Consider the following 55,347-nt stretch of genomic DNA (forward strand, 5'->3'; position numbering starts at 1 on the left):
CAAAAGGGGTCGCCGACGGCTGATCGGGCGGACAAGGGGTGGTCTGAACCCGAAACTGCACGTCCTGGTGGATGCAAAGGGCCGTCCGATCCGGATGCTCCTGTCGGCAGGCCAGACCTCCGGCTACATTGGCGCGCGGGCACTCACTGCTTGCAGACCGGGGTCATGATGCCGGCTGGTTCCGCAATGCGCTGATCGGGACGGGTATTTCGCCGTGCATCCCCTCCCGCACCGGCCGGAGAGCCTCGATCCCGCATGACACCGAGCTCTACCGCCTGCGCCACCGGATCGAGAACATGTTCGCACGTCTCAAGCACTGGTGCCGCATCGGAACCCGATACGACCGATGCCCGATCCTGTCCCTCTCCGCCTGCGCCCTGGCCGCAAACGTCATATAGTGGTTGTGAGCCCTGATTCTGGGCCGGCAGAAGACCCACGGCGGCCGGGTGGATGGGTCGTGCTGCAGGCTAGCCGCAGGATAAAGGCGAGTAGCCGAAGCGCATGCCTGTGGATTCATGTGTGTCACACAAATTGCCGAGGAGCGTTTTGGAAAAATGACGCAGGCGCGTAACGCCGGGATGATCTCAGAAGGTTGCGGCAATGAAAGCAGTCGGTATCGCGCCTATTTTCCGGGGCTTTGGGTGTCAAAGAAACCAGCTTTCATTCGTGTCGGAAACACTGCGTGAAGAACCGCCCATCACAGCCCTGCCGGCAAAGGGCACAGGGCCTTGGGGGTCACCGGCATAGGCCCAAAGGGCCCGCCTGCAACGATGTGAGCGTCGGCAAGAGGGCCCCCGCAACGTTTGTTATGCCGCCTGGAAGGCGCTCCGATAGGCTCCGGTAGGGATTTCATGCGGAGTAAAGCTTTCGGCCGATGCCCTGTGCCACCTGTCGTGCCATTCGGCAAGGTCGGGATAGGTCTCGCCCGACACCAGAAAGCCTTCGGGCAGATAGGGGCTGGCGATGTTGCCGTCGGTGAACTCATTGTCCCTGAGGCGGAACATCAGGTGATATGGCATGAAGTCGCTGGGCCTATGCAGACCGGCTGCGCCCGCCAGCTCACCGAGGGTGTGAAGCGTGTTCCGGTGGAACCGTGCAACCCGATCACTTTTGTCCCCGACGTCAATCGCCCGCTGCCTGCGGGGATCCTGAGTGGCAATCCCGACCGGGCATTTGTTCGTATGACAGGACTGTGCCTGAACGCAGCCGATCGAGAACATGAACCCGCGGGCCGAGTTGCACCAGTCCGCCCCCAGCGCCAGCGCCCGGGCTATATCGAAGGCCGAGATGACCTTTCCGGCCGCCCCGATCCTGACCCTGTCACGGATACCTGCCCCGCGCAGGGTGTTGTGAACAAAACTCAGACCTTCCAGCATCGGCATGCCGACCCGGTTGGTGAACTCCAGCGGGGCGGCTCCGGTGCCGCCCTCTTTCCCGTCAACGACGATGAAATCGGGAACGATGCCTGTTTCAAGCATCGCCTTGACCATGCACATGAACTCGCGCCGATGGCCGATACAGAGCTTGAATCCGACGGGTTTGCCTTCTGAAAGCTCGCGTAGCTGGCCGATGAACCTCATCATCCCCAGCGGGGTAGAAAATGCGCTGTGGGCCGCAGGTGAAATGCAATCGACACCCATCGGGATGCCACGAGCTTCGGCAATTTCGGGCGTGATCTTAGCGGCGGGAAGCACGCCCCCATGACCGGGCTTGGCCCCCTGGCTGAGCTTAAGCTCGATCATCTTTACCTGAGGATCGGCGGCCTGCTTTGCAAAACGTTCGGGCGAGAAGCTGCCATCCTCATTCCGGCAGCCGAAATAACCGGAGGCCACCTGATAAATGAGATCGCCCCCGCCTTCCCGATGGTAGCGGCTGATGCCCCCTTCGCCGGTGTCATGTGCGAAACCGCCCTTTTCCGCACCCCGGTTAAGCGCAAGCACGGCATTTGCCGACAGAGAGCCAAAGCTCATGGCGGAAATGTTGTAGATGCTGGCGTCATAGGGCTGACGACAGTCCGGCCCCCCGATCTTGACCCGGAAATTGGTGTCACTGATCGTCACCGGCACGGCTGAATGGGTGATCCAGGCATAGCCAGAGCCATAGACGTTTTGCGTGGTGCCGAAAGGCCGCTTGTCCTCAACGCCCTTGGATCGCTGATAGACGAGCGCACGGGCTTCACGGCTGAATGGCTCTTCGTCACGATCGCTTTCGATCAGGTATTGACGGATTTCAGGCCGGATCGATTCCATCAGGAAACGTACGTGACCGATCACCGGATAGTTGCGAAGGATGGAATGCCGACGCTGTTTTATGTCCCACAGCCCCAGCAGAGAAAGGCCCGTCGCGCTGATCGCCAATGGCGCCCACCAGCCGCTGTGAAGAACTGTCGCAGCTGATGCCATCACTGCCGTGATACATGTTCCAGCAAAAACGGTATAGCGGGCGGACGAAAACATGGGGAACCCCTTAACCAGGTTTGGAATGCCTGAACCATCATATTGCATAGGTCCGCTCAGACAAGGCGGGCTGGTCAGCGAGATGCCGCAGAGCCGGTGACGCAGCGTAAGCAATGAAAACCCACAGGCATTCGTGAGCCTGTTGAGACAGCGTTGGACACTGTTGTGCAGGCAGGCCACCTGAAAGCTGCAGGGGCGGCTCCTGGTCAGGACCGTTCAATGTGACGCAAGGGCCTCTTTTGCAGCACTGTGCCCACGCACATGTCGCTTGACCGAAAGCTGCGGATCCCGGGGCCGCGATGACGTCCGTGCCACTGTCTGCCTGGGCAATGACAGCAAAGCCATCCTGCATCAGAACCTGAAACGGACGGCAGGCGGCGGTGCAGGTTATTGCCGGCCGCTACCTGGTTACAGATCAAATATCCGGCCTCGGCTCAGCAAAGCTTCGGGATCAATTGCACGTTTTATACGCCGGAACAGGTCCAGCGTGACCGGATCAACGCGTTGCAGGAACGCCTGTTTTTTCGATCTGCCGATCCCGTGTTCGGCGCTGATGCTGCCGCCGAACTGATCGACCGTCCCGAAGATGATTTCTTCGGCGCGGGCAAACAGTGCTTTCCGCTCTTCGACAGGCCAGTCGGCGGGTGGCACGATATTGAGGTGGATATTGCCGTCTCCGACATGGCCATAGGTGACCGGTTGCCCCTCGGGCAAAGACTGCGCCAGGGTTTCAAGCGCGGCCGAAAGAAAGGCCGGGATCTGTGCGATCGGCACCGAAACATCGGTGCGAAGGTAAGGCCCGCTGCGGCTTTGCGATTCAACCATCGCCTCGCGGCAGGCCCATAGCCGCTCTGCCTGGGCTTTGTTCATGGCGATCACCCCGTCCATCAGCAGGTCACCCGCATCCGCGAGGCAGCTTTCCAGAAGGGCACGCAGATCGACTCTGCCGCCACCTGCCAACTCCATAAGGATATAGACCGGGCAGGGGGTTTCCAGCGGGTCAGAAAGTTCGGGGCGATGGGTAAGGCCGCGTTCAAGACCTGGTCGTAACATGATCTCAAAGGCTGAAAGCAGGTCACTGCAACTGCGCCGCGCCATGGCGTAAAGCGTCATCGCGTCCTCGACCGTGTGCAGGCCGATAAGGGCGGTCTCGACCTGGCTTGGTCTGGGGAACAGTTTCAGCGCCACGGCGGTGACAATGCCAAGCGTGCCTTCGGCGCCGATGAACAGTTGCTTAAGATCGTAGCCGCGGTTGTCCTTGCGCAGGGTTCTCAGGCCGTTCCAGATCCTGCCGTCGGGCAGGATCACCTCAAGCCCCAGAACAAGATCGCGGGTCATGCCATAGCGCAGGACGTTGAACCCGCCGGCGTTCGTTGCGACATTGCCACCAATCCGGCACGACCCCTGAGCGCCAAAGGTGATCGGCAGCAGGCAATCCTGTTCTTCGGCCGCAAGCTTGGCGGTTTCAAGGATGCAGCCGGCCTCGACCACCATCGCAAAGCCGACCGTATCAATCGAGCGGATGGCATTCATCCGGTCAAGCAGCACCACGACCTCTGGCCGGTCAGGGTCAGAGACTGCCGCGCCCACCAGACCCGTCAGGCCCCCTTGCGGTACGACACCGGCGCCGAGTTCAGCGCAGCGGATCATAAGCGCCGAAAGCTCTTGCGCCGAGCGGGGGCGAGCGACGGCAAGAGGGGTGCCGACATAGGCCCTGGTCCGGTCCCGCGTGTAAGACGCGATGATGTCCGGGTCGGTCACAAACAGATCGGCATCGAAACCCGCAAAAAGGGCGTCGGCAGTCACGGTCCGGGGCGAGGCAGTCATCGGTTGTCCTTTGTGTCGGGCGGCCTGCGCGAGGCGCAGGGGGTCAGTAAATTCCGCTGGCACGCATTTCGGCCAGGTGGCGTTTCATGTCGGCGACGCGTGCGCGATGCGCCTCATCCCGGCCCAGGCTGACGGCGGTTGAGAGAATGTCGATGATGACCATGGCGGCCACGCGCGAAATCGTCGGGGTAAAGACGTCGGTGTTCTCCAGCGTTTCGACCACGATGCCGATGTCACAGTGGCGCAGCAGCGGGCTTTCCGAACCGGTGATGCCAATGGTCCGGGCGCCGCGTTCTTTTGCAAGGCGGGTCGCCTGGATCACCTCACGCGTGGTACCGGTGTTCGAGATCGCTACCACGACATCACGTGGCCCGACCATTGCGGCGGTCATGAACATCTGATGACCGTCGGTCGGGGCGCCGCAGGGTACGCCAAACAGCGGGAATTTCTGTTGCGCATCGCGTGCGACGATGCCGGATGCGCCAAAGCCAAAGAATTCGATACGGTCGCAGGAGGAAAGCGTCTCGACTGCGGCGGCCAGCCGCTGGGGATCAAGTTTGCTGCGCGCCCAGGCGAGGTTCGAGAGGTTGAAGTCAAAGATCTTGGTGACGATGGTGCCCAGATCGTCCTCGGCCGAGATTGCACTATGCGAGGTCGAGCGTGAAAAGGCCAGTGAGCGGGCAAGCTTTACCCGAAGATCGCGAAAGCCTTCGCAGCCGATCGCAGCGCAGAAACGCAGAACGGTCGGTTCACTGACGCCCGATGCTTCGGCCAGTGCGGCAAGGGTCATTTCGGTGGCGGCAAGCGGGGCCTCAAGAATCGTCTCGGCGACGCGGCGGTCGGACTTGCGTAATCCGGGCAGGGCGCGCCGGATTACCTCAAGCAGGTTGTCGTCAAGGCTTTCGCTTGCCATCAGATCCATCAGTCAGTCCTTCTGCAGGTCCATTGCCATGCCGATTTCGGGACGCAGGATGATCGGATCGCGGCTTGCTGCCGCGGCCGCGTCGATGGTCGCCGGATCGAGCGTGTTGAAGGCAAACATACCAAAGTGATGCGGCACGAGGTAGCGCGCTGCAGCTGCGGTCGTGACTGTGATCGCCTCATCCAGCGTCAGGTTCCCCGGAATCCCGGCATCGCGCCGTTCGGCGTCTCGTCCGTTGACCGGCAGCAGCAGGATGTCTGTCCCGAAATCACGAAACCGCTCGGCCAGCCCGGGGTAGGGGATCGTGTCGCCGGAATGCGCGATGCGGGCTCCGCCCGAGGCAAAGGCATAGCCAAGAAACACATGCTGCCCCTTTTCGTCCCGCTCAAACATTTCATGGGCGGCCGGCAGTACCCGCAGCGTCAGGCCGGGCAGGGGCTCCGGTTCATCATCGGCGTTGACGGCGATCAGGGAGGCATTCTCGCCGATCCTTTCGCGCGCCGCCTCAACCCGGGCGGCCGGCACAACAAATGGCAGGTCGGGAAAACGGCGATGCAGGGGGCCCAGAGTGTCGGGGTCCATATGGTCGGTATGGGCATGGGTGATCAGCACGATGTCTGGCCGCGGCAGAGCCTCGGGCGTCACCGGTACCGGCATCATGCGACGATGATCGAAACGCTTGCCGGCATATTTCCGCGCCAGGCTGTCGGACAGGTAAGGGTCGATCAGCAGGCGATGCGCCCCGGTGTCGATCCAGAAACCGGCCTGCCCCAGCCAATGGATGGCAGGGCCGTCTGCGATAGCTCCGGGCCGGGGGTTAAGCCGCATGGCACAGCCCCGGATGAGCGGACGGAAAGCGTTTCATGCAGCGACCCTTCCGGTTACTTCGCCGGCAATCCGGGCGATGGCGTCGAATTCCGGACCCGAGGTGGGAATCGCCACATCGAAGACCTCTGCGATCACCTGTGTCCAGCCGTGGATGAAATAGGTCCAGCCGTCCTCAACCTGCAGCCTGCGCGCGGGGGCCTGAACACGTGCCTGATCCAGAAAGACCAGATCGCCGCGATAGTTCAGCTCCCACACCACGGCGCGTTCCGGGAACTGACAGGCATCTGTCAGTGGCGATCCCGGCGCGTCTTTGCCAAGCCCGGTCGCGTTCACGATCAGGCTGCCGGGTTTCATTCCTGCCAGCACCCGGTCATTTTCGGCGGCGGTCGGGGCCAGGACATATTCGACCGGAACGTCGCCGCCGATCTGCCGGTGGATGTCGCGAATATGGTCCAGGCGCGGCTGCGAGCGGTTGGAAACCACGATCCGCGAAGGTCTGTCTGCCCCGCGTCGGGCTTGCATCAGGTGCCATGTCATGGCGATGGTCGAGCCGCCCGCCCCCATTGAAAAGAACTCGGCCCCGGTGCTGGCGAAATGCCCGGGTTGCAGGAAACTGTTGATCGAAAGACCGGATGAGATCGGGTCCTTGGCGTGGCAGATCAGCCGTCCGTTCCGTTTTGACAGGCAGCTTGTCTCGGCCATCAGTGCGGCGTGCGGGTCGATTTCGTCGAACAGGTCGCGGCAGGCGGCAAAGAGATCGAGCTTGTGCGTGGTGACAAGTGCGCCGAGTGACAGGGGATCGGCCTTGATGAATTCAACTGCCTCGCGATAACGCGCGGGTTCGGCATGTGGCTGAAAATCCATGCCGCGGATCTCGACATCGCCCAGGCCGAGATGATGCGCCCAGGCGGGAAAGACCCGCATGATCGAGCTTTTCGCGGTGGTTACGCCGATGAAATAAAAGGTCGGTTTGCGTGCGGCTTCGTAGGGCATTCGTGATTTCCTTCGACTTCAGACGGCATTACCGACAAGCGCGGCGGCGACTTCCGGGGGGCGGGGAACGTAGCTGGTATTGTCGGTAAGGGTCCAACCGTCATCCACTGCGACGACGCGGTGACGCATGCCGCCAGAGCGTTCGATGATGCCATAGTCCTGACCCGAATCGGCGGGGTAGCAGAACACCATCACCAGATCTTCGTCGCCGATATTGACCGAGCGGTGAATCCAGTAGGGGGGCACGTAGCAGATCGTCTGCGGCCCGATCTCGACAATGCGGGTTTCGCCATCGGGCGATTCCAGCTGCATCAGCCCGGTGCCTTTCTGGCCATAATAGATTTCGGGGCGGTCAGATTTCGCGTGAATGTGGCCACGGGTCAGAAAGAACTCATCGCCGATGCGGCCGGGGCTCATTCTGGTGACGCCAAAGATCACATCCCCTGCTTTTTCCGAGGGGCGAAACTCGGTGACGTCATAGACGACCCGGTCCCCCTCGGCCAGCAGGGCGGCAAAGGCCGTTTGATCTGCATAAAGACCCGCCAGATCGCTGAGGCGCTTTTCGTAATGTCCGGTTCCGTTCGACATCGTGCCGGCCTCGGGGGATACGCGGCAGCTTGCTGGGGTAGGGATGGACATGCAGGGCCTCTCTGTTTGGTTGTTTTGCTACGTAAAAGATAGCGAGATTGAAATCAATACTCAATTATTATGCCCATTTGCCAAGGTTACACTAAATTGCGGCGAATATTATTGTTGACTCGGCAAATATTAAGTTGCAAAACTACGAAAGATGAGCAGCGGGCGCATGTCCCGGGACTCACCACCGTCTGGGAGGAACTGCCAATGAAAACCACTGCAAGGCTTGCGCTTGTCGCTGTTGCTTCGATTACGGCCATGAGTGCGGCTGAGGCGTCCGCATGCACCATCGGCCTGTCGATGAAGACGCTGGATGCCCCCTATTTTGCCGCGCAAGAGGTGGCCGCCAAAGCTCGTGCCGCCGAGATCGGCTGCGAGATCATGACAGCCGACGCGGGCAATGATCTGAACAAGCAGGTCGCTGATATCGAGGATATGGTGGCGCGCGGGGTCGAGGCGCTGCTGGTCAATCCGCGCGACAGTCAGGGACTGGTCCCTGCCGTGAACGCGGCCTCGGCTCAGGGGGTCAAGGTTTTCGTCATCGACTCGACGCTGGATTCCAGCGCGGATTTCGTGACGCTGGTGCAGTCGTCCAACAGTCGCAACGGCCTTTTGGTCGGGCGCTGGATCGCCGATCAGACCAAGGGAAAGCCGCTGAAGATCGCGCTGATCTCGGGCGATCAGGGCAACGAAGTCGGGCAAGAGCGCCGGCTGGGCGTGCTTGCGGGGCTGCTTGAGGGTCAGTTGCAGACCAGCGGTACCGCAGGGTTTGAGATCGTCGGCCAGGGCTGGGGTCTGTGGAACAATGAAGGCGGCCTCGACGCGATGGAGGACATCCTGGTCGCCCATCCGGACGTCAATGTTGTGCTGGGCGAGAATGACTCGATGGTCCTTGGCGCGCGCAATGCGCTCAAGGCGGCAGGCAAGACGGACGTGCTGCTGGTTGCGGCCGCTGACGGTCAGAAAGAGGCGTTGGAGCTGATCAGATCCGGCGAATACGGGGCCACCGGCCTTAACGATCCGGCAATCGTCGCGACTACGGCGGTCGATCTGGCCAAACAGGCAGTCGATGGCGAGCTGCCTGAAGGTATGGGCAAGATCACCTATACCGAGCCCGCCGTGATCACCAAAGACAACGTCGGCAAGTACTATCGCCCCGACGCGGTGTTCTGATCGACGGCGGCGGGGACGGCTATGGTCTCTGCCGCCTTTTATCCTCCGATCCCTTGCAGAGAAGCTTCCATGACAGAAGTGGTGCAGCTTTCCGGTATCCGGAAATCCTTTGGCGGCATCCATGCTCTTAAAGGCGTGGACTTCGTCCTTCGCTCTGGCGAGGTGCACGCCCTGCTGGGTGAAAACGGCGCGGGCAAGTCCACCCTGATGCGTGTTCTGGGCGGAGAGCATTTGCCGAGTGAGGGAGAGATCCGTATCGACGGCCTGTCGGCCGTCTTTCACCGGCCCGCAGATGCCATGCAGCGCGGAATCGTCGTCATCCATCAAGAGATGGCGCTGGTTCCGGACCTTAGCGTTGCCGAAAACATCTTTCTTGCTGAACTGCCCCGGCTGATTTCCTGGCGCGAGGTGAAGCGGCGCGCGCGTGACATCATTCAGCGGCTTGGCTTTGACATTCAGCCGCAGGCCATGGTCCGGGATCTGTCTGTTGCTCAGCAACAAGTGGTTGAAATTGCCAAGGCGCTTTCAAGAAATGCGCGCGTCATCGTCTTTGACGAGCCGACTGCGGTGCTGTCGGTGCAGGATGCCGAGCGGCTGCTTACGATCATCCGCGACCTGCGGGATCAGGGTGTCGGGGTGGTCTATATTTCGCACCGCCTTGATGAGGTGTTCCGCATTGCTGACCGTATGACGGTCATGAAAGACGGGACGACCGTCGGCATGGTCGAGAAAAGCGCGGTGACTATTGATGATGTCATCCGCATGATGGTCGGACGTCGGCTGGATGCGCTTTTTGGCGAGGATGTCCCGCGTGAAATAGGGCGTGAGTTGCTGCGTACCGAAGGTCTTGGGCGTGGCAACGTGGTGCGGGACGTTTCGCTGACGGTGCGGGCCGGAGAGATCGTCGGTCTGGGCGGCCTTGTCGGTGCCGGACGGACAGAGCTTGTGCGGCTGATCTTTGGCGCTGACCGTCATGACGCCGGCCGTATCTTTGTTGCAGGGCAACAGATGCGCATCCGCCGTCCCGGGGACGCGGTGCGGGCCGGGATCGGTCTTGTGCCGGAAAGTCGCAAGGATCAGGGCGTCGTTCTGGACATGCCGATCCGCGTGAACGCGACCATGGCGCGCCTTGACCCGCTGACGAACCTTGTCGGTGTCGTCCGCCGCCGCGCCGAACGGCAGGCCGTTGATGTCCTGTCGGATCAGCTGCGGATCAAGGCTTCCAGTCAGGATGCTCCGGTCTCAAGCCTTTCGGGTGGCAACCAGCAAAAGGTCGTGCTTGCGAAATGGTTTCATGCAGAAGGGCGCGTACTGATCTTTGACGAACCCACCCGCGGCGTCGACGTTGGTGCCAAGACCGAGATCTACTCGCTTATTCGCAGGTTCGCGGCAGAGGGTAAGGCGGTGCTTGTGGTGTCGTCCGAACATCACGAACTGTTCGGCCTGTGCGACCGTATTCTTGTGATGCGTGAGGGCAGGCTTGCCGGTCAGCTTATGCCCCCCGACTACTCCGAAGAAAAACTGCTGAAGCTGGCGATGACCAGTAACGCGAACGCTGCATGAGGATAGTTCCATGTCCACGGTGACCAAACCCGATACTCGCCGTCTTGATTTCGGTGATCTCATGCATCGCTATGGAACCTTCGTGATCCTGATCGTGCTGCTTGCGGTTGCCAGTATGCTTTCGGATGTGTTCCTGACCCAGCGCAACCTGATGAATGTCCTGCGGCAGGTGGCGGCGACCGGGCTGATGGCCGTCGGAATGCTGTTTGTCGTCCTGACCCGGGGTATCGACCTGTCTGTCGGTTCGGTTTCGGCGCTGGGCAGCGTGGTTTCCGCCGTCCTTGTCCAGCAGATGGCACCGGGGCTTGCGATCGGGGCAACGCTTGTCGTCGGCGCGGCCTGCGGGCTTGTTTCCGGCCTGCTGGTGGCCTTTCTGCGCCTGCCGGCGTTTGTGACAACGCTTGCCGTGATGACCATTGCGCGCGGGGCCGCGTTCATCGCCTCATCCGGGCAACCCATCAGGATGGGAGAGGCGGGGCAAACCATCACCGCCTTTGGCACGGGTTTTGTCGCGGGAGTTCCCTATCCCGTGTTGCTGATGCTGGCGGTTTTCGTCATTGCTGGGCTGGTGCTGACCTATACCCGGTTCGGCCGGCTGGTTAAGGCCATCGGCTCAAACCGTGATGCGGTTCGCTTGTCCGGGATCTCGGTCTCGCGCTATGAGGTCGCGGTCTATGTCATCTCGGGCATTCTGGCTGCTGCTGCGGGGATCATCTCGTCCAGCCGCACCGGGATCGGCTCGGCCAATATCGGGGTCGGCGCTGAACTTGACGCCATTGCGGCGGTGGTGATCGGCGGCGCAAGCCTGATGGGCGGGCGTGGCAGTGCTCTGAACACCTTTGTTGGCGTGTTCATCCTTGGCATCATCGCGAACCTGATGAACCTTGCCAATGTGCCTGGCTATCACCAGCAGGTCTTTATGGGCGTCATCATCATCGGGGCGATGCTGCTGCAATACGGCTCTTCCTTCTTTCGCCGCTGATTTCGGAGAATACATCCATGTATCTTGAACGTTTCCGACTGGACGGCCGTGTTGCCGTTGTCACCGGCGCAGCCCGAGGCATCGGATTGGCAATCAGCGAGGCGCTGGCCGAGGCCGGGGCAACCGTGATCCTGACCGATATGGATGGCAAGGCAGCTGAGGTCGCAGCGGCAAAGATCACCGGAACCGGCGCCCGGGCCCAGGCTGCCGCACTGGACGTGACCGATGTCGCGGCGGTCGAGGCCCTGGCGGCGGATGTGGTCGCACGACACGGCAGGGTCGATATCCTGGTGAACAACGCAGGTATCGCCATTTCGAACAAGCCGGCCGAGGACATGACGGATGAGGTCTGGGCCAAGGTCATCGACGTGAACCTGAACGGGGTTTTCTGGTGTTGCCGCGCCTTTGGCCGCGCAATGCTGGAACAGGGGACGGGCAGCATCGTCAACGTTGGCTCGATGTCGGGCTTTATCGTCAATCGCCCGCAAGAGCAGGCGAACTACAATGCCTCGAAAGCTGGTGTCCACCATCTGACCCGTTCGCTTGCTGCCGAATGGGGCGGGCGGGGGGTGCGGGTCAACGCGGTCGCGCCCACCTATATCGAGACCGAGATGAACGCCTATGTCTATGATGACCCCGAGATGCATCGGCATTGGATCGGCGGCACTCCCATGGGCCGGATGGGCCGTCCCGACGAGGTTGCCTCGGTCGTGCTGTTTCTTGCGGGTGATGCGGCAAGTCTGATGACCGGTTCCATCGTTTTGGCGGATGGCGGTTATGTCTGCTGGTAAGATCATGCCTGCCGGTATGCGCTTTCCCGGTCGTTACCTTCAGGGACCGGGTGCGCTTTCACGTCTGGGTGCGGAAATTCAGGGCCTGGCGCCGGGGTCATCTGCGCTGGTTCTTGTGGATGGGGGCGTGCATGGGCTGATCGCGGGCGAACTTGCCTCTGCATTGGACAAGACCGACGCGCTGGTCCTGCGCCATGGCGGCGAATGCAGCGAAACCGCCATTGCTGCGGCAGCCGGGGCTGCGTGCGACAAGGGTGCTGGCGTGCTGGTTGGCATCGGCGGGGGCAAGGCGCTGGATACTGCCAAGGCTGCGGCGCATGAGGCTGGCTTGCCGGTCATCGTCGTGCCGACCATCGCGGCGTCAGATGCACCGTGCAGCGCCCTTGCGGTCGTCTATCATGATGATGGAACGGTGGCTTATGACCGCTTTCTGCCCCGTAACCCTGATCTGGTGCTGGTCGACACGGGGCTGATCGCCTGTGCGCCTGCAAGATTTCTGGCGGCGGGCATCGGTGACGCACTTGCGACCTTTTATGAAGCCGAGGCTTGCAGGCGCAGCGGGGCGGCGAATTGCCTTGGCATGCCCGGCCTGCCGCTGGCCTATGAAATCGCCCGCTTTTGCCGCGACACGATTTTTGAACATGGTGCTGCAGCTTTGGCCGAATGTGATGCCGATACCGCAGGCCCGGCGATCGAGCGGGTGGTTGAGGCGAATATCCTGTTGTCCGGGATCGGGTTTGAATCCGGCGGTGTCGCTGCTGCCCATGCCATTCATCATGGGCTGACAGAAATTGATGCGGTCCATGGCCATCTGCATGGCGAAAAGGTTGCCATTGGGGTTCTGGCGGGCCTGTTGATTCAGGGGGATGAGGCCGAATTCGCCCGCGTGCGCGATTTTTGCGCCAAGGTCCGCCTGCCAGTACGACTGGGCGATATCGGGCTTGTCGCGGCAAGCGATGATGATCTTTTCCGTATTGCCGAACGGGCTTGCCGCCCCGGAGAAATCATTCACAACGAGCCGATGCCCGTCACTTCGCCGATGGTCGTTGCTGCTCTGGCACGGCTGAGATGACGTCCAAGGCGTTCATACCTGAGGGAACCTGCCATGCGTGACCTGTATCTTGCCATTGACGTCGGCACCGGCAGCCTGCGGGCGGCGCTGGTCGAGCGTCGTGGTACGATCCTTGCCATGAGCAGCCGCGAGCATGAACAGATTGTGCCGCAGTTCGGCTGGTCCGAGCAGCGCCCGGCGGATTGGTGGGCAGGCACGGTTGAGGCGATCCGTGACGTGCTGACCCGGGTCGAGAACGCGCCGGCCCGTGTCTCGGCGATCTGTGCCTGCGGACAGATGCACGGGACGGTTCTGATCGACGCGGACGGTCAGCTTACGCGTGAGACGGTGCCGCTGTGGAACGACAAGCGCACGCTGGCTGACGTCGGGGATTTTGCTGCCCGCCACGCCCCGGGGGAATACCTTGCGCGGACGGCCAACCCGCCAAGCCCGGCCTGGCCTGCTTTCAAACTGCGCTGGCTGGCGGCCCATGACCCGGCGGCCATGGCGGCCACCCGGACCGTTCTGATGCCCAAGGACTGGATCAACTTCAAGCTGACCGGCGTTCGCGCACAGGACCGAACCGAAGGGTCGATGAGCTTTCTGATGGACGCTGCGACCCGCGACTGGTCCGGCGAACTGCTGGCTCTGGCCGGGATTTCGCGCGATCTGCTGCCGCCGCTTCGTGATCCGGTCGAGGTGCTGGGCGGGTTGACGCCGCAGGCCGCCGCGCGGCTGGGCCTTGCCGAAGGGCTGCCAGTTCTGGTCGGAGGCGGTGATTATCCCGTTGCCCTGCTTGGGTCGGGCGTCATGGCGCCCGGCATGGCTTCGGATGTCACGGGGACCTCGACGATTGTGACGCTGTTGCACGACGCCCCGGTCATCGACCCCGAGGTCTCGAATGTCGCGACGGTCGAGGGAAATTGGGGCAGCCTGACCCTGCTTGATGCGGGTGGTGATGCGATGAGATGGGCACGGCGCGCCTTTCACGAAAATCGCCGTAGCTATGCCGAGATTGCCGATGCTGCACGGCACGCTTTGCCGGGTTCCGGCAAGCTGTTCTTTTTGCCCTATCTGTCGGGGGAACGCTTTGGCGAATACCGCAATTCGCGCGCGCAATTCTTTGGATTGACCGCCGCGCATGGACTGCCCGAATTGCATCGGGCCGTGCTGGAGGGCGTGGCCTTTTCCGTGCGCCTCAGGCTTGGGGCGCTTCAGGCGCAGGGCCGGCGCCCCGAGCGGTTCGTTGCGGCCAGCGGCGGTGCAAAATCCGACCTTTGGCTGCGGATCAAGGCCAGCATGTATCGCGTCCCCTATCTGGTCCCGCGCGAGCTGGAATGCGGCGTCATCGGGGCTGCTGCGATGATGGCGGTCGCTGTCGGCGATGCGCCGGATCTGGCCGAGGCAGTCCGGCGTATGGTGGTCTTTGATCGTGAAATCCTGCCCGAACCGGAATGGGCGGATTGCTATGACAGGATGATGCCGATCTATGAAAAGCTCTACGCCGCTGCGCAGCCATTTTACGCTGAACTGGATGCGCTGATATGAGGGCGGTTCTGTGGGATCTCGACGGGACGCTGGTCGATAGTGAGCCTGCTCACGAACTGGCCTTTGATGCGGCGATTGCCGAGCTGGGCCTGTCGGTACCGGCAGAGTTTCACGACCGGCTTTTGGGCGCGAGCGAGGACCGCGTGCATGAAGCTTTGGTGGCTCAAACCGCCATCACGCTGGATCGTGCAGGCTGGCGCGCGGTGAAATGGCGGCATTACCGCGAGACGGCGGACCGGATCACGAGGCTGTCGCAGGCGGATCTGTTGGCACCGCTGGCCAATGCCGGTCGGGACATGGCCCTTGTCTCGAATTCGACGCGTGCCGAGGTTGAACATAATTTGTCGGTCGCCGGCCTTGCCCGCTATTTTCCGGTGACAGTCAGCCGTGACGATGTTCGCCGCGGCAAACCCGATCCCGAAGGCTACCTGCTGGCCGCAGAGCGCCTTGGGGTTCCGCCAGCCGACTGCGTCGTCGTTGAGGACAGTCCCACGGGTGCTGCCGCCGGTCTGGCAGCCGGAATGACGACGATTTTTTGTCCGCAGATTCCCACGTTAAAGCCGCCTGCGGGGGCGTTGATCGCCAGCCCTGGCAAACTTGCGGGCCTGTTCGGACGGCTGGGTCTGCTGCCGCAGGAATGACGAACCGATCCCGGCCTTTAAGGCCGCGCCTCGGTGTAGATGGTGAAAACTCAGAGGAGGAGTGACGTTATGGGTTATCAGGAGGTCTTCGGCACTACCTTTGCCGGCAAGACCGTTTTGCTGTCCGGCGGCACTGGTGGTATCGGCCTTGCCCTGGCCAAGGGGTTTGCCGATTGCGGTGCAACGGTGATTGCGACCGGGGGCTCGGAAAAGCGGCTAGCCGGGGCGCAAGCCCAGGCAAGGCCGAACCTGTCCTTTGAGCGGCTGGATGTCCGGGACCATGACGCGGTTCGGGCGCGGTTTGAAAAGCTGGGCGAGCTGGATGTTCTGGTCAACTGTCAGGGTGTCGCGCGTCCCGGCGATGAATGGGACGAGGAAACTTTTCTCGCAGTCATGGACATCAACCTGAACAGCGCGATGCGGCTTGCGCGGGCGGCCTATCCCGGCCTGAAGGCCCGGCGCGGCAATATCATCAATGTTGCGTCAATGTTGTCCTATCTCGCGGATCCGACGGTCCCGTCCTATACCGCCTCCAAGACGGGGATCGTCGGGTTGACCCGTGCGCTTGCCCATCAATGGGGTGCCGACGGCATCCGCGTCAACGCCATTGCGCCCGGATACCACAAGACCGAGATGACCAAGCCGCTGTGGTCCGAATCCGAGGCCGCAGACCGCATCGCGCAGCGCGCGGCGGCCAAGCGGTGGGGCACTGTCGAGGATCTGGTTGGCCCCACGCTGTTTCTGGCCTCTGACGCGGCTGGTTTTGTTACCGGGGCGGTTCTGCCCGTCGACGGTGGTTACCACACCGGCTGATTTGTCCCGCCTCTGAAGCAAACCGGTACGGGCAAGGGTGCGGTTGCGCATTTTGCCCGCTGCCTTCGCACGCCTGTCCAACAGTGGAGATGAATAATGAAACCCATCCTTTCAACCGTGGCTTTTCTTGGCCTTTGCGCCGCTTTTGCTGCCTCCGCAGGTGCCGCCGAGATCAGTGCCTGCCTGATCACCAAGACCGACAGCAACCCCTTTTTCGCAAAGATGCGTGAAGGGGCGGTCGCACGCGCCAAAGAAGTCGGGATCGAGCTGAAAACCTTTGCCGGCAAATATGACGGCGATCATGAGGCGCAGGTCGCGGCAATCGAAACCTGCATGTTCGAAGGTGTAAAGGGAATTCTGATGTCGCCCAACGACAGTGCGGCCATCGTCCCTCTGGTCGAACAGGCAAGGAATGCGGGGATCCTTTTCATCACGCTGGATTCACCGCTTGATCCTGTTGATGCGGCGGATGCGACCTTTGGGACCGATAACTTCAAGGCGGGCGAACTGATCGGCAAATGGGCGGCAGCCCAACTGGGCGACAAGGCCGCCGAGGCACGGATCGGTTTTCTGGATCTGAACGCAAGTCAGGTCGCAGTGGATTACCAGCGCGATCAGGGGTTCATGTCCGGCTTTGGTATCGACGTCAAGGATCCCAGGGTGATCGGGGATGAGGATGACAGTCGTATCATCGGCCATGCCTATACCGACGGTGCCGAAGAGGGTGGCCGCAAGGCGATGGAAACCATCCTGCAAATCAATCCGGACGTGAACGTTGTCCATACGATCAACGAACCGGCTGCGGCGGGCGCCTATGAGGCTTTGGTTGCGGCTGGTCGTGAAAAAGATGTGCTGCTGGTTTCGGTGGACGGGGGTTGTCCGGGCGTCAAGAACATTGCCGAAGGCATTATCGGCGCGACAGCGCAGCAATATCCGATGCGCATGGCGCAAATGGGTATCGATGCGATCAAGGAATATGCCGAAACCGGGAAAAAGCCTGAACTGGAGCCCGGGAAAGACTTTTTTGACACCGGTACGACCCTGATTACCGACAAGCCGGTCGAGGGGCTGGAGTCGATCGACTCTGCCGAAGGCGCCAAGCTCTGCTGGGGCTAAGCTCATCGGGCAAAGAGGCCGCTGCTGCCTCTTTGCCTTTCAGAAGCACCTGGGAGACTATTCATGACATCTACAGAAAAGTCGGTCTCGGCCGACAGCTTCCGGCACGGGGGCGGGCGCTCGATGCTGGATCGCGTTCAGCATGCGCTGCATACCAACCCTTCGCTGGTGCCGCTGCTGGTCCTTGTCGTTTCGGTCCTGGTCTTTGGCATCCTGATCGGGCCGAGGTTCTTTTCCCCGCTCGCGCTGACGCTGATCCTGCAACAGGTCGCCATTGTCGGGATCGTCGGCGCGGCGCAAAGCCTTGTCATTATCACCGCGGGAATCGACCTGAGTGTTGGGGCGATCATGGTGCTAAGCTCGGTTATCATGGGGCAGTTCACGTTCCGCTATGGCCTGCCGCCGGGTCTGTCGATCCTGTGCGGGCTTTCGGCGGGTGCGCTGTTTGGTGCGATCAACGGGCTGCTCGTGTCGATCATGCGGCTGCCGCCGTTCATCGTGACACTGGGCATGTGGCAGATCCTGATGGCGGCGAATTTCCTGTATTCCCGCAATGAAACGATCCGGGCGCAGGATATCGCGGCAGAAGCACCGCTGCTGCATCTCTTTGCCGCGAAACAGAACATCGCCGGGACCGATTTCACCCTTGGCACCATCTTCATGCTGGCGCTGGTGCTGTTTCTGGCCTTTGTGCTGCGCCATACGGCCTGGGGACGGCATGTCTATGCCGTGGGCGACGATCCGGGCGCGGCCGAGCTTTCCGGGGTGAATGTGCGGGGCACGCTGATCTCGGTGTATGCAGTGGCGGGGCTGATCTGCGCTCTTGCCGGGTGGGTGATGATCGGGCGGATCGGGTCTGTCTCACCCAATGTTGGTCAGCTGACGAACATCGAAAGCATTACCGCTGTCGTCATCGGGGGGATTTCGCTTTTCGGGGGGCGTGGCTCGATCATGGGTACCCTGTTCGGCGGCCTGATCGTCGGGGTCTTTACCCTTGGCCTGCGCCTGCTCGGGGCTGACGCGCAATGGACCTATCTGATGATTGGCGTGCTGATCATCGTGGCGGTCGGGGTCGATCAGTGGATCAGAAAGGTAACATCATGACCCAACCAATTCTGCAGGCCCGTGGGCTGGTCAAGCGTTACGGCCATGTCGTCGCGATGGATGGTGCTGATTTCGACCTGTATCCTGGCGAGATTCTTGCCGTGATCGGCGATAACGGTGCCGGAAAATCCTCGCTCATCAAGGCCTTGTCCGGCGCGGTTCGGCCCGACGCGGGCGAAATCCGGTTTCAGGGCCAACCGGTTCAGTTCAACTCGACCAAAGAGGCGCAGCGCGCGGGGATAGAAACGGTTTATCAAACGCTTGCCATGTCTCCGGCCCTGTCGATCACCGACAATATGTTCATGGGGCGCGAGTTGCGCAGACCGGGTTTCGCCGGATCGGTGTTGCGGATGCTCGACTGGGGGCGGATGCGCGCATTCGCTCGTGAAAAGCTGAATGAGCTGGGCTTGATGACCATCCAGAACATCAATCAGCCGGTCGAGACCCTGTCCGGCGGTCAGCGACAGGGCATCGCCGTGGCAAGGGCTGCGGCCTTCGGGTCCCGGGTCATCATCCTTGACGAACCGACCGCTGCGCTGGGAGTCAAGGAGTCACAGCGCGTTCTGGACCTGATTGCCGAGCTGAAGGCCAGGGGGCTGTCGATTGTCCTGATCTCGCACAATATGCCGCATCTGTTCGAGATTGCGGACCGCATCCACATACACCGGCTGGGAAAGCGGCTTTGCACCGTCAGGCCAAAGAATTGCAGTATGCCCGATGTGGTCGGGCTGATGACGGGGGCGCTTGGTCCGGAAAGCAACCCGGCAGAGGTGGTCGGATGACAAGCCCGGCTTAGCCCCGAAAGGGGGCAGGGTCTGCTTGCCGGTTTGCTGATGCTGGCGGCGGGGGCGGCGACTACATCGCGATCAGGGAGAAGCCATTGCAGAAATCGCTCCGGTTCAGTGCTGTCTTCCTTGCCCCTCGTCGGACACCGAAGGACCCAGGCACGGTGCGGCGGTTGGCAAGACCGGTCCGAAACAGGATGCAGGCGGACACTGGGGCTGTTATCGCGACTTAAGCCACTGGCCGCGAAAGTACGTACCGTGCATGCATCAGGGGCTGATCAATCAGTGCAACAGGGTTTGGCCCAAAGGATGCCCCGGGGACCGGAGCGGTTCGGATACAGAGAGCCGCATTGTCGCGCAGTATGATGGCGAACTGACCGGGCCAGTTTCTGATCTGGTCTTGTTGGTGATCCGGTTCTGTCCGCTCATATCCGCGATGCGCCAGCCGCAGGTCCGGGCAGCCGAATCGATGGATGACGCTGCTGTCGCCGTGCGGCTGGGCTGAGGTAGAGGCTAAATGGTGCCCACCCCGGCAGCTTTACCTTGCTGCCGGCGCCTTCAGCATTTCGCCAAGCCGGCGGATGCCTTCGTCGATTTGCTGGTCGCTGGCGCAAGAGAAGCTTAGTCGCAGCGTGTTGCGCCCCGACCCATCGGCAAAGAACGCGCCCCCCGGCACGAAGGCCACCCGGGCGTCACGGACGGCACGGGCAAGCAGCTCTGCCGCGTCAATCGACGGGTCCAGCGTTACCCAGATGAACATCCCGCCTTCGGGCCGGGTAAAGTGAACATTTGCGGGCATTTCGCGCTCAAGCGCCGCGATCATCCGGTCACGGCGGGCGGAATAGACCGTGCGGAGGCGGTTGACATGTTCGTCAAACAGCGCACGGGCCACGTCATTCGTCGCGATCTGGTTCAGTGTGGGCGAATGCAGGTCGGCAGCCTGTTTCATCAGCACCAGCCGCCCGATCACGTCCTTGGCTGCGCAAACCCAGCCGACGCGCAGGCCGGGCGACAGGGTTTTTGAGAAGGTGCCGCAATAGATGGTGCGGGTCTTTTCGATCCCGCCATTTCGGGCGACATCGAGAGCAAGGATCGGAGGAATTGAATCGCCGTCAAACCGCAGGGACTGATAGGCCGCGTCCTCGATGATCGCGATGCCAAGAGCCTCGGCCTGATCAAGAAGCGCCTCACGCCCTGCCAGGGACAGGGTTTCCCCGGTGGGGTTGGCGAATTCAGGCGAAAGATAGGCGAATTTGATTGCGCCGCCTGCGGCCCCGGCCTGCGCCTTCAGCAGTTCGGGGGACTCGTTGCTGAACGGATCAAGGCGGGCATAGCGCGGCTCATAGGCATTGAACGCACCAAGCGCACCCAGATAGCTGGGCCATGTGACCAGCGCCGTATCATCCGGCGACAGCATAAGCTTTCCTAGGTAATCAAGTGCCTGCTGCGAACCCGAGGTGATAAGGATATTGTCCGCATCGCAAGAGACGCCCAGATCGGCCATGCGCCCGGCGATCCATTCGCGCAAGGGGCGATACCCTTCGGACACCGAATATTGCAATGCGACCTTGGCCTGTCCGGGCTGCATGGCGGTGGCAAGGGCCTTGGAAAACGCCTCGGCGGGGAAAAGCTCGGGGTCGGGAATGCCACCAGCAAAGGAAATGATGTCGGGCTGGTCCAGCAGCTTGAGCAATTCGCGGATTTCGGACGCCTTCATCCGGGCGTTCCGCGTCGCAAACACATCAGACCATTGCATTGATTCCACACTCCCGGCCACAAAATCTCCCGATAACTGCGCCTCTGCGCAGGTGAATGCAATGGGGGGTGTCGGGAAGGTTATGTCACGTTTCCGAGCTTGATTTCATAGGCTGTGCGGACGACCGTTATCACGTGGTGCAGAACAGACGAGGGGTTGTCTGTGCGCCAGACCAGCTCCCAATCCTGCGTCAGAGTCAGGTCTTCAAGCCGCGTCAGCGAGACATTGGGCGGGACATGCACATCCATCGGCATGATGGCGCAACCCATACCCGCCGCCACAAGCGACAGCATCATTGAGCCATTGGCGGCCAGTGTAGCGGGTTGTGGCACAAAGCCTGCCTCGTGAAAGGCATGGATAACCCAATCGTGCCATAATGGCGCAACATGGCGCGGCAGCCAGACGAAATCGCGACCTATGAGGTCCTTTAGTCGTTTCGGCTGGCCTTCGGGCCAGCGCCAGTCGCTGGGATAGCCGATGCCAAGCCCTGCGGAATAAATGGGTATGCCGGCCAGTTCGGGGTCGTTTGGCGGACGAAACAGCGTCAGGCCGGCATCCAGGCGACCTTTTCGCAGCAAAGGCAACTGCGCTTCGGACAGCAGGTGGCTGAAGGTCATTGATACATCGGGCAGTGCGTCACGCAGCGAACGCAACAGCTCGCTGATTTGGGCCGGGATGATCTGCATGACGGGCAGGGCCAGCGACAGGGTCCCAAGCTCGCCCCGTCCGGCGCGGATCGCATTCTGGCGTGCCTGTTCAAAATCGCTGAGCAGGCGCACAGCGTCGCGCTGAAGTTGCAGCCCGGCATCCGTCAGCGTCACTCCCCGGGCCGTGCGGGTGAACAGCTGAGTGCCAAGATCCGTCTCCAGCTCCTGGATCTGCCGGGTCAGGGCGGGTTGAGCGACGCGGATCGACTGCGCGGCGGCGGTGATGCTGCCGCATTCCACGACTGACAGGAAATATCGCAACTGTCTTAGCTTCATTGCCATATCCGTTCAGCATGGATGCGATCTTTATAAGGTATTTCTGGGTATGAAACCAGATGGTTAGCATTACGCCTGGTCACCTCTGACGGGCGTCTTTGCTGTGGTCCGGCTTTGTAAGAGGTCTGCCAGAATTCTGTTCCTGCTGCGGCAGGCAATCGCGCTGATCGCGCAGGAGGAGAAGCGGATGAATATTCTTGCAGGGGCTCGGGCTCAGCATGACTACATGATTGCTATCCGGCGACGTCTGCACGCCAACCCCGAACTATCCTTGCAAGAGGAAAAGACCTCGCAGCTGATCGCCACAGAGCTGGAGGGGATCGGCATCCCCTATGTCCGGGTCGGGGATTACGGGCTGGTTGCGACGATCAGCGGCGCGCGGGCCGAGCCGATGGTCGCCCTGCGTGCTGATATGGACGCGCTGCCGATCCATGAGGCGAATAGCCATCTGGATTATATCTCGACCGTGCCCGGCGTCATGCACGCCTGTGGCCATGATGGACATGTCGCCATGCTGCTGGCTGCGGCGCGCATCCTTTGGGCCAATCGCGATGCGCTGCAGGGTTCGGTAAAGCTTTGCTTCCAGCAGGCCGAAGAGGTCGGAATGGGCACCGCCGAAATCAAGGCCGAGCTGGCCCGATTCCCCATTCAGTCCATCTTTGGGATTCACCTTTGGTCAGAGCTTGAGACCGGCAAGATCTCGGTCGAGGCGGGACCAAGGATGGCGTCCGGGAAAAAGCTGTCGATCAGGGTCAAGGGGCGCGGCACCCATGGCGCCTATCCCAATCGCGGCGTTGATCCGATCATCGCCGCGGCTGCGATCGTGATGAACTGCGCCACCATCACCAGCCGTGAGATCGACCCGCTTGCCCCGGTTTCGCTAAGCTTTGGCAAAATCGCCGGTGGCGAAAGCGCGAATATCATCCCCGAAGAAGTGATGATCGAGGGGACCTTGCGCACCACCTCGCCCCGGATTCAGGCTGAGATGGTGCAGGCGGTCGAGCGTATGGCCATTACCGCGGCCGAGACCTTTCGGGCGACGGCGACGGTTGAATGGGGTTTGGGTTGCGGGATTGTTGAGAACCATCCCACCTTCAGCCGCATTGCCGAACAGGCGGTCCGCAATCTGGGCCTGTCCTCGTCAATGACCAAGTTCAACACGCTGATGGCGTCTGAAAATTTTGCCGATTACCTCGACAGCTATCCCGGGGTTTTTGCTTTTATCGGCATCCGAGATCCCTCTTTGGGCTCAGACTTTCCGCATCATCATCCGAATTTCAATATCGACGAAAACTCACTGGTTCTGGGTGCGGCGCTGCATGCGCAATACGCGATCGAATGCCTCTCGGGCGGTAAAGGGTTAATTAATGAGTGATGCGGTCATCATCGAAAAGCGCGGGTTTCTGAGTGCGGTCGAGCGTATCGGCAACAAGATCCCCCATCCTCTGGCGATATTTCTGGGCATTATCGCGCTGGTACTGCTGCTTTCGGCGCTTTTGTCATGGGCGGGTGTCACCGCCACCCACCCCCAGTCAGGAGAGGTGATCGCTGTCCGCAGCATGCTGACAATCGACAGTATTCTGACCTGGATGAGCAGGCTGACGGCGAACCTGCAAAACTTTCCGGTGTTGGCAGTGGTCATCGTGATGGCCGCCGTAACCGGTATTGCCGAACAGGTCGGCTTCTTTACCGTCGCGATTAAGCAATCTCTGCGCAATGTCCGCGGCATTTATGTCGTCTTTGCCATCGCCTGCATCGCTGCTATCGGCAATGTGGCGGGGGATGTGTCCTTTGCCATCATTCCGGCCCTTTCGGCTAGCGTCTTTCTGGGCATGGGCCGGCACCCGCTGGTCGGCCTGTTTCTTGGCTATGCCGTGGTCGGAGGCGCCTTTGGCGTCAGCGTTATCCCGGGCGGTTTCGATGTGATCCTGACCCCGATCAGCGTTCAGTCGGCGCATCTTTATGATGAGAGCTTCGACATGAACATTCTGAACGGCTATTACCTGCTCGCGACCAGCACCATCGTCGTTGCTGCCATCGCCACCTTCGTGACGGTGGTCTTTGTCGAGCCGCGCTTTGGAAAATACGAAGGCGAACTGGCGGGGACGCCGGATATCGTGGTCACGGATGTCGAGCGCCGGGCGCTGCGGCGCAGCTATCTGGCGGTTGGGTTGTTCCTTTTGGCCGTCATCGTCGCAGCGATTCCGCAAAACAGCTTTCTGCGTTCGCCCTCGGGTTCGCTGGTGGTCGATGCACCGCTGATGCGACTGATCTTTCCGTTGCTGCTGATGGTCTTTTTCCTGGCCGGGACGGTGTTCGGGGTTGGCACCGGCAAGATCGGCAACCTAAGCGATCTTGCGCGGCTGATGACCGAGGCGGTCAAGACGGTCTCTCCCTTTATTGTCATCGCCATCGTGGTCAGCCAGTTCCTGTATCTTTTCAATGAATCGAACCTGGGCGCGGTACTGGCCATTCGGGGCGGGCAGGCACTGACCCAGCTGGCGGTGCCGGTTGTGGCTGTCCTAATACTGTTCTTTCTGCTGGAAGCGGTTGCGGACATGTTTATCATCAGCGGTTCGGCGCGTTATCTGGTCTTTGCGCCGGTCTTTGTTCCAATGATGATGCAGCTTGGTGTCCATCCGGCGCTGACGCAGGCGATCCACCGTATGGGAGGCAGTGTCGCCAACCCGCTGACTCCGCTGAACGCCTTTTTTCCTGTGCTGCTGGGATTGGCGCAGAAATATGACCGCAATGTGGGGATGGGGACAATCTTCAGCGCGATCATCCCCTATAGCATCGCCTATTCGCTGGGATATCTGATCCTGATCGTCCTGTGGTATTTTCTGGATCTGCCGGTCGGGTTCGGCACTCCCGTCAGCTATCCGTAAAGGATCGGCGCGCAGTTTGCGCTGGGCTAGGCCCCGCGCACCTCTGCGATCATCGACCTGAGCTCGTCCAGGGATTGCTGGCCGAACGCGCCGAAGTCCCCGGCGATGTAGGTGGGTGTTCCGGACAGCCCCATGTTTTCGGCCAGAATCCAGGAATGCTCGATCTGGCGGGCGATATTGATGTCCTCCATGTCGCGGCGCAGCTGACCCATGTTGAGGCCGACCGAGCTGGCGGTGGCGATGGCGCTTTTGTCATCCGCCGGACCTTTGATGCGCATCAGGCTGGTGTGGAACTGCCAGAACTTTCCCTGTCGCAGCGAGGCGAGTGAGACTTTTGCACAATAAAGTGATCCGGCACCAAAGACTGGCCATTCCCGCAGCACCACCCGCAACTGCTGATCCTCAAGGATCAGCCGGTGCAGGTCAGCGACCGAAGCGCGGCAATATGGGCAGTTATAATCAAAGAACTCGGTCAGCGTCACATCACCGGAGGGATTGCCCAGAACTGCGCCCAGCTTTTCATGTTCAAGCGCCTGACGCAGCCCGTCAGGCATGGGATTTTCCTGTGCAGAGGCAGGGATGCCGGTGATGATGACGGCTCCTGTCGCAAGGCCGGTCTGCAGGAATTCGCGCCGGTTGCGAGAGGGGAGTTTTCTGTCTGGCATGGGCCTGTCCTTCTGCGATCTGGAGCGCATTGATAGGCGGCGGGCCTTAACCAAGCCTTAAGCGCAGAACTGTTCGCGCCTGATCACCCTTAAGCTGGTGTTAAGCTTTCTCGCCCATTCGGGCGCGGGATCCGATACCCCGAACGACTGGAGCGTGAAATATGAATCAACCTTGCCACCAACCCCCGCATGATCCGCGCCGCAAAACGGCGACTGTGGATGGCACAGCAAGCAGACGTGCGTTTCTGGGCGGGCTGATCGCCGGAGGGCTGGCGCTGCCGCGGCTTGCATCGGCTCAGGCCATTGATCCGACGACGGGGCAGGCCGTTTATGGCTCGGCGACTGCCGGGCAGGCGCCGGATGTGGGCGTCTATCAGATCGACCCGACCAAAGACAGCCGCCGCAACCTGTCTTCGTTCCGCAATCGGCATTGGAGCGAGTTCTACCCCTCGCTTGGCAAGGGGGTCATTCTGGCGGATATCTCATCGCGTGCGCTGCATTACTGGTCGGGCGACGGGAACACCTATCTGCTGTTCCCCTCTTCGATCCCGGTGTCGGAAGAGCTGACCAAGCGCGGCCGGACCGAGGTGGTGCGCAAGGCCCAGAACCCGACCTGGACGCCAACCCCCAGTATGCGTCAACGCGATCCCAGTCTGCCGCAGCGGGTCGAAGGCGGGGCGCCGGACAATCCCTTGGGGGTCTATGCCCTGTATCTGTCCTGGCCGGCCTATCTGATTCACGGCACCCATGATACGCGCAAGATTGGCCGTAAATCCTCAAGCGGTTGCTACGGGCTTTATAACGAACATATCGCAAGGCTTTACCCGCTGGTCGAGATCGGCACGCAGGTCACCATCTTCTGAGCCTGCGCAGCGGGCGACCCCCAAATGTGATCAGGTGGTGCGGGGTGCGGCGGGCAGGATCAGTTCTGCCCGCTCTCCGCCATTGTGGCGCGGGGACAGGCGCAGCTCACCCCCCATCGTCCGGACCGCGGCGGCAACGATCGAAAGGCCCAGCCCGCTGCCGCTGCCCGAGGGGCTGGACGCACCGCGATAAAAGCGTTCGATGACATGAGGGCGGTCTGCCTCGGCAATACCGGGGCCGCGGTCCAGCACCGCAAAGCGTACAGTGTCGCCGTCCCGCAATAGCCGTGCCTCGACGCACGCGCCTTTGGGCGAGGCGAGGATTGCATTTTCCAGCAGGTTACGCAGTGCCGGTGCCAGCAGGGCTGCCTGCGTGGTGCGCCACCGGGTTTCTCCGGTCTCAAGCCGCAGGGTGACGCCGCGCGATTGCGCCAGAATCACCAGCGCATCGGCGACATCGGCAAGGATGCGCGCGCCTTCTTGCGGGGGTGCGCCGCTGTCGATGGCGTTCTCGGCCGCTGTCATATCAAGCAGTTGGCGCACCATCCGGTCAGTGCGGTCCACCCCGCGCGCGATCTGCCCCAGCGCCCGATCCCGGGTTGCCGTGTCCGGGGCCATTGCGGCGACTTGCGCCTGCGTTTTCAGCCCGGCCAGCGGGGTTTTCAGTTCATGTGCGGCAAAGGCGGTAAAGCTGCGCTCGCGCTCGCGCAGCCCCTCGACGCGCTGGAACAGGCCGTTCAGTGCCTCGATCATCGGGCGCAGCTCCGAGGCTACATCGACCTGACGCAGCGGGCTTAAATCGGTCGCCGGACGGCGCGACAGCGCCTGAGTCAGCCGGTCAAGCGGCGCCAGCCCGCCGCGCACCGCCAGCCAGATCAGTACCGCCAGCAGCGGCAGGATCAGCAGGGCGGGTGCGAGCAGTCCCATCGCGACGTCATGCACCAGCCGTTCACGTATCGAGCGTGCATCGCCCACCATGACGCGCACGCCCATCTCGCGGTCCACATGGGTATAGACGCGCCAGACCTCGCCGTCGGCCTCGCGCTCGCTGAACCCTTCCTGCCGGGCAAGCTGGCCCGATGGCGCGCCGTCGGATTCGCTTTTCAGTTGGCCGTCAAAGCCCCAGACCTGACAGATCAGCTGTCGGGCATAATCATGCGGTCCGGTGCCTGCCAGGGCCGGGGCTTCATCGACCAGCATAGCTGCATCGGGGGCGGCGATGCCGCCGTTGCGACGGATCAGCGAGGCGACCATGCGGGCCGATTCCTGCAGGCGGCGGTCCAGAACATGGCCGACCTCGACCCGCGTCGAATGCTGAATCCAGCCCATCGCAGATAGCCAGATGATGCCGGTGGCGACCAGCAGGATCACGAACAGCCGTTTGCGGATCGAGTTCATGCCCCACCGTCCTGTTCGCTGGGCTTGCCCAGCCGATAGCCTGCCCCGCGGACCGTTTCGATGAACGAGGGGCCAAGCTTGGCGCGCAGCTTGTGGATATGGACCTCGACCGTGTTGCTCTCTACTTCGGCCTGCCAGCCATAGAGCCGCTCTTCCAGCACCGATTTGGCAAGGATCGCGCCGGGGTGTTCGATCAGCGCCTGAAGAATGGTGAACTCGCGGCGCGAAAAGGGGATATCCGTACCGTCGCGCCTGCCTTGCATGGTGGCCGGGTCCAGCTGCAACCCGTTCCATTCGATCACTGCCGCCGCCCGGCCCTCTTGCCGGCGCAGCATGGCGCGCAGGCGGGCGGCGAGTTCCGCAAGGTCAAAGGGCTTGCCAAGGTAATCGTCCGCCCCTGCATCAAGGCCTTGTACCCGGTCGCGTACCTGATCGCGCGCCGTCAGCAGCAGGATTGGCAGGCGCGACCCCGCGGCGCGCAGCTCGGCCAACAGGTCCAGACCCGAACCATCGGGCAGCATGATGTCCAGCACCATGCCGGCAAAGCCGCCACCCGTCAGCGCGGCGCGGGCATCACCCAGTGTTCCGACCGCATCGGCGGTGAATCCGGACAGGCCCAGGCCGACGCTTAACCCGTCTGCAAGGGCCGGATCGTCCTCGACAATCAAGAGGCGCATGGTTTTCCCCGCAATTCGTGACGATCACGCTATCGTTGATAAAGCTTAAGGTGGGCTTAAGGTCGCGTCTTTAGCCAGAGCCCATGATAACGAGATTGTTCCCCGCACTTGTGGCGCTGCTGATCGCGGTCCTTGCCGCCAGCGCCTCCACTGCCCAGTCACACAAGGCACCTTTGCCGCCGCATGAGGCCTTTGCCCTTTCCGTCAGCCACGATGGAGAAACAGGGCTTTCGCTGAACTGGCGCATCGCCGAGGGGTATTATCTTTACCGCAGCGAATTTTCTGCCGAGGCGGGCGGCCAGAGCCTGCCGCTTTCTTTGCCCGGGGGCGAGGTTCACGATGACCCCTATTTCGGCACGGGCCAGATCTATCGCGACGCGGTCTCGGTCCGGCTTGAAAGGATGGATCGGCCGGTGACCCTGCGTTGGCAGGGCTGTCAGCAGGATGGTATCTGCTATGCGCCACAAACCGCGCGGCTGGACGCTACGGGCAAGCTGATGGCAGGCGATGCCCAAGCAGGCGCGGAGTGGAGGCCGCAGGCCGCTGGCCCCGGGCTGCGGCTGACGCTGGCGCAGGATCAGGGGTTGGTGCAGGGGCTTGCCCTGCGCGGCGGGGGTGCATTGGTCATCGCGGCTTTTCTGGGCTTCGGCTTGCTGCTGGCCTTTACCCCTTGTGTCTTTCCTATGCTGCCCATCGTCGCGGGCATGCTCGCCGCGCAGGGTGAAAGTCTGACCGCGCGGCGGGGTCTGTTGCTGACCAGCGCCTATGTGCTGGCGATGGCGGTGGCCTTTGGTCTGCTCGGTGTGGCTGCGGCGTGGTCGGGGGCGAACCTGCAACTGGTGCTGCAATCGCCCGCCGCGATCGCTGTCATTGCGGTGCTATTCGTGGTGCTGGCCCTGTCGATGTTCGGCTTTTACGAATTGCGCCTGCCGCAGGCGCTGTTATCCCGCCTTGGCCGGGCCGGGAGCTGTCGCGGCTCGGTCGGGGGGGCTATGGTGCTGGGCCTTACCTCGGCGTTGATCATTGGCCCCTGCGTGACCGCGCCGCTGGCCGGGGCGCTGATCTATATCGCCCAGACCGGAGATGTCATTTTAGGGGCTGCGGCGCTGTTTGCGCTGGGGCTGGGACAGGGGCTGCCGCTGCTTGCTATCGGGCTCTTTGGTCCGCGCATCCTGCCCCGCAGCGGTGGCTGGATGGAGGGCGCGAGACGCGCCTTTGGCGTGATCTTTCTGGGCTTTGCGATCTGGCTGGCGGGGCGGGTGCTGCCGGGTCCGGCGACGCTGGCGCTTTGGTCGGCCCTGCTGGTCGGGATGGCGGTCTTTCTGGGTGCGCTGGACCGGCTTGAATGCGATACGACGCGTACGCGGCGGCTTGGCGCGGCTATGGGGGTGCTATTGCTTTTCGCCGGGTTGGTTCAGGGTTTTGGTGCGGCGCTGGGGGCCGGTGATCCCCTGCGCCCGCTGGCGCCGCTTGCCGGACGGGACGTGCCCGCTCCGACCAAGGCAGGGCCACAATTTGCCGAGGTCTCGACCCGTGACGAGCTTGGCCGTGCCCTGACCGCGGCTCAGGGGCGTCCGGCGCTGGTTTACATTACCGCTGACTGGTGCGTGACATGCCGCGCCATCGAGCGCGGGCCTCTGGCCGATCCCGCCGTTCATGCCGCGCTGGCTGATCTGGCACCGATCCGGCTGGACGTTACCAGCTTTAACGCCGAGGCACAGGCGCTGATGCAGGATCTGGCTGCTGCTGGCCCGCCGACGATGATCTTTCTGGATCCTTCGCGGGCTGAGGCTTCGGGCAGCCGGCTGATCGGCGCGATGGACAGCGCCGCGCTGCTGGCCTCGATTGCGAAGATCGGGCTGTGAATGCGATCTCGATCGGGCCGTTGGTCCTTGACGGCGCACGCTTTGCCGCCGTGGTGGCGTTTGCCCTGTTCTTTGTGCTGGCTGAGGTCGCAGCGCGGGCAAAAGGGCGCGATGCGGCGCGCTGGCCAATTATCGCGGCGCTGGTCTGGGTTCTTGCCGCGCGGGCTGGCTTCGTCCTTGCGAACCGGTCCAGCTTTGCCAGCCATCCGCTGGACGCGCTGAACCTGTGGCAGGGCGGTTTTCTGCCTGCTGCGGGCTGGGTCGCTGGCGCAGCCCTGCTGCTGTTTATGCTTTTCCGCCGTGTGCACGGCGCGGGTCTGGCGTTGGTTCTGGGCGGAGCGGTCGCCTTTCTGGCGCATCAGGCCGTCATCGCCGCGCTTCCGCGTCCTGTGCTTAGCGTGCCTGATATCCAGTTGCTGACGCTGGATGGAAAGGCGGTGCAGCTTGCCGGGCGCGGCCGCCCGTTGGTGCTGAATCTTTGGGCGACCTGGTGCCCGCCGTGCCGGCGCGAGATGCCGATGATGGTCGATCTGGCCGCGAATAGCCCCGGCATCGATTTCGCCTTTGTCAATCAGGGGGATGACCTGCGCCGGATTACGGGCTTTCTTGCTGCTGAGGGCCTGCCCGGACAGGGGATGATCAGTGACCCGCAAAGCCGGTTGATGGGAAAGCTGGGTGCTATCGGCCTGCCCTCGACGCTGATCTTTGACGCGCAGGGCAGGCTGGTCGCGTCCCATATGGGTGAGATTTCGCGTGCCGCCCTGACCCGCATGATTGCGCAGGCGGCAATGACCGCGCAGCTAAGATAAGGAGACGTTATGAGTATCACCCGGCGCGATATTCTTGCCGCGACCACTGGCCTTGGCATTTCCGGTCTTGCCACAGGGGCGCTTCTTTTGAGCCGCAGACAGGGTGCCAGCGTAAAGCCGACGCCCGATGCGATGATCGATCAGGCGCTGCACGATCCTGACAACCCGGTGCTGGGCAATCAACAAGGCGCACTGACCGTTGCTGAATATTTCGATTACCAATGCCCTTACTGCAAGATGGGCCATGCCATGCTAAGTCGGGTGGTCCGCGATGAAGGCGATATCCGGCTGGTGATGAAGGACTGGCCGATCCTTGGCGCACCTTCGGTTCTGGCCAGTCAGCTGGTGCTCGGCGCTGTGTCGATGGGTCGCTATCATCAGGCCCATGACGCGCTGATGGCGACCGACGCGCGGCTGTCCCAGGATCAGATCCACGAGGTTTTGAACGCGGCCGGCATTGACCCCGGGACCGCCCTGACTGCCTATCGCGCCGAACGTGATCGGTGGGACGGGCTTTTATCGCGCAACTCGGCCCAGGCGGCGGGGCTGGGCCTTGGCGGCACGCCGGTCTTTGTCATCGGCGGAACGGTCTATCCGGGTGCCATGGACGAAAACCGCCTGCGTCGCGCCATCGCTGAGGCGCGAGGTCAAATCTAAGCTGAAACGCCCGCCACTTTATAAAAAGGAGATCCCATGCAACGCCGAAATCTGATCCTCGCGGGCGCGAGCCTGCTGTCGCTGCCGGTTCTGGGCCGTCCGGCCCTTGCAAAGAAAACGCGTGAGAACCCGATGCCCGAGGATCTGCGCAAGGCGCTTGAGCGTGACCCGACCTCGCCGGTTCTGGGCAATCCGCAGGGGGACATCACCCTGACCGAGTTCTTTGATTATAACTGCCCGTTCTGCCGTAAGATGGTCGATCCGATGCACCGGCTGATCACCTCGGACAAGAACCTGCGGGTCGTCTTTCGTGAATGGCCGGTTTTCGGCGAGGATTCGGAATTTGCCGCGCGCGCCTCTTTGGCTTCATTGCAGCAGGGGAAATACTGGCAGATGCATACCGCGCTGTTTCGCACCAAGGGCCGCGTGACCGAGGTTGCAACCATGCGCGCCGCGCGAGAGGTCGGTCTGGATATCGCCCGGCTTGAACGCGACATGGCTGCCGAACAGATCGAGCGCCATATTTCGATGAGCCATATGCTGGCCGAACATATGGGGCTGGTCGGTACCCCGACCTTTGTTGCGGGCGATGAGGGCGCCTTTGGCCAATACAGCCTCGCCGATCTGCGCGGGCTGGTGGAACGTGCGAGAGAAACCCTGCGGTAGGGTGTCGCCAAGGCTGATGCGCCGCTGACTATCCTGACAGGCAGGGATGCGGCGGCCTGACGGTGGTCGTCCCTGGGTGGGGCGATGATGGTCAGGACTGTCCTTCCTGATCAGCCTCGGCCTCCAGCCGTTCGCGCAGCGTGGCCATGACCCGGTGCGCGGTTCGGATTTCCTCGGCTGACAGGTCCTTTGCCAGCGCATTCACCCGGGGGGTATAGGCGTCGATTGCCGCTTCATAGGCTTGGCGCCCCTTTTCGGTCAGCACCACCAGTTGCGCGCGGCGATGGTGGGGGTTGGGCTGAAACTCGACGAGCCCTTCTTTTTCCAGATCATTCACTATGCGCTGAACGTTCTGACGGTTCGCGCCAAGATCGCGGGCGATCCAGGCCACAGGGCGTGACATTTCTGACAGAACGATTGCGCCCAGAACCTGCCAGCGTGCGCTGGTCAGGCCGAATGGCGCAACCAGCCTGTCCCCCCAGCCAAGCGTCAGGTTGTTCACGCGGAACATGGTCAGGATCAGCCCGGTCAAGGCTTCGCCTTCTGGAGTTGCCGCCTTTTGCTGCATTTTCCTCTCCGTGCTTAGATTGACACCATGGTGTCAAAGATCTAATTGTAATCATAATACCAAATCGACATCATGATTACAATTTTGCTCTGTAAAGGAAAGCGTCATGCCAAAGATCATCCACCCTATCGCCGGATTAGTCGCTTTCCTGACGGTTGCAGGTTTCTGGCTTTCGACAGTGATTTCAGAGCTGTTTTTGGGTTTAGCAGCAGTTGTTGAGGTCAAGACCGCTATTCCATGGGGTTTTTTGCTGCTGGTCCCCGCGCTGGCCCTGACCGGAGGGACCGGGTTTTCCTTAATGCGAGGTCGCCGAGGCAGGCTGGCCGACGCAAAGCTGCGGCGCATGCCGATCATTGTCGTGAATGGGTTGTTGCTTTTGATCCCGGCGGCGCTGTTTCTGGCCTTTAAGGCCAAAGCTGATGAGTTTGATGCCTATTTCTACATCGTGCAGGCGATCGAGTTGATTGCAGGGGCGGTGAATATCACCTTGCTTGGGCTCAATCTTCGCGATGGGTTAATGATGAAGGGCCGGTTGCGCCGTCGCAATGTGTAAATTGCGGCGTAACGCATTGGCTCTTTCACAAAGCTCCGTGCAGCTTGCAGGCAGCCAGTCAGGCCAGATGGCAGGCAACGGCCTGGCCGGGGGCAAGCTCGCGCAACGTGGGGATCCGGCTACGGCAGTCGTTGACCGCGATTGGGCAACGCGAGGCAAAGGGGCATCCCGGCGGCAGGTTGACCGGGCTTGGCGGATCGCCTTGCAGCCGTGCCCCGCCGCCGCGGCGCCGATGCTCGGGCGCAAGCGAGGGGGCGGCGGCGATCAGCGCCTGCGTATAGGGATGCCGGGGAGAGGCAAATATCCGCGCTGCCGACGCCTTTTCCACGATCCTGCCCAGATACATCACGGCGATCTCGTCGCAGACATGGCGGACGACGCCAAGATCGTGGCTGATGAACAGATAGGTCAGCCCGGTTTCCCGCTGCAATCGTCGGATCAGGTTCAGCACCTGGGCTTGCACCGCCACATCCAGCGCCGAGACTGGCTCGTCAAAAACGATCAGATCTGGTTTGGTCGCCAGTGCCCGCGCCAGCCCGATGCGCTGGCGCTGCCCGCCCGAGAACTGATGCGGGTACAGCGATTTCAGCTCGGGGCGCAGACCGACCTGAGCCAACAGCTCTTCGACCCGGGCATCGCGCTGGGGTGGCTGAAGCAGACCCAGCAGGTCCATGGGTTGGCGGATGATCCGCCCCACCCGGTCGCGCGGGTTCAGGGATGAGAAGGGGTCTTGAAAGACCATCTGAAAGCGTGGCCGGGCGCGGCGCAGCTCCTGGCCCTCGATGCGGCTGATGGGGATGCCGTCAAGGTCGATCTTGCCGCTGGTGATCGGGGCAAGGCGCATGACCGCCAGCGCCGTCGTGGTCTTGCCCGAGCCGGATTCACCGACGATCCCCAGTGTCTGCCCGCGTGGAATGTCAAAGCTGACGCCGTCGACCGCATGGATCGTGCCGCCACGCCCGGTCGGGAAATGCACCCTGAGGTCGCGGACGGAAAGAAGCTGGCTCATGCGGAAACCTCATTGGCTTGCAGCCGGATGCAGGCGGCCGAGTGATCCCGGGACATCGCGACATGATGCGGCTGGGCTGCGTTGCAGGCCGGAACTGCCAGCGCGCAGCGCGGTGCAAAGGCGCAGCCCCGGCCAAGATCGGTCAGGGCCGGTACGATGCCCGGGATCTCGGGCAGGTCGGCGTCGGGATCGGCGTCGATGCGCGGAATGCTGGCAAGCAGCCCGCGCGTGTAGGGATGGCCGGGGTTGTCCAGAACCGCATCCGCCGGACCGCGCTCAATGATGCGACCAGCGTACATGACCGCGACCTTGTCCGCCATTTCGGCCACTGCGCCCATGTCATGGGTGATCAGAATGATCGCAGTGCCGGTTTTCTGGCGTAACTCGTCAAGCAGCGCAAAGATTTGCGCCTGCACGGTCACATCCAGCGCCGTCGTCGGTTCATCCGCGATCAGCAGCCTTGGTTCGCAGGACAGTGCCATGGCGATCATCACCCGCTGGCGCATCCCGCCTGACAACTGGTGCGGATAGGCGCGGGCGCGCAGCTCGGGTTCGGGGATGCCCACGGCGCGCAGCATCTCGACCGCGCGGGCAAGCGCGGCCCTGGGGCTGACCTTTTGATGCAGGCGTACCGCCTCGGCGATCTGCTCACCGCAGGTAAAGACCGGGTTAAGCGAGGTCATGGGCTCTTGAAAGATCATGGCGATATCGCCGCCCCGGATCCGGCGCAGCTCAGATTGTCGCAACCGGGTCAGGTCGCGACCCTGAAACAGGATGCTGCCGCCGACGATCCTGCCCGGGGGTGAGGGGATAAGCCCAAGGATCGACAGCGCGGTCATGCTTTTGCCACAGCCGGATTCGCCGACAATGGCCAAAAGCTCACCAGCGGCGACGCTGAAGGACACGTCATCAAGGACATGGGCCACGCCGCGGCGGGTGACGAAATCGACCTTGAGGTTGCGGATGTCCAGAACGGGTTCGGTCATCATGGCTCAGCGTTCTCTCATCCTGGGGTTGAAGGCGTCGTTCAGCCCGTCTCCGACCAGGCTGATGCCCAGAACGGTCAGAAAGATCATCGTGCCGGGCAGGGTCACCACCCACCACGCGTCCAGCAGATATTCGCGTCCGGTGCCGATCATCAGGCCCCAGGACATGACATTGGGGTCCGACAGGCCAAGAAAGCTAAGCCCTGCCTCGAAAAGGATGGCCATGCCGATGGTCAGAGTGGCCGAAACAATCAGCGGAGGCAAAGCATTAGGCAGGATGACGCGCCAGATGATATTGCCGTCGCCCGCGCCGACCGCGCGCATGGCGCTGACATATTCCAGCGTGCGGATGCGCCGAAACTCGGACCGGGTCAGTCGTGCGGTCTGGGGCCAGCTGACGATGCCGATCGCCAGCGCCACGTTGATAAGTGTCGGCTGAAACAACGTGACCACCACCATGGCAAACAGCAGCGGAGGCAGGACCTGAAAGAACTCGGTGACGCGCATCAGCATGTCATCGACAAAGCCGCCGTAAAAGCCTGCGTAGGCGCCGATCACCACCCCGATCAGCATGGTGATCAGCGCGGCGGAAAAGCCGACGGCCAGCGTGGCGCGACCGCCCTCGATCAGCCCGGCAAGGATGTCGCGGCCAAGGTTGTCGGTGCCAAGCGGAATTGTCGCCTCCTCGCCCGGCGGTGTCAGCGGAGCCCAGACGATTTCGAACGGATCGACCTGATAGAGAAAGGGTCCGGCAAAGGTCATCAGGATGACCAGCCCCAGCAGCAACAGGCCAAGCATGGCGGCAGGGCTGCGGCGAAAGATGTCCCAGGCTTCGGCCATAGGGCCGCGGGCTGCTGGAACCGTGGTTCTGGCGGGCGCGGTCATGTCTTAGCGACCTCCGGCAAGGCGCGGGTCCAGCAGACGCGAGATGAAATCGGTCAGCAGGTTCGCGATGATGACGATCAGAGTGGAAAAGAACAGGATACCCATCACAGTGGGATAGTCGCGGGCCAGAATCGACTGAAAGGCCAACGTCCCAAGTCCTGGCCAGCTGAACACCGTCTCGACCAGGACCGCGCCCGAAATGATGGTGCCGAACTGCATGCCCGCGACGGTCACGACCGGCAGCAGGGCGTTGCGAAAGGCGTGGCGGCCAAAGACCTGCCGCTCGCTGACCCCCTTGGCGCGGGCGGTGCGGATGTAATCCGCGCCCAAAACCTCAAGCATCGCGGCGCGGGTCAGGCGGCTGTATTGCGCCAGATAGACCAGCCCCAGCGTCAACGCCGGCAGAACCAGATGATGGGCGATGTCCAGTGCACGGCCCAGCGGGCCACCCTGTTTCACCACGTCGATCATCCCGGCGATCGGAAACAGCGGTATGGTTGCGCCAAACAAGATGACGAGCATCAGCCCGGTCCAGAACACCGGTGCCGAATATCCGACAAGCGACAGCACCGTGACCAGTGCCGAGGCGATCCCGCGCGGATTGCGCGATGCCAGCATTCCCAGCCGCGTGCCTATGATCAGCGCAAAAGCCAGCGCGGTCGCCACCAGAAGCAGCGTTGGTCCAAGGCGCGACAGGATCAGTTCGGCCACCGGGCGATTGTAGAAATAGGAGGTGCCCAGATCGCCTTGCAACGCGCGGCCCAGATACAGGGCCAGCTGGGTCAGTACCGGCTTGTCGAGCCCGTATTGCTCGCGGATCGCGGCCATGACCTCGGCATTGGCTCCGCCCATTTCACCGGCGATGACCTCGGCCGGATCACCGGGGGCAAGCTGGATCAGCAGAAAATTCAGGACCAGGACCGCAAGGATCAGGGCCGCTACGTAAAGCAGCTGCCTGAGGATAGCTTTGAACATCTCGATTGCCTCTGCCGGTTATTGCTTCAGCCAGACCTCATCCATCGGCCCCATCGCCCCCCAGATCGAGACGGGCGGGTTCTGCACCGCCTGAGACCAGACCGTGTGATAGGGAATCTCATTAAGGAAATGGATCGGGATGTCGGCGGTGATCTGTCCAAACGCCTGGGCGTAAAGCTGTTTGCGCTTGGTCAGGTCCGGTTCGTCCCCGGCTGCGTTCAGGAGCTGGTCGACCTCTTCGTTGCAATATTGCTGGGTGTTAGACCAGATGATCCCCTGTCGGATGTTCGAACACAGATAGGTCCGGTTCACCCCGATCACCGGGTCGCCCCAGTTGAAGACCAGATCCATCGTCATATCGAAATCATAAGAGGACACACGCTGTGCCCAGGTCGGGAAATCCGGCGAGGCGCGGACCGAGACCTCGACCCCCGCCTTGGCCAGCGCCGCCTTGACATATTCCGCAACCGAACGCTGCTGCTCGTCAGTGTCGGGCAGATAGTCGATGCGCAGTTTCAGCGTCTGCCCCCCTTCGCCAAAGCCTGCCTCGGTCAGCAGAGCCTTGGCCTTGTCGAGATCAAAGTCATAACGCTCGACCTCTTCGGTAAAGAAGGGACTGTCCCGCACGACCGGCTCGATCGCGGGTTTGGACAGGCCTGAATGCAGGGCCTTGGTGATGAAATTGCGGTCGATGGCGTAAGCGATGGCCCGACGCACGCGCACATCGGACAGGGCGGGGTGCTTGGTGTTGAAGGCGAGCCAGTTTACCGGACCGATCCCGGCATAACCCTGATCGCTGATGGTCAGGCTGCTGGATTTCTCAAGCCGCCGGATCAGTCGGGTCGAGTCGAGCATCGGGAAAAGCTGCGCCTCGCCCGATTCAAGCGCCAGCACGGCCGAGTTCGGATCCTGATACTGGCGGATGACGATCCGATCCAGATAGGGCCTGTCTTTGAGGAAAAAGCCATCGTGACGCTCCAGGATGATATGCTGCCCCGGCTCGAAAGCCGTTACCTTGAAAGGGCCCGAGCCGACGGGCATGTTGTTTTTCGGGTTCGACTTGATGTCCTGCCCGTCGTCAAAGACATGTTTGGGCATGATCGGTGTCAAAGCCGATGACAGCACCAGCAGGATCGCGGGATGGGGCTGCGTCATGCGGATGACAACGGTCTGCTGGTCAGGCGCCTCAAAGGTCTCGGCCGGCGCGAGCATGCTTGAAAACGGGTGGTTTTCCTTGACGACGCCCAGCGACCAGATCACGTCCTCGGCGGTGATCGGCTGACCGTCATGAAAGGTCGCGCCGCTGCGCAGCTTTAGGGTCAGAACCTTGCTGTCCTCGCTGAACGACCAGCTTTCGGCCAGATAGGGCTGAGGCTCGAAATCCTCACCATAGCGCAGCAATGTGGCAAAAATCTGTGCGGCGGGGACGGCGGTTGCGATGCCCGACTGGACGGCGGCATTCAGGTGGCGTGGTTTTTGCACCGAGGCCACGACCAGCGTGCCACCTCTTTGCGCCTCCTGCGCAGAGATGGAGGGGGCGGTGCCAAGTGCGGCCAGGGCGACCGCGCCGGCCAGCAGGAACCGACGTGAAAAGGCAGGGCTCGGGATCATCTGAATCTCCTGTTGGTCGCGCGCCAAATTCTGTGGTGGCGCTGCATCCAATGGATCGGCCATAGGCGGCCTTTCCGGCAAATGCATTTTTGCGCCAGAATTCCTCAGAAATCTTGTGGAAGGTAGGGCCGCACAAAGGCGCGGTCAAATTCCCCGCGCATCGCCTGCATCTCGCAAGTAGCTATAATCGCTTCGCAAACTGGCGACAGTTGTACGTCACGGCGAGTCAGGACCCCCGCGCGGGGGGCGTCATGTTCGCCCGCCAGCGGCAGCCGGACCAGATCGCCCCGGGCATAGGTCTGCTTACTCATTGGGCGGATGTTAAAGATCCCGTAACACATTCCGGCGGCGATCAGCGCCCGCATCATGTCGGTCGAGCGGGCTGAATAGACCACGTTCGGTTTCAGCCCCCGCGCCGAAAAAAGCTCCATCAGGTAGCGCCGCGACATGTCGAGATCCAGCACCACCAGCGGTTCGGGCGCCAGTTGTTCCAGCGTGACGAAACGTCCGCTGGCCAGCGGATGAACCGCGGGCAACGCTGCATGGGGATGGGCAACGAAAAGCGGCAGGAAGCGATAGGTCATGTCGTTAGCCATCCCATAGCAAAAGGCGAAATCGGCGTCACCCGTATCGACGGCGCGGGCGAGCTCTTCCCAGTTCCCCTCGATCACCTCGATTGCCAGATTTGGGTAACGTTCGCGAACTTCGCACAGGATGGTCGGCAGCAGGATCGGTGCCAGCGGCGTGAAACAGGCGATTCGGGCGGTGCCGTCGATGCGTTGCTCAAGATCGGTGATCTTGCCGTCGAAACGCGACTGCGCTGCCAGCAAAAGGCGGATCTCGTCGATGATCTTGCGGCCAAAGCTGGTTGCTGCAATCCCGCGTGAGGGCACGCGGGCAAAGATCGGCTGGCCCAGCTGTGCCTCGATATGGTCGATGGCGGCCGCGATGGATGAGGGCGAAACTGCCAGCCCCTCGGCTGCGGCAGTGATCGATTGGTGCCGCTCGGCCGCTTCGATGTAGTGCAGGTGTTTCAGCGTATAATGCATCGAACCCTCATCAAAATAGCGGAAATACCCCGAAATTATGCATTTCACACAGGATCTTTGTCACGGCTAATCTGCTCTGAACGCCGCATCTGACGGAGAAATTTCATGATCCCGACCGTATTTTCAGCCCGCCGCATCATCACCATGGACCCATCCCGGCCCGAGGCCACGCATGTCATGGTGTCCAGTGACGGGCGCATCCTTGCGGTCGGCGGACCCGAAGAGATGCGCGGTCGTGGAGAGCTGCGCTATGATGAGCGTTTTGCCGAAAAGGTACTGATGCCCGGTTTTGTCGAAGGTCACGCCCATATGATGGAGGGTTCGGTCTGGCGCTTCACCTATCTGGGTCATTACGACCGCATCGCCCCGGATGGACGGTTGTGGAAGGGGATCGGCAGCACCAATGCGCTGGTCGAGCGGTTGCGTGATCGGGCCGGGGAACTGGCCGACGGGCCGATCATCGGCTGGGGCTTCGATCCGCTTTTCGTGCCCGGATACCGGTTGTCGCGGCTGGATCTTGACCGCGTATCGACCACGCGGCCGGTCATGGTGCTGCATTCGAACGTGCATCTGCTGACCGCCAACAGCGTCGCACTGGAAATGGCCGGATATGACGAGAACACCGATATTCCCGGCGTTGTGCACACCGAGGATGGCGCGTTGCACGGCGAGTTGCAGGAAATGGGCGCCATGTTCCCGGTCATGCGCCGGGTCGGGGCAAGCTTTCGCTCATTAAGCGGCGATCCCGAGGCTGTCTGGAATTTTGCGCGCTCTGCTTGCCGGGCGGGGGTTACGACTTCGACCGACCTTCTGAACGAACTGCCGGATGACACATTGGCCGACCTTTTTGCGATGACGGGTGATGAAGGCTATCCGCTGCGGCTGGTCCCCATGCTTTCGGCCATGTCTTTGCCGCCTGAGGCCGTGGCCGTGCGCGCAAAAGAGCTGCGGGCGCGTTCGACGGACCGGCTGCGGCTTGGCGGGGTCAAGATTGTCACGGATGGCTCGATTCAGGGCTTTACCGCGCAACTGAATGCGCCGGGCTTTCACAGCGGTATCGACAACGGCATCTGGAATATCGCCCCCGAGGCGCTGAACACCTTGGTGGATGAGCTGAACCGCGAGGGTGTCCAGATGCACATCCACGTCAATGGTGACGGCGCAAGCCTTGCCGCGATCGAGGCGCTGGAGGCGGCGCTTTCAGGCCATTTCCGCCCCGATCACCGCCACACCCTGCAGCACTGCCAACTGGCCGACCGCGCCCAGTTGCGCCGCATCGCTGCGCTGCAATGCTGCGTGAACCTGTTCGCCAATCATCTGTATTACTTTGGCGACAAACATTATGAGGTGACCGTCGGCCCCGAACGCGCCTGCCGCATGAACCCCTGCGCCAGCGCGCTTGAAATGGGGATTCCGCTGGCGATCCACTCGGACGCCCCGATCACGCCGCTGGCACCGCTGGTTACGGCATGGTGTGCGATCAACCGCCTGACCGACAGCGGCCGGCAACTTGGCAGCTCGGAACGGATCTCGTTGGACGCGGCGCTTAACGCCATCACGCTGGGTGCCGCCTATACGCTGAAGCTTGACGGAGAGCTGGGCTCGGTCGAGGTCGGCAAACGTGCCGATTTCGCCGTGCTTGAGGATGACCCGTATGTGCTTGGCCCCGAGAGTCTGCGCGAAGTCCGGGTCTGGGGCACCATTTTTGGCGGCAAGCCGGTTCAGGCGGGTTCGTTCTGAACATGGCACCTTTGCCGGTCAATATCCTCTGCGGCTATCTAGGTGCGGGCAAGACGACGCTGCTGAACCGCCTGCTTGAACAGCGGCAAGAGCGTATTCTCGTCATGGTCAATGATTTCGGCGATATAGCGATTGACGTGTCACTGATTTCACGCCGCTCAGCGGATACGATCCAGCTTAGCAACGGCTGCATCTGCTGCACGATGGGCGGTGGGCTGTTCGAGGCCTTTGAGCGGGCCCTGCGGTTTGGCAACAAGGTCGACCGGCTGGTGATCGAGGCAAGCGGCGTTGCTGAACCCCGGCGGCTGGCGAGCTTTGCTTTGGCCGAGCCGGATCTGGATTGTCGGGCGGTGGTGGCGGTGACTGACCCGCAAACGCTGCCCGAACGACTGGCTGACCCGCGGATAGGCAAGGTCGTGGAAAGCCAGATCCGCGGTGCCGACGCCGTCTTTTTGTCACGTGCTGATATCGCCTCCCGTGCATCCATGCGTCGGGTGGCAAGGCTGACTGCCGGGCTGAACCCTTTGGCAAGCCAGCATCGTGCGCTGGATGGGGTCTTTATGCAGGCGCTGGCTGCGCCCCATGATGGCCGCAGCCTTTTGGCGCTTGCGCCCGAGCGTGATCATCAAAGGTTGTTTGCCAGCCGCACCATCACACTCGGCCCCGCGCCCGAACGCGGGCGGCTGGCCGAGATCATCGAACGGCATCGGCACGCGGTTCACCGGCTTAAGGGCTATGTCCGATGCGCGGGGATCGAGCGCCCCCTTCTTGTACAACTCGCAGGTGGCGCGCTGTCGCTTGATCCTGCCGCGCTGCCCGAGGGTATGCAGGTGAACCGGCTGGTCGCAATCTCGCCCGATGCCAAGGCTTTGGCGCGGCTTGAGGCTGATCTGGGCTTGGCGGTGGCTTAAGAATGTCGCCGCGATGATCCGTCCCTGCTGGCCGAAGTCGGCTTAGCGGTTGCGAAATAAGGGCTTTCGCTTTTCAGCAAAGGCGTTCATTCCGTCGCGGCGATCCTCGGTGGATTTCCTGTCCGGCCAGCGCCTTGACCGGCAGTATTTCCCTGAACGGCTGGAGGTGCGCGACCACCTGCCTTTGGCCGCCTTCGGGAACATCCGGAAATTTGTGCCGCGAAATGAGCTGCGGGCGGAATGCGAGGCTGCCAGGAATTGTCCTGCATCACGGCGGCAAACGGCTGGTCAGCGTGATGCAATGCGGTGGCTGGGGCGGGCCACCTGAACCGTCGGGGAAAGTCGGGGGCGGCAGCCGCCCCCGCTAAGGCTTACCTGCCCAGTGTGACGAAACGCTTTTCATCCTCGATGAATGTCTTTTCATCCGGCGCGGCTTCGTTCGAGCCGAAGGGCATCTGGGCGATCAGTTTCCAGCTGGAAGGGATGCCGAAGGCCTGCGCCAAAGCCTCATCCGCGATGGGGCTATAGTGCTGCAGGCTTGCGCCGATCCCTTCTTCGGCCAGCGCGGTCCAGACTGCCAGCTGGGCCATCCCGGCCGAGTTGCTGGAGAAACCCGGGAAGGCATCCGCATAAAGCGGAAAGCGTTCTTGCAGGTCGCGGACCGTGTCCTGATCTTCATAGAACAGCACGGTGCCGGCACCGGCGGCAAACCCCTTCATCTTGGCCTCGGTCGAGGCAAAGGCGTCGGCGGGGACGATCTTGCGCAGCTCTGCCTCGATCAGCGACCAGACTTTATCGCTTTCCGCGCCGAACAGGATGACAGCGCGCGAGCTTTGCGAATTGAAGGACGAGGGCGACAGGCGGATGGCCTGTTTGATCAGGGCTTCGACCTTATCCTGAGAATGGGGCAGGCTCTTTCCAAGTGCATATTGGGTCCGCCGCTGGGCAAGCAGTTCGATGGTCTTGTTGGTCATTATGGATCATACCTTACTAAGATCCGCCGGGGAGGCTGGATGATTGCCGCCTAGTTCTGCCCCGCATCACGGGCGGCGGCAAGCCTTGGCCCCCAGATATTGGGAGGCCGCATGAAATGGCGCAAGCTGTGGGGTTTCAGCCCTTCTGGTATCCGGCTGTCGCCTCGACCGGATAGGGAAAGCTCTCGATCTGATCGAGGATGGACATTGCCCCGATGATCAAGGCGCGAATTCCGTCGCGGTGCTCGGGGTCGATCGGGTTTTCATCCGGGTCAGTTGGTGCGTCGCGTGCGGTCCGGGGCAGCACCGTATCGGCGACGGCGACGCAATGGAAAGCGATGGTCAGCAGCAGCCAGCGGGATTGTGCAAAGGTCAGCCCGCATGAAAGCATCATCGCCTCCTGATGCGCGACGATCTTTTCGGTCATCGCGGGGGTGATCATGTCGCCGCGCAGCAGATAGGGGGCGATGCCCGGATGAGCAGCGACAAGACGCCAGATCGATTCCGCAAACCCGGTCATATAGGTTTGCAGGTTCTCGCGCCTCGCTTGGGCAGGCGGGGGAAACTGCCAGCGCAGAAATATCTCTTCGGCGATCAGGCGGCGCAGCTCTTCCAACCCCGAGACATGCTTGTAAAGGCCCATGTGGCTGACACCCAGCCGGGCTGCGACCCCGACAAAGGTCAGCTCTGGCAGGCCGATGGCGATGCCGGCATTGGCGATACGTTCGCGCGTGATGGTCGGCGGGCGGCCACGGGGTGCGGCAGGGGTGTCCGAATTCATGGCGTTCCTTTCTGGTCTTGATGGGGCGGCCACGCAGGCGCGCATAGACCATATCGCCTGTCGTTTCTAACCAAATCTGGGCTCTTCATCTGACCAAAACATTAAGTTGACTGTTTCTGTAGGTTGGTTTACAGGCCATCTCCGAATTTAGTTGAGATATATGCAACTAAATACTGCGGGGACAATGACCATGAAGAATTCCAACATGATACCGGGCGAGACTGGCCGCGTTCGGACCGTCGCCCGCCGGCTGTGGGTGACGACGATGCTGGCCGGGCTTGCGTTTTCCACTGCTGCCGCTGCGCAAGAGGCGCCTAGCGGCGCGGCAGAGCCGGCAGAAGGTGCGGCGATCCGGCTGAACACCATTGTCCTGCGGGCCAAGGGTGGTACGGCCCCCGCCTATTCCGGCGGTCAGGTGGCTGCCGGCAGCGGCGTCGGTATCCTGGGCAACAAGGACTTTATGGAGACGCCCTACAGCACCATCGCCTATACCGATGAGCATCTGCGCAACCGCGAGGCGCAGGATATCGGTTCGGCTATCGGCGGCACGGATCCTGCGATCTATGTTCCGAACAAGCGCAATATCTATGAGACCTATACGATTCGCGGCTTTTCCAGCTCGGCCGATGACGTGACCTTTGCGGGGCTGGTCGGGATGGCGCCGAACATGCGCGGCACCACCGAATTCGCCGAGCGGGTCGAGGTGCTAAAGGGGCCTTCGACCTTCCTTTACGGGATGCCTCCGGGCGGCAGTGTGGGTGGCGCGGTGGCACTGGTTCCCAAACGCGCGGACGACGATCCCCTGACCCGGGTGACGACCTCTTACAGTTCGGACAGCCTGTGGGGCCTTCATGCGGATGTTGGTCGTCGGTTCGGCGCGAATAAGGAATGGGGTCTGCGCGTCAATGCGGTAACCCGCGACGGTGATACTGCGGTCGAAAACCAGAAGCATGGCGTCGATATGGGTTCGGTGGCGCTGGATTGGCGGGGCGAGCGGGCCCGCGCTTCGCTGGACTATTACAAGCTGCGCGAGGATATGAAGGGCGTGAACTATTTCGGCCTTTCGGCAGGCAGCGACGTGACCACCCTGCCCAAGGCGCGCAGCGGCGAGCATTCCTTGGCCGCGCCGTGGTCCTTTAACACCAATGAGACCGAGACCTTTGTTCTGCGCGGAGAGGTTGATCTTACCGACGATATCACCGCCTGGGCCGCATATGGCCGCCGCACCGGGGGATATGACGCGCTGATGACCAGCAGCACGCTGCTGAACAATGCCGGGGACATGACGGTCAGCGCCATCCGTTCGCGTCGCGACGGGACACAGGAATCAGCCGAGTTGGGCTTGCGCGGCAGTTTCATCACCGGTGCGGTCGGGCATGACTGGACCATTACCGCGACCCGTTTCGATTCCGGCAACACCTATAAGGATGCGCGGCTGGGAATTACCTCGACCACCAATATCGCCAATCCCGACTGGGGCCATGCCCCGGATCTAAGCGGCTATGATGCCAGCGGTCCGACCCAGATCATCAATCAGAAACTGACCAGCATCGGCGTTGCCGATACGATGAAGCTGTTTGACGACCGGTTGCAGCTGACCCTTGGCCTGCGTCATCAGACCGTCGAAAGCTCGAATGTGATGATCAGCCCCACGGGCGTTCGCACGACAAGCGCGAGCTATGATTCCAGCCGGACCTCTCCCGCACTGGCCTTTGTCTATAAGGCGACCGACCAGCTGTCTTTCTATGGCAACTATATCGAGGGGTTGAGCCCCGGGCAGGATGCCCCGGCAAACGCGGTGAACGCGGGTGAGACCCTGCCCCCCTATCGGACGCGGCAGGTCGAACTGGGCGGGAAATGGGATCAGGGCGCGTTTGCGACAACACTGGCACTGTTTCAGATCACCAAGCCAAGCGCCTATCTGGACCCCGTGACCATGGTCTATGGCGTTTACGGCGAACAGCGCAACCGCGGGATTGAACTGAACGTCTTTGGTGAGGTTGCACCCGGTCTGCGTCTGCTGGGCGGCGCGTCTTATACCGATGCCAAGATCACCAAGGCCAGCGTTTCAGAGAATGAAGGCAGGAAGGCGGCGGGAACTCCGGCCTTTATGGCGAAACTCGGAGTGGAATATGACGTTGCCCCGGTGCCCGGCCTGACGCTGACCGGTGCCCTGAACCATACGGGCAAGCGTTATGCCAGCAACGACAACACCTTGTCGCTGCCCGCCTATACGGTACTCGACATCGGTGCCCGGTATGAGGCCGAAATAGGCGGCAACCCTTTGACGGTCCGCGCGACGATCCAGAACGTCACTGACAAGGCCTATTGGGCCGGTGGCAATCTTGCCGGTGGCTATGGTGCGCCGCGGACCTTCCTTTTGTCAGCCAGTATGGATTTTTGATCCATGGACAGGCCTGTAGCCCCCGCAGCCGGGCCGGGGGCAGGTAACGATTGTCGCCCCTGGCGGCGGCGCGGTATGGGCCGGGCCCTGCCGGGGGCGTTGTTTGCCGCCCTTTGCCTTGCGTCGCTGATGGTCGGGGCAGGGCGGATGGAACTGGCGCAGCTGACCACGTTTTCGGGTGAGGCATGGCTGACTTTGACCGCCAGCCGTCTGCCAAGGCTGGCGGCAGTGGTGTTGACCGGCGCGGGGCTTGCTGTCTGTGGCGCGGTTCTGCAACAGATCCTGCGTAACCGGTTTGTCGAACCCGCGACCACCGGCGGGCTGGAGGCAGCCAAGCTGGGCATTCTGGTCGCCCTGACCCTGTTGCCCGGGGCGGGGCAGGGTGTCCGTATGGCGCTGGCCATGGCGTTCTGCCTTGCTGCCAGCCTGATCTTTGCCGTGATTACCGCAAGGCTGCGTGCGACGGTACTCGTGCCGGTGGCGGGGCTGATGTATGGCAGTGTGCTGGGCGCATTGGCCGAATTCTATGCCTATTCCCGCAACTTTCTGCAGGGGATGCAGGGCTGGATGCTGGGCGATTTCTCAAAGGTCGTGCAGGGCAGCTATGAGGTCGTCTGGCTGGTCCTGCCGGTGGTCGCCGCGACCTATGTCTTTGCCCGCCGCTTTACCCTGATCGGCATGGGGGCAGAGGTCGCGGCAAGCCTTGGCCTTGGCTATCGCGCGATGGTGGTCCTTGGGCTTGTCCTCGTCTCGGCCACGGTGGCGGCGACGGTGATCACGGTCGGGGCGATTCCATTTGTCGGGCTGGTGGTGCCCAATCTGGTCTCGCTCTGGCGTGGGGATGACCTGACCCGCACGCTGCCAATGATTGCGGCAGGTGGGGCGATGCTGCTTTTGATCTGTGATCTTCTCGGGCGGCTCATCATCTGGCCCTACGAGGTGCCGGTTGGTCTGACGGGCGGCGGTGTCGGCGGGCTGATGTTTCTGTTTCTGATCCTGTGGGGCAGGCGATGACGGCGCGCGCGACTTTTGCCCTGACTGCGTTTGGTCTTGCCCTGCTGGCGCTGGCCTTTGTCCTGCAAGGCGCTGCGGCTGACCCGGTCTGGCTGATCCCCCGGCGACTGATGAAGCTTGCTGCGATGATCGTCGGAGGCTGCGCCGTGGCGCTTTCCTCGATCAGTTTTCAGACTGTCGCAGGCAACCGGATCTTGACCCCGGCGGTCATGGGATATGAGGCAGTCTATCTGCTGCTGCAGTCGGTTCTGGTCGTGACGCTCGGGGCCTCAGGCCTGACCCTCTGGAGCGGCAGCGGGGGCTTCCTGCTCTCGATCCTGTTTATGCTGGGCTATTCGCTTACCCTTGACCGCTGGCTGTTTCGCGATGGGCGGGCGGACCTGTGGATGCTGATGCTGGTCGGTTTGGTCCTGACCATGGTGATCGGTACCGTCACGCAATTCCTCCAGTTGCGCATCAGCCCCGGAGAGTTCGCGATCTTTCAGTCCGCCGCGCAGATCTCGTTTGAGCGGGTTGAGCCCTGGCGTCTGCTTGTCTCGACCATCCTGTTCTGCGTGATCTGTCTGGCGGGCTGGCGCGGGCTGCCGGCCCTTGATGTGCTGGCGCTTGGCCGGGATCAGGCGATGTCGCTGGGCATTGATCATCGTCGTGCGGTGCGCAGGCTGCTTATGCTGATCGCGGTGCTGGTCGCGGTATCGACCAGTCTGATCGGCCCCACAGCCTTCATGGGGATTTTCGTCGCCAACCTTGCCTATGCACTGGCGCCGGGCGCAGGTCATCGCCTGACCCTGCCCATGGGCTGCGCTATCGCTGTCGGTATGTTCCTGCTGGCGCAACTGATGGTCGAACGCCTGTTCGATTATCGCACCACGGTCGGCATTCTGGTCAATCTTGCCTGTGGCGTCTGGTTTCTGGCGCTGATGCTGCGCCAAAGGAGCATGATATGATCCTTCTGACCGACATCGGCAAAAGCCACGGTACGCGCGCCGTCCTGTCGGGGATCACTGCGCGGTTTCCAAGGCAAAGCCTTACCTCGATTATCGGGCCGAACGGCGCGGGGAAATCGACGCTGCTGATGCTGATTGCGCGTCTGGCCGAACCGGGTTCAGGCCGGATCACGCTTGGCGGTGCGGATATTGCCCGCATTTCCCGGGCTGAATATGCCCGGCGCGTTGCCACGTTGCGCCAGTTCCCCGCCATCGAGTTACGCCTGACGGTCGAGGAACTGGTCGCCTTCGGCCGCTTTCCCCACAACCGTGGCCGTCCGACCGCCGAGGATCGCCGCGCCACGGATGAGGCCATTGCATTTCTGTCGCTCGATACAATCCGCAAGGCGCGGCTTGATGAGCTTAGTGGAGGTCAGCGGCAGATGGCTTTTCTGGCCATGACGATTGCCCAGCAGACCGATTGCCTGCTGCTTGATGAGCCGCTGAACAATCTCGACATGCGCCACGCGCTGCGGATCATGCAGGCGCTGCGCTCGCTTTGCGACGATCTGGGCCGGACGGTCGTTGCGGTGATCCATGACATCAACTTTGCTGCCAACCATTCTGACCAGATCATCGCGCTAAAGGACGGCAGGCTGCATTCCTCGGGCACGGTCGATCAGGTGGTGACCGAGGCCGGGCTGCGCGATCTCTATGGCCTTGATTTCCACATCCTGCCGCGCCCGCATGGCCGGCTTTGCGATTACTTCACCCCGAAAGGAGAAGCGGGATGAGCCGATCCCCCCGACTGCGCTGCGGCGCCCCCCTTTTGCTGGCGCTTGCGCTGGCGATCCTGCTGCCCGGTCCTGCCAGCGCCGAGGCTGTGCCCTTTGCCCCGATTCAGGTCGAACATGCATTGGGAACGACAAGCATCGAGCATCGGCCCGAAAAGGTCGCGGCACTTGACATGAATGAGCTTGATTTCCTGGACCAGCTTGGCGTGCCGGTTGCGGGCACGGCCAAGGATTATGTGCCGCATTTCCTTTCGAAGTACCGGGAAGATCCGGCGGTTGCGGATCTGGGCTTTATCGTCAAACCCAATGTTGAAAAGATCCATGCCCTGCGCCCGGACCTGATCCTTATCACCTCGCTACAGGCGGAACATTACCGCGAGATGAGCCGCATCGCCCCGGTCCTGCATTTCGATGTCGATTACCGCGATAGCGGGGCGGGCCATATCGAGGTCGTGCGGGATCACTTCCTGCTGCTCGCCCGGATTTTTGGCAAGGAGGGGCGGGCGCAGGAAAGGCTGGCTTCTCTTGACGCAAAGCTGATCGCCCTGCGCGACCTGACCCGCGACCGTCCTGAGCGTGCACTGATCGTCATGCACAACAACGGTGCTTTCAGCGCCTTTGGCCCGCATTCACGCTATGGTTTCGTATTCGAAACCTTCGGGGTCAGACCTGCCAATGACGCGGCAGAGACCGGGGTTCATGGTCAACCCGTGACCAGCGAATTCATTCAGGCCACCAACCCTGACATCATTTTCGTGATTGATCGAACCGCGGTGATGGAGCATCGGTCCGTTCTGGACCCCGAGACCATCGGCAATCCGCTGTTGCGTGAAACCAACGCCTGGAAAAAGGGCAGGGTGATCCTTGTCGATCCCGAGGCCTGGTATGTGACCGCAGCCAGCATCACGCCGCTGGAAATCATGATCGACGACGTAAGCCGCGCCTATGCGCATTAAATCCGCACCGGGCGAGGGTCCCGAAAACCGCAAAAGGCAGGACCGGATGTTGCAAAAAGCCGTTGCGCCGGGTCTTTACGAAATTGTCCACTCTCGGCGTCAGGGCGCGGTTTTTGTCGCCTCTGCAGGGGCCCCGGGGTCGTCACGCATCCTGCGCCTTGACCCCGACACGCTTGCGGTCGAGGCTGAGATTCCTTTGCCGGGCAAGGGCTTTGGCCTTGCGCTGGATGATGCGGCGGGTCGCCTTTATGCAAGCGGCGGCACCGAACCAGAGATCACGGTGATTGATATTGCCGCCGGTGCCGTCACTGCGATCATCCCTCTGACCGCGTTCGGGGACGGTTATCATTTCCGCGAACTTATCGCCGATCCACAGCAACGCCGGCTTTACGCGCCGGGTGTCTCATTCTCGGACAGCGCGCTGCATGTCATTGATACGCATTCCCTTGCGGTAGAGCGGGTGGTGCCGGGCCTTGGGTTCGTCGCGACGGGGATCGCGCTGGATCAAGGGCAGGGGCGGATATTCATCTCGAACATGCAGGGCCAGATCATCACGCTGGACCGCGCGACGCATAAAATCATCGGAAAGGCCGAGACGCCGGGGGACCAGCTGCTTAATCTGGCGCTTGATGCCGCGGGCGGGCGGATATTTGCGACCGATCAGGGCCATGCGTATTTCGATACGCTCTGGCAAGAGCACCTGCCGACCTATCGCCGCAAGGGGCGCGGCAATCGCCTGTTTGAGCTTGAGGCGGCGACCGGGCGCGAGATCCGGCACGCACCGGTTGGCGTCGGGCCGATTGCGGTCCTGCATGACCCGGCACGTCGCCGCATTTATGTCACCAATCGCGGCGACCGGACGTTGGCCATTCTGGACAGTGACACGTTTGAACTGGCGGGCCGTGTTCTGATGCATGGCGCGCCGAACAGCCTTGCGTTGGATGCGCGGAACGCCGTCCTTTACGTCACCGTCAAGACGCCTGAGGGCGAAGTCAAGGGCGGCGTGGAAAGTGTCGTGCGCCTTGCCTTGTAGGATGGATTCGCGGGTAAGAATACGCGGCCCTTCCAGGGCCGCGTATTGGCATCTTAAGCTTCGGTAAATATCTCTTCGCGCGATTTTCGCATCGAGGGCAGAACGGCGACCGCCAGCGCCCCCAGTGCGATCAGCAGCAGTGCCGCCGACAGGGGCGAGGTGACGAAAGTGCCCATGCCTCCGTCCGAGATGATCAGCGCCTGACGCAGCTTTTCCTCAAGCAACCGGCCCAGGACAAAGCCGAGGGCCAGCGGCGCAGGCTCGAACTGCAGCTTGTAAAGGGCAAAGCCGACCAGGCCCATGATCCCCGCCATGATCACCTGTGCCCCGTCGTTCGAGATCGAGAACAAACCGATGCAGCAAAAGGCGACAATGGCCGGGAAAAGCAGGCGATAAGGCACCTTCAGCAGCTTTACCCACAGCCCGATCAGAGGCAGGTTGATCACAACAAGCATCAGGTTGCCAATCCACATCGAGGCGACCAGTCCCCAGAACAGATCGGGGCTGTTCTGGATCACCTGCGGTCCCGGCACGATGCCCTGGATCATCATCGCCCCGACCATCAGCGCCATGACAGCATTCGGAGGAATGCCCAGCGTCAGCAGCGGAATGAACGAGGTCTGCGCCCCCGCGTTATTGGCCGATTCAGGACCCGAGACAGCCTGCGGCACGCCCGAGCCGAAATCCTGAGGCCGGTCGGACAGGCGTTTTTCCAAAGCATAGCTGGCGAATGGGGCAAGGATCGCACCATTGCCCGGCAGCACGCCCAGAACCGAGCCGAGACCGGTCCCGCGCAGGATCGCGCCAAAATTCTCACGCAGCTCTCTCAGCGTTGGCAACAGGCGGCCGATCCTGTTGCGCATCACGTCCCGCTTTTCGGGATCGGCAAGGTTCTTGAAGATCTCGCCAAAGCCGAAAATGCCCATGGCCAGCACGGTGAATTCGATCCCGTCGCTGAGCATGTAGATGTCAAAGGTCATGCGCTCGCGCCCGGTTTCCATATCCGCGCCGACGCAGGACAAAAGCACGCCCGCGACGATCATCGCCAGCGCCTTGACCAGCGAGCCATGCGCCAGCACGACCGCAAGCACCAGCCCCATGATCATGAGCGAGAAGTACTCGGCCGGCCCGAACAGCAGGCCCAGCCGCGTCATTGGCGTTGCAAGCGCAGCGATGACGACGGTGGCCACCGTGCCCGCGATGAACGAACCGATGGCGGCCAGTCCCAGCGCCAGCCCGGCCTGGCCGTTTTTCGCCATCTCATGCCCGTCGATGGCGGTCACGACCGCGGTGGCCTCTCCGGGGATGTTGACAAGGATTGCGGTGGTCGAGCCGCCGTATTGCGCGCCGTAATAGATACCGGCGAGCATGATCAGCGCCCCGGTCGGGTCAAGCGACAGCGTGACCGGCAGCAGGATCGAAATTGTCGCCACCGGTCCGACGCCCGGCAGCACGCCAACCAGCGTGCCGATAAGGCAGCCGATAAAGCAGAACAGGATGTTTTGCAGGGTGAACGCGACCGCAAGGCCCAGCCCCAGATGTTCAAGAACGGCCATCATGTCAGTATCCGATCAACCATGGGGCCACGGGCAGCGACAGCCCCAGCGCATAGCGAAACAGACCGATGCAAACGACGGTCAGGATCACGCTAAAGACGACAAGCTCGCCGATGCGCATATCCTTTGCGGCAAGACCGGACAGAAATGTCGCCAAGGGCGTTGCCACCGCCATACCTAGCGCAGGGATCTCGAAGGTGCCGAACTGGTAGCCGCGGATGGTGATTGCGAACAGAAACACCCCGATCAGCACCGGCAGCATGTCGCGGACCGGCCAGCGCCCGGTCGATTCAGGCTTGTCAGACCAGGTGACCGCAATCTGCACGAACCCCAGCGCGATCAGGATCAAGGCCAGCGCGCGCGGCAACAGTCCCGACCCCACGCCGCTTTCGCTTGCAAAGGGCAGATCGGCGCTGGCGTAAAGCGCAAAAAGGCCAAGACCGATCAGGCTAAGCCCGGCAAGCCGTTCACGACCGAGCCATGGGCTTGACAGAGGCGGCAGGGGCTGCGCTGGCTCATGCGCCGGCAGATCGACCTGGATTGTTTCTGGGCCTTGGGTCATCGCTTATTCCACCTTGATATCGGCGGCTTTGACGACCTCGCCCCAGCGGGCGCGCTCGGCGGCCATGAAACCGGCGAAATCCTGTCCGACCAGATCAGAGGGCACGCCGCCATCCTTGTTCAGGCTCTCGATAAAGGCGGGATCGGCAAGTGCCTCTTGCGTGGCCGCCGCAAGCTTGTCGCGTACCTCTTGCGGCAGGCCTTTGGGTCCCAGCAACCCGTACCAGGCCGTGGCGCTATAGGTGGGCAGCGCGGCCTCGGCCACGGTCGGTACATCGGGCAGGCCGGGGAAACGATCCTTGCCGGTGACGGCCAAAGCCTTCAGCGTGCCGTCCTGAATAAGCCCGATGACCGAGGGGACCGTAGTGACCATGAAATCGACATGCCCACCCAGAAGGTCGTTGATCGCAGGACCCGCGCCTTTATAGGGGACATGCTTCAGTTTGACCTCGGCGGTCTGGCCCAAAAGAAGGGTGGCAACATGGCTTGCCGAGGCATTGCCGGCCGAGCCATAGACGAGCTGACTTTCCCTTGCTTTGTCCAGCAGCGCCTGCATGCTGTCGACCTTAAGGCTGGGGCCGGCGACGACGACCAGCTGCGCATCGGCAATCATTGCGATCGGGTCCAGCGTCTCGGCTGGGTCGTTGCGCAGCCTGAAGATATGGGGGTTCACGACCATCGGCCCCTGATTGCCGATCAGCAGCGTATAGCCGTCGGGCTGGGCCTTGGCGACGACATCGGTGCCGATGTTTGCGGCGGCGCCGGGGCGGTTTTCGACAATCACCCGGCCCCCAAGCGCGGTTTCCAGCCGCGCGGCAAAGATCCGAGCGATGGCATCTGTACCCCCGCCTGCCGCGTAAGAGACGACCAGCGTCACGGGTTTTGACGGATAGTCCTGTGCCATCGCGGGCATCGAGGTCAGCGTCAGGGCCGCTGCGGCAACGCCCAGCATGAATCGGCGTGTGTAATTCATCATCCTGAATTCCTCCCTTGTGTTCAGAGTGGTGGCGAGCGCCTCCTCGACGCCGTCAAGCTTGTCAGTTCCTGCGGCGCACGAGCGCGGCACCCTCGAAAAGGCGGCGGCAGGTGCGGGTCACAAAGACGACTGGCCTGCCTCCTGCCGCCTCATCCAGTTCGACACGGACGTTCATGCGACCGGTCGGATGTTCAAATGTCAGATCAGCCGGATAGCGCAAATCGGACAGCGCTGCGCCAACAATGCTGTCGGGCAGGGTCGCCGCAATCGCAATCGAGACTGCCCCCGTGGTCGCAAGCGCGCTGTGGCAGCTATGCGGGGTGAAATAGCGCACCGCGAGGCTGCCCCCATTCCTTGGCGCGCCGATCAGCACTGGCTTTGGCAGGACCGAGTTGCGTACCCCTGCAAGCCCCATCCGGGAGCCGGCCTCGACCCGGATTTCTTCAAGACGCGCCATGAAATCGCGATTCCCGTCCAGTTCCGCCGCGCTTTCCGAACCGGTCAGGCCAAAAGCCTCGGCTCGCGCGATCACGACCGGGGTCGCGCCGTCGATCAGCGACACCGGGATGCCGTGGATGATCTCATGCGGGGTGCCCGAGGGCAGCATCTTGCCGGTCTTTGCGCCAATC

At 62.0% G+C, this 55,347-nt stretch carries 51 protein-coding genes and 1 pseudogene (1 of these 52 only partly in view); 28 read left to right on the plus strand and 24 right to left on the minus strand.

From position 1 onward, the window contains the following. A pseudogene (locus tag PARACOCCUSGL_RS21765) lies at window positions 1–398 on the plus strand (IS5/IS1182 family transposase); the annotation flags it as partial. Between the two features lie 408 nt (window positions 399–806). Here PARACOCCUSGL_RS21765 and PARACOCCUSGL_RS0106000 read toward each other — a convergent pair. The 6 genes from PARACOCCUSGL_RS0106000 to PARACOCCUSGL_RS0106025 form a co-directional block, all read right to left on the minus strand. Beyond that, window positions 807–2,456, minus strand: a complete 1,650-nt coding sequence (locus PARACOCCUSGL_RS0106000; RefSeq protein WP_040601769.1) for an FMN-binding glutamate synthase family protein — start codon at window positions 2,454–2,456, stop codon at window positions 807–809. Window positions 2,457–2,864: 408 nt separating this feature from the next. After that, window positions 2,865–4,283 carry an FAD-binding oxidoreductase gene (locus tag PARACOCCUSGL_RS0106005; RefSeq protein ID WP_010394236.1) on the minus strand — a complete coding sequence of 473 codons (1,419 nt, stop codon included), beginning with the start codon at window positions 4,281–4,283 and terminating at the stop codon, window positions 2,865–2,867. Between the two features lie 43 nt (window positions 4,284–4,326). Continuing rightward, window positions 4,327–5,205 (minus strand): MurR/RpiR family transcriptional regulator, encoded by an 879-nt coding sequence (locus tag PARACOCCUSGL_RS0106010; protein WP_010394238.1) that lies wholly within the window; start codon window positions 5,203–5,205, stop codon window positions 4,327–4,329. Window positions 5,206–5,208: 3 nt separating this feature from the next. Continuing rightward, window positions 5,209–6,033: an MBL fold metallo-hydrolase gene (locus PARACOCCUSGL_RS0106015; protein ID WP_010394240.1), complete on the minus strand. Its 825-nt coding sequence runs from the start codon at window positions 6,031–6,033 to the stop codon at window positions 5,209–5,211. Window positions 6,034–6,066: 33 nt separating this feature from the next. Then, window positions 6,067–7,026 carry a shikimate dehydrogenase gene (locus PARACOCCUSGL_RS0106020; RefSeq protein ID WP_010394241.1) on the minus strand — a complete coding sequence of 320 codons (960 nt, stop codon included), beginning with the start codon at window positions 7,024–7,026 and terminating at the stop codon, window positions 6,067–6,069. A gap of 18 nt (window positions 7,027–7,044) precedes the next feature. Next, complete coding sequence (locus tag PARACOCCUSGL_RS0106025) at window positions 7,045–7,665, minus strand: glucose-6-phosphate isomerase (RefSeq protein WP_029371632.1); 621 nt, start codon at window positions 7,663–7,665, stop codon at window positions 7,045–7,047. A 204-nt stretch (window positions 7,666–7,869) separates the two neighbouring features. On the opposite strand from PARACOCCUSGL_RS0106025, the gene PARACOCCUSGL_RS0106030 reads away from it, so the two are divergent. The 11 genes from PARACOCCUSGL_RS0106030 (at window position 7,870) to PARACOCCUSGL_RS0106080 (ending at window position 19,226) form a co-directional block, all read left to right on the plus strand. Further along, on the plus strand, window positions 7,870–8,835 hold the full coding sequence (locus tag PARACOCCUSGL_RS0106030) for a substrate-binding domain-containing protein (RefSeq protein ID WP_010394244.1): 966 nt from the start codon (window positions 7,870–7,872) through the stop codon (window positions 8,833–8,835). A gap of 69 nt (window positions 8,836–8,904) precedes the next feature. Then, window positions 8,905–10,398 carry a sugar ABC transporter ATP-binding protein gene (locus tag PARACOCCUSGL_RS0106035; protein WP_010394246.1) on the plus strand — a complete coding sequence of 498 codons (1,494 nt, stop codon included), beginning with the start codon at window positions 8,905–8,907 and terminating at the stop codon, window positions 10,396–10,398. Window positions 10,399–10,408: 10 nt separating this feature from the next. Next, a complete protein-coding gene (locus PARACOCCUSGL_RS0106040; protein ID WP_010394248.1) occupies window positions 10,409–11,380 on the plus strand; it encodes an ABC transporter permease in 972 nt (323 codons plus the stop codon). A 17-nt stretch (window positions 11,381–11,397) separates the two neighbouring features. Beyond that, window positions 11,398–12,171: an SDR family NAD(P)-dependent oxidoreductase gene (locus tag PARACOCCUSGL_RS0106045; protein WP_010394250.1), complete on the plus strand. Its 774-nt coding sequence runs from the start codon at window positions 11,398–11,400 to the stop codon at window positions 12,169–12,171. Continuing rightward, window positions 12,158–13,243, plus strand: coding sequence for a glycerol dehydrogenase (locus tag PARACOCCUSGL_RS0106050; protein ID WP_010394252.1), 1,086 nt, complete (start codon window positions 12,158–12,160; stop codon window positions 13,241–13,243). Before PARACOCCUSGL_RS0106045 ends, PARACOCCUSGL_RS0106050 begins: the two co-directional genes overlap by 14 nt. A 33-nt stretch (window positions 13,244–13,276) precedes the next feature. Then, window positions 13,277–14,770 carry an FGGY-family carbohydrate kinase gene (locus PARACOCCUSGL_RS0106055; RefSeq protein WP_010394256.1) on the plus strand — a complete coding sequence of 498 codons (1,494 nt, stop codon included), beginning with the start codon at window positions 13,277–13,279 and terminating at the stop codon, window positions 14,768–14,770. Then, window positions 14,767–15,411, plus strand: coding sequence for an HAD family phosphatase (locus tag PARACOCCUSGL_RS0106060; RefSeq protein ID WP_010394260.1), 645 nt, complete (start codon window positions 14,767–14,769; stop codon window positions 15,409–15,411). The genes PARACOCCUSGL_RS0106055 and PARACOCCUSGL_RS0106060 overlap by 4 nt, the downstream gene beginning before the upstream one ends. A gap of 69 nt (window positions 15,412–15,480) precedes the next feature. Then, on the plus strand, window positions 15,481–16,224 hold the full coding sequence (locus PARACOCCUSGL_RS0106065; RefSeq protein WP_010394262.1) for an SDR family NAD(P)-dependent oxidoreductase: 744 nt from the start codon (window positions 15,481–15,483) through the stop codon (window positions 16,222–16,224). Window positions 16,225–16,320: 96 nt separating this feature from the next. Next, window positions 16,321–17,340 (plus strand): sugar ABC transporter substrate-binding protein, encoded by a 1,020-nt coding sequence (locus PARACOCCUSGL_RS0106070; protein ID WP_010394264.1) that lies wholly within the window; start codon window positions 16,321–16,323, stop codon window positions 17,338–17,340. Window positions 17,341–17,463: 123 nt separating this feature from the next. After that, window positions 17,464–18,444 (plus strand): ABC transporter permease, encoded by a 981-nt coding sequence (locus PARACOCCUSGL_RS0106075; RefSeq protein WP_227493529.1) that lies wholly within the window; start codon window positions 17,464–17,466, stop codon window positions 18,442–18,444. Next, window positions 18,441–19,226, plus strand: a complete 786-nt coding sequence (locus tag PARACOCCUSGL_RS0106080; protein ID WP_010394269.1) for an ATP-binding cassette domain-containing protein — start codon at window positions 18,441–18,443, stop codon at window positions 19,224–19,226. The genes PARACOCCUSGL_RS0106075 and PARACOCCUSGL_RS0106080 overlap by 4 nt, the downstream gene beginning before the upstream one ends. Before the next feature lie 541 nt (window positions 19,227–19,767). On the opposite strand, the gene PARACOCCUSGL_RS0106090 is transcribed toward PARACOCCUSGL_RS0106080, so the two are convergent. After that, window positions 19,768–20,985, minus strand: a complete 1,218-nt coding sequence (locus tag PARACOCCUSGL_RS0106090) for a PLP-dependent aminotransferase family protein (protein ID WP_010394274.1) — start codon at window positions 20,983–20,985, stop codon at window positions 19,768–19,770. Window positions 20,986–21,065: 80 nt separating this feature from the next. Continuing rightward, window positions 21,066–21,968: a LysR family transcriptional regulator gene (locus PARACOCCUSGL_RS0106095; RefSeq protein ID WP_010394277.1), complete on the minus strand. Its 903-nt coding sequence runs from the start codon at window positions 21,966–21,968 to the stop codon at window positions 21,066–21,068. A gap of 187 nt (window positions 21,969–22,155) precedes the next feature. Here PARACOCCUSGL_RS0106095 and PARACOCCUSGL_RS0106100 point away from each other — a divergent pair, with 187 nt between their 5' ends. After that, window positions 22,156–23,343 (plus strand): amidohydrolase, encoded by a 1,188-nt coding sequence (locus PARACOCCUSGL_RS0106100; RefSeq protein WP_010394280.1) that lies wholly within the window; start codon window positions 22,156–22,158, stop codon window positions 23,341–23,343. Then, the gene (locus tag PARACOCCUSGL_RS0106105) at window positions 23,336–24,856 is read left to right on the plus strand and encodes an AbgT family transporter (protein WP_010394282.1); all 1,521 of its coding nucleotides are present in this window, start codon (window positions 23,336–23,338) and stop codon (window positions 24,854–24,856) included. Before PARACOCCUSGL_RS0106100 ends, PARACOCCUSGL_RS0106105 begins: the two co-directional genes overlap by 8 nt. A gap of 26 nt (window positions 24,857–24,882) precedes the next feature. Here the strand turns inward: PARACOCCUSGL_RS0106105 and PARACOCCUSGL_RS0106110 are convergent, their stop codons facing one another. Beyond that, entirely contained in the window at window positions 24,883–25,521 is a 639-nt protein-coding gene (locus tag PARACOCCUSGL_RS0106110; protein WP_010394283.1) for a DsbA family protein, read from the minus strand. A 161-nt stretch (window positions 25,522–25,682) separates the two neighbouring features. Here PARACOCCUSGL_RS0106110 and PARACOCCUSGL_RS0106115 point away from each other — a divergent pair, with 161 nt between their 5' ends. Continuing rightward, complete coding sequence (locus tag PARACOCCUSGL_RS0106115; protein ID WP_010394285.1) at window positions 25,683–26,384, plus strand: L,D-transpeptidase; 702 nt, start codon at window positions 25,683–25,685, stop codon at window positions 26,382–26,384. 30 nt (window positions 26,385–26,414) lie between these two features. Here PARACOCCUSGL_RS0106115 and PARACOCCUSGL_RS0106120 read toward each other — a convergent pair whose 3' ends face one another. Both PARACOCCUSGL_RS0106120 and PARACOCCUSGL_RS0106125 read right to left on the minus strand, forming a co-directional pair. After that, a complete protein-coding gene (locus tag PARACOCCUSGL_RS0106120) occupies window positions 26,415–27,782 on the minus strand; it encodes a sensor histidine kinase (RefSeq protein ID WP_010394286.1) in 1,368 nt (455 codons plus the stop codon). Beyond that, window positions 27,779–28,459: a response regulator transcription factor gene (locus PARACOCCUSGL_RS0106125; RefSeq protein WP_010394287.1), complete on the minus strand. Its 681-nt coding sequence runs from the start codon at window positions 28,457–28,459 to the stop codon at window positions 27,779–27,781. Before PARACOCCUSGL_RS0106125 ends, PARACOCCUSGL_RS0106120 begins: the two co-directional genes overlap by 4 nt. A gap of 95 nt (window positions 28,460–28,554) precedes the next feature. Between PARACOCCUSGL_RS0106125 and dsbD the strand changes: the two genes are divergently transcribed. From dsbD to PARACOCCUSGL_RS0106145, 4 genes are read left to right on the plus strand one after another with little or no spacing between them, the layout of a single operon-like run. Further along, on the plus strand, window positions 28,555–30,324 hold the full coding sequence (gene dsbD, locus PARACOCCUSGL_RS0106130) for a protein-disulfide reductase DsbD (RefSeq protein ID WP_010394289.1): 1,770 nt from the start codon (window positions 28,555–28,557) through the stop codon (window positions 30,322–30,324). After that, window positions 30,321–31,133 (plus strand): TlpA disulfide reductase family protein, encoded by an 813-nt coding sequence (locus tag PARACOCCUSGL_RS20310; protein WP_010394291.1) that lies wholly within the window; start codon window positions 30,321–30,323, stop codon window positions 31,131–31,133. The genes dsbD and PARACOCCUSGL_RS20310 overlap by 4 nt, the downstream gene beginning before the upstream one ends. A 9-nt stretch (window positions 31,134–31,142) precedes the next feature. Next, a complete protein-coding gene (locus PARACOCCUSGL_RS0106140; protein ID WP_010394292.1) occupies window positions 31,143–31,790 on the plus strand; it encodes a DsbA family protein in 648 nt (215 codons plus the stop codon). A gap of 36 nt (window positions 31,791–31,826) precedes the next feature. Then, window positions 31,827–32,456, plus strand: a complete 630-nt coding sequence (locus PARACOCCUSGL_RS0106145) for a DsbA family protein (protein ID WP_010394293.1) — start codon at window positions 31,827–31,829, stop codon at window positions 32,454–32,456. Window positions 32,457–32,547: 91 nt separating this feature from the next. Here PARACOCCUSGL_RS0106145 and PARACOCCUSGL_RS0106150 read toward each other — a convergent pair whose 3' ends face one another. Beyond that, a complete protein-coding gene (locus PARACOCCUSGL_RS0106150; RefSeq protein ID WP_227493509.1) occupies window positions 32,548–32,988 on the minus strand; it encodes a MarR family winged helix-turn-helix transcriptional regulator in 441 nt (146 codons plus the stop codon). A 142-nt stretch (window positions 32,989–33,130) separates the two neighbouring features. Here PARACOCCUSGL_RS0106150 and PARACOCCUSGL_RS0106155 point away from each other — a divergent pair, with 142 nt between their 5' ends. After that, window positions 33,131–33,577 carry a hypothetical protein gene (locus PARACOCCUSGL_RS0106155; protein ID WP_010394295.1) on the plus strand — a complete coding sequence of 149 codons (447 nt, stop codon included), beginning with the start codon at window positions 33,131–33,133 and terminating at the stop codon, window positions 33,575–33,577. A 58-nt stretch (window positions 33,578–33,635) separates the two neighbouring features. On the opposite strand, the gene PARACOCCUSGL_RS0106160 is transcribed toward PARACOCCUSGL_RS0106155, so the two are convergent. From PARACOCCUSGL_RS0106160 to PARACOCCUSGL_RS0106185, 6 genes are all read right to left on the minus strand, one after another. Next, a complete protein-coding gene (locus PARACOCCUSGL_RS0106160; protein ID WP_010394296.1) occupies window positions 33,636–34,586 on the minus strand; it encodes an ABC transporter ATP-binding protein in 951 nt (316 codons plus the stop codon). Continuing rightward, window positions 34,583–35,575, minus strand: coding sequence for an ABC transporter ATP-binding protein (locus tag PARACOCCUSGL_RS0106165; RefSeq protein WP_010394297.1), 993 nt, complete (start codon window positions 35,573–35,575; stop codon window positions 34,583–34,585). The genes PARACOCCUSGL_RS0106160 and PARACOCCUSGL_RS0106165 overlap by 4 nt, the downstream gene beginning before the upstream one ends. A gap of 3 nt (window positions 35,576–35,578) precedes the next feature. Further along, the gene (locus tag PARACOCCUSGL_RS0106170) at window positions 35,579–36,457 is read right to left on the minus strand and encodes an ABC transporter permease (protein ID WP_029371640.1); all 879 of its coding nucleotides are present in this window, start codon (window positions 36,455–36,457) and stop codon (window positions 35,579–35,581) included. Between the two features lie 3 nt (window positions 36,458–36,460). Beyond that, window positions 36,461–37,432 carry an ABC transporter permease gene (locus PARACOCCUSGL_RS0106175; RefSeq protein WP_010394303.1) on the minus strand — a complete coding sequence of 324 codons (972 nt, stop codon included), beginning with the start codon at window positions 37,430–37,432 and terminating at the stop codon, window positions 36,461–36,463. Window positions 37,433–37,450: 18 nt separating this feature from the next. Continuing rightward, window positions 37,451–39,043 (minus strand): ABC transporter substrate-binding protein, encoded by a 1,593-nt coding sequence (locus PARACOCCUSGL_RS0106180; protein WP_029371642.1) that lies wholly within the window; start codon window positions 39,041–39,043, stop codon window positions 37,451–37,453. Between the two features lie 104 nt (window positions 39,044–39,147). Beyond that, window positions 39,148–40,140, minus strand: a complete 993-nt coding sequence (locus PARACOCCUSGL_RS0106185; protein ID WP_010394307.1) for a LysR family transcriptional regulator — start codon at window positions 40,138–40,140, stop codon at window positions 39,148–39,150. Between the two features lie 57 nt (window positions 40,141–40,197). Between PARACOCCUSGL_RS0106185 and PARACOCCUSGL_RS0106190 the strand changes: the two genes are divergently transcribed. Together PARACOCCUSGL_RS0106190 and PARACOCCUSGL_RS0106195 are read left to right on the plus strand one after the other, a co-directional pair. Continuing rightward, window positions 40,198–41,832: an amidohydrolase gene (locus PARACOCCUSGL_RS0106190; RefSeq protein WP_010394309.1), complete on the plus strand. Its 1,635-nt coding sequence runs from the start codon at window positions 40,198–40,200 to the stop codon at window positions 41,830–41,832. Window positions 41,833–41,834: 2 nt separating this feature from the next. Further along, window positions 41,835–42,743: a GTP-binding protein gene (locus PARACOCCUSGL_RS0106195; RefSeq protein ID WP_010394311.1), complete on the plus strand. Its 909-nt coding sequence runs from the start codon at window positions 41,835–41,837 to the stop codon at window positions 42,741–42,743. A 371-nt stretch (window positions 42,744–43,114) separates the two neighbouring features. On the opposite strand, the gene PARACOCCUSGL_RS0106200 is transcribed toward PARACOCCUSGL_RS0106195, so the two are convergent. Both PARACOCCUSGL_RS0106200 and PARACOCCUSGL_RS0106205 read right to left on the minus strand, forming a co-directional pair. Next, complete coding sequence (locus PARACOCCUSGL_RS0106200; RefSeq protein WP_010394313.1) at window positions 43,115–43,717, minus strand: nitroreductase family protein; 603 nt, start codon at window positions 43,715–43,717, stop codon at window positions 43,115–43,117. 136 nt (window positions 43,718–43,853) lie between these two features. After that, window positions 43,854–44,498 carry a TetR/AcrR family transcriptional regulator gene (locus PARACOCCUSGL_RS0106205; protein WP_010394315.1) on the minus strand — a complete coding sequence of 215 codons (645 nt, stop codon included), beginning with the start codon at window positions 44,496–44,498 and terminating at the stop codon, window positions 43,854–43,856. Window positions 44,499–44,688: 190 nt separating this feature from the next. Between PARACOCCUSGL_RS0106205 and PARACOCCUSGL_RS0106210 the strand changes: the two genes are divergently transcribed. The 6 genes from PARACOCCUSGL_RS0106210 to PARACOCCUSGL_RS20315 are packed head-to-tail and all read left to right on the plus strand — an operon-like array spanning window position 44,689 to window position 51,625. Beyond that, window positions 44,689–46,902, plus strand: coding sequence for a TonB-dependent siderophore receptor (locus tag PARACOCCUSGL_RS0106210; protein ID WP_010394317.1), 2,214 nt, complete (start codon window positions 44,689–44,691; stop codon window positions 46,900–46,902). 3 nt (window positions 46,903–46,905) lie between these two features. Then, window positions 46,906–47,916, plus strand: coding sequence for an ABC transporter permease (locus PARACOCCUSGL_RS0106215; protein ID WP_304412097.1), 1,011 nt, complete (start codon window positions 46,906–46,908; stop codon window positions 47,914–47,916). Further along, window positions 47,913–48,863 carry an iron chelate uptake ABC transporter family permease subunit gene (locus tag PARACOCCUSGL_RS0106220; RefSeq protein ID WP_050804170.1) on the plus strand — a complete coding sequence of 317 codons (951 nt, stop codon included), beginning with the start codon at window positions 47,913–47,915 and terminating at the stop codon, window positions 48,861–48,863. Before PARACOCCUSGL_RS0106215 ends, PARACOCCUSGL_RS0106220 begins: the two co-directional genes overlap by 4 nt. Further along, the gene (locus PARACOCCUSGL_RS0106225; protein WP_010394326.1) at window positions 48,860–49,636 is read left to right on the plus strand and encodes an ABC transporter ATP-binding protein; all 777 of its coding nucleotides are present in this window, start codon (window positions 48,860–48,862) and stop codon (window positions 49,634–49,636) included. Before PARACOCCUSGL_RS0106220 ends, PARACOCCUSGL_RS0106225 begins: the two co-directional genes overlap by 4 nt. Then, complete coding sequence (locus tag PARACOCCUSGL_RS0106230; protein ID WP_010394328.1) at window positions 49,633–50,592, plus strand: siderophore ABC transporter substrate-binding protein; 960 nt, start codon at window positions 49,633–49,635, stop codon at window positions 50,590–50,592. Before PARACOCCUSGL_RS0106225 ends, PARACOCCUSGL_RS0106230 begins: the two co-directional genes overlap by 4 nt. A 46-nt stretch (window positions 50,593–50,638) precedes the next feature. Beyond that, the gene (locus tag PARACOCCUSGL_RS20315; protein WP_138918294.1) at window positions 50,639–51,625 is read left to right on the plus strand and encodes a YncE family protein; all 987 of its coding nucleotides are present in this window, start codon (window positions 50,639–50,641) and stop codon (window positions 51,623–51,625) included. A 53-nt stretch (window positions 51,626–51,678) separates the two neighbouring features. On the opposite strand, the gene PARACOCCUSGL_RS0106240 is transcribed toward PARACOCCUSGL_RS20315, so the two are convergent. The 4 genes from PARACOCCUSGL_RS0106240 to PARACOCCUSGL_RS0106255 form a co-directional block, all read right to left on the minus strand. Next, window positions 51,679–53,184: a tripartite tricarboxylate transporter permease gene (locus tag PARACOCCUSGL_RS0106240; RefSeq protein WP_010394332.1), complete on the minus strand. Its 1,506-nt coding sequence runs from the start codon at window positions 53,182–53,184 to the stop codon at window positions 51,679–51,681. A 1-nt stretch (window position 53,185) separates the two neighbouring features. Beyond that, window positions 53,186–53,743, minus strand: coding sequence for a tripartite tricarboxylate transporter TctB family protein (locus PARACOCCUSGL_RS0106245; protein ID WP_010394335.1), 558 nt, complete (start codon window positions 53,741–53,743; stop codon window positions 53,186–53,188). 3 nt (window positions 53,744–53,746) lie between these two features. Next, a complete protein-coding gene (locus PARACOCCUSGL_RS0106250) occupies window positions 53,747–54,718 on the minus strand; it encodes a tripartite tricarboxylate transporter substrate binding protein (RefSeq protein ID WP_050804171.1) in 972 nt (323 codons plus the stop codon). Window positions 54,719–54,779: 61 nt separating this feature from the next. Continuing rightward, window positions 54,780–55,347 carry the 3' portion of a 4-oxalomesaconate tautomerase gene (locus tag PARACOCCUSGL_RS0106255; protein WP_010394339.1) on the minus strand. 506 nt of this gene lie beyond the right edge of the window, so 568 of the gene's 1,074 nt are visible here — the last part of the coding sequence; the start codon falls outside the window, past its right edge — the gene reads right to left on this strand; it ends in the stop codon at window positions 54,780–54,782.

It is taken from the genome of Paracoccus sp. TRP, from assembly GCF_000185925.1.
Lineage (GTDB): Bacteria > Pseudomonadota > Alphaproteobacteria > Rhodobacterales > Rhodobacteraceae > Paracoccus > Paracoccus kondratievae.

What these genes read in the sequence shown, in the direction of transcription:
- PARACOCCUSGL_RS0106000 (WP_040601769.1), bottom strand. Translation starts at nt 2,456, where the DNA reads ATGTTTTCGTCCGCCCGCTATACCGTTTTTGCTGGAACATGTATCACG.
- PARACOCCUSGL_RS0106005 (WP_010394236.1), bottom strand. Translation starts at nt 4,283, where the DNA reads ATGACTGCCTCGCCCCGGACCGTGACTGCCGACGCCCTTTTTGCGGGT.
- PARACOCCUSGL_RS0106010 (WP_010394238.1), bottom strand. Translation starts at nt 5,205, where the DNA reads ATGGATCTGATGGCAAGCGAAAGCCTTGACGACAACCTGCTTGAGGTA.
- PARACOCCUSGL_RS0106015 (WP_010394240.1), bottom strand. Translation starts at nt 6,033, where the DNA reads ATGCGGCTTAACCCCCGGCCCGGAGCTATCGCAGACGGCCCTGCCATC.
- PARACOCCUSGL_RS0106020 (WP_010394241.1), bottom strand. Translation starts at nt 7,026, where the DNA reads ATGCCCTACGAAGCCGCACGCAAACCGACCTTTTATTTCATCGGCGTA.
- PARACOCCUSGL_RS0106025 (WP_029371632.1), bottom strand. Translation starts at nt 7,665, where the DNA reads ATGTCCATCCCTACCCCAGCAAGCTGCCGCGTATCCCCCGAGGCCGGC.
- PARACOCCUSGL_RS0106030 (WP_010394244.1), top strand. Translation starts at nt 7,870, where the DNA reads ATGAAAACCACTGCAAGGCTTGCGCTTGTCGCTGTTGCTTCGATTACG.
- PARACOCCUSGL_RS0106035 (WP_010394246.1), top strand. Translation starts at nt 8,905, where the DNA reads ATGACAGAAGTGGTGCAGCTTTCCGGTATCCGGAAATCCTTTGGCGGC.
- PARACOCCUSGL_RS0106040 (WP_010394248.1), top strand. Translation starts at nt 10,409, where the DNA reads ATGTCCACGGTGACCAAACCCGATACTCGCCGTCTTGATTTCGGTGAT.
- PARACOCCUSGL_RS0106045 (WP_010394250.1), top strand. Translation starts at nt 11,398, where the DNA reads ATGTATCTTGAACGTTTCCGACTGGACGGCCGTGTTGCCGTTGTCACC.
- PARACOCCUSGL_RS0106050 (WP_010394252.1), top strand. Translation starts at nt 12,158, where the DNA reads ATGTCTGCTGGTAAGATCATGCCTGCCGGTATGCGCTTTCCCGGTCGT.
- PARACOCCUSGL_RS0106055 (WP_010394256.1), top strand. Translation starts at nt 13,277, where the DNA reads ATGCGTGACCTGTATCTTGCCATTGACGTCGGCACCGGCAGCCTGCGG.
- PARACOCCUSGL_RS0106060 (WP_010394260.1), top strand. Translation starts at nt 14,767, where the DNA reads ATGAGGGCGGTTCTGTGGGATCTCGACGGGACGCTGGTCGATAGTGAG.
- PARACOCCUSGL_RS0106065 (WP_010394262.1), top strand. Translation starts at nt 15,481, where the DNA reads ATGGGTTATCAGGAGGTCTTCGGCACTACCTTTGCCGGCAAGACCGTT.
- PARACOCCUSGL_RS0106070 (WP_010394264.1), top strand. Translation starts at nt 16,321, where the DNA reads ATGAAACCCATCCTTTCAACCGTGGCTTTTCTTGGCCTTTGCGCCGCT.
- PARACOCCUSGL_RS0106075 (WP_227493529.1), top strand. Translation starts at nt 17,464, where the DNA reads ATGCTGGATCGCGTTCAGCATGCGCTGCATACCAACCCTTCGCTGGTG.
- PARACOCCUSGL_RS0106080 (WP_010394269.1), top strand. Translation starts at nt 18,441, where the DNA reads ATGACCCAACCAATTCTGCAGGCCCGTGGGCTGGTCAAGCGTTACGGC.
- PARACOCCUSGL_RS0106090 (WP_010394274.1), bottom strand. Translation starts at nt 20,985, where the DNA reads ATGCAATGGTCTGATGTGTTTGCGACGCGGAACGCCCGGATGAAGGCG.
- PARACOCCUSGL_RS0106095 (WP_010394277.1), bottom strand. Translation starts at nt 21,968, where the DNA reads ATGAAGCTAAGACAGTTGCGATATTTCCTGTCAGTCGTGGAATGCGGC.
- PARACOCCUSGL_RS0106100 (WP_010394280.1), top strand. Translation starts at nt 22,156, where the DNA reads ATGAATATTCTTGCAGGGGCTCGGGCTCAGCATGACTACATGATTGCT.
- PARACOCCUSGL_RS0106105 (WP_010394282.1), top strand. Translation starts at nt 23,336, where the DNA reads ATGAGTGATGCGGTCATCATCGAAAAGCGCGGGTTTCTGAGTGCGGTC.
- PARACOCCUSGL_RS0106110 (WP_010394283.1), bottom strand. Translation starts at nt 25,521, where the DNA reads ATGCCAGACAGAAAACTCCCCTCTCGCAACCGGCGCGAATTCCTGCAG.
- PARACOCCUSGL_RS0106115 (WP_010394285.1), top strand. Translation starts at nt 25,683, where the DNA reads ATGAATCAACCTTGCCACCAACCCCCGCATGATCCGCGCCGCAAAACG.
- PARACOCCUSGL_RS0106120 (WP_010394286.1), bottom strand. Translation starts at nt 27,782, where the DNA reads ATGAACTCGATCCGCAAACGGCTGTTCGTGATCCTGCTGGTCGCCACC.
- PARACOCCUSGL_RS0106125 (WP_010394287.1), bottom strand. Translation starts at nt 28,459, where the DNA reads ATGCGCCTCTTGATTGTCGAGGACGATCCGGCCCTTGCAGACGGGTTA.
- PARACOCCUSGL_RS0106140 (WP_010394292.1), top strand. Translation starts at nt 31,143, where the DNA reads ATGAGTATCACCCGGCGCGATATTCTTGCCGCGACCACTGGCCTTGGC.
- PARACOCCUSGL_RS0106145 (WP_010394293.1), top strand. Translation starts at nt 31,827, where the DNA reads ATGCAACGCCGAAATCTGATCCTCGCGGGCGCGAGCCTGCTGTCGCTG.
- PARACOCCUSGL_RS0106155 (WP_010394295.1), top strand. Translation starts at nt 33,131, where the DNA reads ATGCCAAAGATCATCCACCCTATCGCCGGATTAGTCGCTTTCCTGACG.
- PARACOCCUSGL_RS0106160 (WP_010394296.1), bottom strand. Translation starts at nt 34,586, where the DNA reads ATGAGCCAGCTTCTTTCCGTCCGCGACCTCAGGGTGCATTTCCCGACC.
- PARACOCCUSGL_RS0106165 (WP_010394297.1), bottom strand. Translation starts at nt 35,575, where the DNA reads ATGATGACCGAACCCGTTCTGGACATCCGCAACCTCAAGGTCGATTTC.
- PARACOCCUSGL_RS0106170 (WP_029371640.1), bottom strand. Translation starts at nt 36,457, where the DNA reads ATGACCGCGCCCGCCAGAACCACGGTTCCAGCAGCCCGCGGCCCTATG.
- PARACOCCUSGL_RS0106175 (WP_010394303.1), bottom strand. Translation starts at nt 37,432, where the DNA reads ATGTTCAAAGCTATCCTCAGGCAGCTGCTTTACGTAGCGGCCCTGATC.
- PARACOCCUSGL_RS0106180 (WP_029371642.1), bottom strand. Translation starts at nt 39,043, where the DNA reads ATGATCCCGAGCCCTGCCTTTTCACGTCGGTTCCTGCTGGCCGGCGCG.
- PARACOCCUSGL_RS0106190 (WP_010394309.1), top strand. Translation starts at nt 40,198, where the DNA reads ATGATCCCGACCGTATTTTCAGCCCGCCGCATCATCACCATGGACCCA.
- PARACOCCUSGL_RS0106195 (WP_010394311.1), top strand. Translation starts at nt 41,835, where the DNA reads ATGGCACCTTTGCCGGTCAATATCCTCTGCGGCTATCTAGGTGCGGGC.
- PARACOCCUSGL_RS0106200 (WP_010394313.1), bottom strand. Translation starts at nt 43,717, where the DNA reads ATGACCAACAAGACCATCGAACTGCTTGCCCAGCGGCGGACCCAATAT.
- PARACOCCUSGL_RS0106205 (WP_010394315.1), bottom strand. Translation starts at nt 44,498, where the DNA reads ATGAATTCGGACACCCCTGCCGCACCCCGTGGCCGCCCGCCGACCATC.
- PARACOCCUSGL_RS0106210 (WP_010394317.1), top strand. Translation starts at nt 44,689, where the DNA reads ATGAAGAATTCCAACATGATACCGGGCGAGACTGGCCGCGTTCGGACC.
- PARACOCCUSGL_RS0106215 (WP_304412097.1), top strand. Translation starts at nt 46,906, where the DNA reads ATGGACAGGCCTGTAGCCCCCGCAGCCGGGCCGGGGGCAGGTAACGAT.
- PARACOCCUSGL_RS0106220 (WP_050804170.1), top strand. Translation starts at nt 47,913, where the DNA reads ATGACGGCGCGCGCGACTTTTGCCCTGACTGCGTTTGGTCTTGCCCTG.
- PARACOCCUSGL_RS0106225 (WP_010394326.1), top strand. Translation starts at nt 48,860, where the DNA reads ATGATCCTTCTGACCGACATCGGCAAAAGCCACGGTACGCGCGCCGTC.
- PARACOCCUSGL_RS0106230 (WP_010394328.1), top strand. Translation starts at nt 49,633, where the DNA reads ATGAGCCGATCCCCCCGACTGCGCTGCGGCGCCCCCCTTTTGCTGGCG.
- PARACOCCUSGL_RS20315 (WP_138918294.1), top strand. Translation starts at nt 50,639, where the DNA reads ATGTTGCAAAAAGCCGTTGCGCCGGGTCTTTACGAAATTGTCCACTCT.
- PARACOCCUSGL_RS0106240 (WP_010394332.1), bottom strand. Translation starts at nt 53,184, where the DNA reads ATGATGGCCGTTCTTGAACATCTGGGGCTGGGCCTTGCGGTCGCGTTC.
- PARACOCCUSGL_RS0106245 (WP_010394335.1), bottom strand. Translation starts at nt 53,743, where the DNA reads ATGACCCAAGGCCCAGAAACAATCCAGGTCGATCTGCCGGCGCATGAG.
- PARACOCCUSGL_RS0106250 (WP_050804171.1), bottom strand. Translation starts at nt 54,718, where the DNA reads ATGATGAATTACACACGCCGATTCATGCTGGGCGTTGCCGCAGCGGCC.